This window comes from Streptomyces sp. NPDC045022 (genome assembly GCF_056432605.1).
Genome location: NZ_JBWKIR010000001.1, coordinates 168192 through 223812 on the forward strand (window position 1 = coordinate 168192; position 55621 = coordinate 223812).

Annotated in this window: 55 protein-coding genes and 1 pseudogene (2 of these 56 only partly in view); 27 read left to right on the top strand and 29 right to left on the bottom strand. The window is 73.0% G+C overall.

Annotated features, from left to right (window positions below; all coding sequences use genetic code 11):
• The 4 genes from AC07C1_RS00825 to AC07C1_RS00840 all read left to right on the top strand — a co-directional run.
• On the top strand, nucleotides 1-50 hold the 3' portion of the coding sequence (locus AC07C1_RS00825) for a flavin reductase family protein (protein WP_478936003.1). It extends 460 nt beyond the left edge of the window; the window shows 50 of its 510 coding nt (coding positions 461-510); its start codon lies beyond the left edge, outside the window; it ends in the stop codon at nucleotides 48-50.
• A 218-nt stretch (nucleotides 51-268) separates the two neighbouring features.
• Nucleotides 269-1054, top strand: coding sequence for an electron transfer flavoprotein subunit beta/FixA family protein (locus AC07C1_RS00830; protein ID WP_478936004.1), 786 nt, complete (start codon nucleotides 269-271; stop codon nucleotides 1052-1054).
• Between the two features lie 54 nt (nucleotides 1055-1108).
• Nucleotides 1109-2071 carry an electron transfer flavoprotein subunit alpha/FixB family protein gene (locus AC07C1_RS00835; RefSeq protein WP_478936005.1) on the top strand — a complete coding sequence of 321 codons (963 nt, stop codon included), beginning with the start codon at nucleotides 1109-1111 and terminating at the stop codon, nucleotides 2069-2071.
• 161 nt (nucleotides 2072-2232) lie between these two features.
• Nucleotides 2233-3552 carry a DUF6986 family protein gene (locus tag AC07C1_RS00840; RefSeq protein WP_478936007.1) on the top strand — a complete coding sequence of 440 codons (1320 nt, stop codon included), beginning with the start codon at nucleotides 2233-2235 and terminating at the stop codon, nucleotides 3550-3552.
• A gap of 406 nt (nucleotides 3553-3958) precedes the next feature.
• Here AC07C1_RS00840 and AC07C1_RS00845 read toward each other — a convergent pair whose 3' ends face one another.
• The gene (locus AC07C1_RS00845; RefSeq protein ID WP_478936008.1) at nucleotides 3959-4732 is read right to left on the bottom strand and encodes a hypothetical protein; all 774 of its coding nucleotides are present in this window, start codon (nucleotides 4730-4732) and stop codon (nucleotides 3959-3961) included.
• Between the two features lie 7 nt (nucleotides 4733-4739).
• Nucleotides 4740-5789 (bottom strand): LacI family DNA-binding transcriptional regulator, encoded by a 1050-nt coding sequence (locus tag AC07C1_RS00850; protein ID WP_478936009.1) that lies wholly within the window; start codon nucleotides 5787-5789, stop codon nucleotides 4740-4742.
• Nucleotides 5790-6000: 211 nt separating this feature from the next.
• Between AC07C1_RS00850 and AC07C1_RS00855 the strand changes: the two genes are divergently transcribed.
• Entirely contained in the window at nucleotides 6001-6954 is a 954-nt protein-coding gene (locus AC07C1_RS00855; RefSeq protein WP_478936011.1) for an ROK family protein, read from the top strand.
• Between the two features lie 6 nt (nucleotides 6955-6960).
• On the opposite strand, the gene AC07C1_RS00860 is transcribed toward AC07C1_RS00855, so the two are convergent.
• From AC07C1_RS00860 to AC07C1_RS00870, 3 genes are all read right to left on the bottom strand, one after another.
• Complete coding sequence (locus tag AC07C1_RS00860; protein WP_478936012.1) at nucleotides 6961-8982, bottom strand: NPCBM/NEW2 domain-containing protein; 2022 nt, start codon at nucleotides 8980-8982, stop codon at nucleotides 6961-6963.
• Nucleotides 8983-9289: 307 nt separating this feature from the next.
• A complete protein-coding gene (locus tag AC07C1_RS00865) occupies nucleotides 9290-10171 on the bottom strand; it encodes a maleylpyruvate isomerase family mycothiol-dependent enzyme (protein WP_478936560.1) in 882 nt (293 codons plus the stop codon).
• Nucleotides 10053-10406, bottom strand: a complete 354-nt coding sequence (locus AC07C1_RS00870) for a hypothetical protein (protein WP_478936013.1) — start codon at nucleotides 10404-10406, stop codon at nucleotides 10053-10055. The genes AC07C1_RS00865 and AC07C1_RS00870 overlap by 119 nt, the downstream gene beginning before the upstream one ends.
• Nucleotides 10407-10602: 196 nt before the next feature.
• On the opposite strand from AC07C1_RS00870, the gene AC07C1_RS00875 reads away from it, so the two are divergent.
• Nucleotides 10603-10794, top strand: a complete 192-nt coding sequence (locus AC07C1_RS00875; protein WP_478936014.1) for a hypothetical protein — start codon at nucleotides 10603-10605, stop codon at nucleotides 10792-10794.
• 142 nt (nucleotides 10795-10936) lie between these two features.
• Entirely contained in the window at nucleotides 10937-11980 is a 1044-nt protein-coding gene (locus tag AC07C1_RS00880; protein ID WP_478936016.1) for an NUDIX domain-containing protein, read from the top strand.
• Nucleotides 11981-12010: 30 nt separating this feature from the next.
• Here AC07C1_RS00880 and AC07C1_RS00885 read toward each other — a convergent pair whose 3' ends face one another.
• A complete protein-coding gene (locus AC07C1_RS00885; RefSeq protein WP_478936017.1) occupies nucleotides 12011-12715 on the bottom strand; it encodes an MBL fold metallo-hydrolase in 705 nt (234 codons plus the stop codon).
• Nucleotides 12716-12776: 61 nt separating this feature from the next.
• Nucleotides 12777-14132, bottom strand: coding sequence for a M20/M25/M40 family metallo-hydrolase (locus tag AC07C1_RS00890; protein WP_478936019.1), 1356 nt, complete (start codon nucleotides 14130-14132; stop codon nucleotides 12777-12779).
• A 131-nt stretch (nucleotides 14133-14263) separates the two neighbouring features.
• On the opposite strand from AC07C1_RS00890, the gene AC07C1_RS00895 reads away from it, so the two are divergent.
• Nucleotides 14264-15505, top strand: a complete 1242-nt coding sequence (locus tag AC07C1_RS00895; protein ID WP_478936020.1) for a geranylgeranyl reductase family protein — start codon at nucleotides 14264-14266, stop codon at nucleotides 15503-15505.
• On the opposite strand, the gene AC07C1_RS00900 is transcribed toward AC07C1_RS00895, so the two are convergent.
• Complete coding sequence (locus tag AC07C1_RS00900) at nucleotides 15495-15950, bottom strand: nitroreductase family deazaflavin-dependent oxidoreductase (protein ID WP_478936021.1); 456 nt, start codon at nucleotides 15948-15950, stop codon at nucleotides 15495-15497. The two genes, AC07C1_RS00895 and AC07C1_RS00900, sit on opposite strands and share 11 nt — an antisense overlap.
• Nucleotides 15951-16095: 145 nt before the next feature.
• On the opposite strand from AC07C1_RS00900, the gene AC07C1_RS00905 reads away from it, so the two are divergent.
• The 3 genes from AC07C1_RS00905 (at nucleotide 16096) to AC07C1_RS00915 (ending at nucleotide 18903) form a co-directional block, all read left to right on the top strand.
• Nucleotides 16096-16788 carry a TetR/AcrR family transcriptional regulator gene (locus AC07C1_RS00905; RefSeq protein ID WP_478936022.1) on the top strand — a complete coding sequence of 231 codons (693 nt, stop codon included), beginning with the start codon at nucleotides 16096-16098 and terminating at the stop codon, nucleotides 16786-16788.
• Between the two features lie 73 nt (nucleotides 16789-16861).
• The gene (locus AC07C1_RS00910; protein WP_478936023.1) at nucleotides 16862-18241 is read left to right on the top strand and encodes a sensor histidine kinase; all 1380 of its coding nucleotides are present in this window, start codon (nucleotides 16862-16864) and stop codon (nucleotides 18239-18241) included.
• Entirely contained in the window at nucleotides 18238-18903 is a 666-nt protein-coding gene (locus tag AC07C1_RS00915; protein ID WP_478936024.1) for a response regulator transcription factor, read from the top strand. Before AC07C1_RS00910 ends, AC07C1_RS00915 begins: the two co-directional genes overlap by 4 nt.
• Before the next feature lie 127 nt (nucleotides 18904-19030).
• On the opposite strand, the gene AC07C1_RS00920 is transcribed toward AC07C1_RS00915, so the two are convergent.
• Nucleotides 19031-20521 (bottom strand): MFS transporter, encoded by a 1491-nt coding sequence (locus AC07C1_RS00920; RefSeq protein WP_478936026.1) that lies wholly within the window; start codon nucleotides 20519-20521, stop codon nucleotides 19031-19033.
• A gap of 85 nt (nucleotides 20522-20606) precedes the next feature.
• Here AC07C1_RS00920 and AC07C1_RS00925 point away from each other — a divergent pair, with 85 nt between their 5' ends.
• Entirely contained in the window at nucleotides 20607-21005 is a 399-nt protein-coding gene (locus AC07C1_RS00925; RefSeq protein WP_478936027.1) for a MarR family winged helix-turn-helix transcriptional regulator, read from the top strand.
• A 7-nt stretch (nucleotides 21006-21012) separates the two neighbouring features.
• Here AC07C1_RS00925 and AC07C1_RS00930 read toward each other — a convergent pair whose 3' ends face one another.
• Both AC07C1_RS00930 and AC07C1_RS00935 read right to left on the bottom strand, forming a co-directional pair.
• Nucleotides 21013-21753, bottom strand: coding sequence for a maleylpyruvate isomerase family mycothiol-dependent enzyme (locus AC07C1_RS00930; protein WP_478936029.1), 741 nt, complete (start codon nucleotides 21751-21753; stop codon nucleotides 21013-21015).
• A gap of 200 nt (nucleotides 21754-21953) precedes the next feature.
• Nucleotides 21954-23123, bottom strand: coding sequence for an MFS transporter (locus AC07C1_RS00935; RefSeq protein ID WP_478936031.1), 1170 nt, complete (start codon nucleotides 23121-23123; stop codon nucleotides 21954-21956).
• A gap of 606 nt (nucleotides 23124-23729) precedes the next feature.
• Here AC07C1_RS00935 and AC07C1_RS00940 point away from each other — a divergent pair.
• Entirely contained in the window at nucleotides 23730-24125 is a 396-nt protein-coding gene (locus tag AC07C1_RS00940) for a luciferase domain-containing protein (protein WP_478936032.1), read from the top strand.
• A gap of 12 nt (nucleotides 24126-24137) precedes the next feature.
• Here AC07C1_RS00940 and AC07C1_RS00945 read toward each other — a convergent pair whose 3' ends face one another.
• Nucleotides 24138-24917, bottom strand: a complete 780-nt coding sequence (locus AC07C1_RS00945; protein ID WP_478936033.1) for a DeoR/GlpR family DNA-binding transcription regulator — start codon at nucleotides 24915-24917, stop codon at nucleotides 24138-24140.
• A gap of 169 nt (nucleotides 24918-25086) precedes the next feature.
• Here AC07C1_RS00945 and AC07C1_RS00950 point away from each other — a divergent pair, with 169 nt between their 5' ends.
• Both AC07C1_RS00950 and AC07C1_RS00955 read left to right on the top strand, forming a co-directional pair.
• On the top strand, nucleotides 25087-25968 hold the full coding sequence (locus tag AC07C1_RS00950; RefSeq protein WP_478936034.1) for an SIS domain-containing protein: 882 nt from the start codon (nucleotides 25087-25089) through the stop codon (nucleotides 25966-25968).
• A gap of 34 nt (nucleotides 25969-26002) precedes the next feature.
• A complete protein-coding gene (locus AC07C1_RS00955) occupies nucleotides 26003-26863 on the top strand; it encodes a ketose-bisphosphate aldolase (protein WP_478936035.1) in 861 nt (286 codons plus the stop codon).
• 272 nt (nucleotides 26864-27135) lie between these two features.
• Here AC07C1_RS00955 and AC07C1_RS00960 read toward each other — a convergent pair whose 3' ends face one another.
• On the bottom strand, nucleotides 27136-28269 hold the full coding sequence (locus tag AC07C1_RS00960; protein ID WP_478936037.1) for a methyltransferase: 1134 nt from the start codon (nucleotides 28267-28269) through the stop codon (nucleotides 27136-27138).
• Nucleotides 28270-28348: 79 nt separating this feature from the next.
• Here AC07C1_RS00960 and AC07C1_RS00965 point away from each other — a divergent pair, with 79 nt between their 5' ends.
• The 3 genes from AC07C1_RS00965 (at nucleotide 28349) to AC07C1_RS00975 (ending at nucleotide 31108) form a co-directional block, all read left to right on the top strand.
• A complete protein-coding gene (locus AC07C1_RS00965) occupies nucleotides 28349-28999 on the top strand; it encodes an alpha-ketoglutarate-dependent dioxygenase AlkB family protein (RefSeq protein ID WP_478936038.1) in 651 nt (216 codons plus the stop codon).
• A 113-nt stretch (nucleotides 29000-29112) separates the two neighbouring features.
• Nucleotides 29113-30351 carry an ROK family protein gene (locus AC07C1_RS00970; RefSeq protein WP_478936039.1) on the top strand — a complete coding sequence of 413 codons (1239 nt, stop codon included), beginning with the start codon at nucleotides 29113-29115 and terminating at the stop codon, nucleotides 30349-30351.
• A 136-nt stretch (nucleotides 30352-30487) separates the two neighbouring features.
• Complete coding sequence (locus AC07C1_RS00975; protein ID WP_478936040.1) at nucleotides 30488-31108, top strand: NUDIX domain-containing protein; 621 nt, start codon at nucleotides 30488-30490, stop codon at nucleotides 31106-31108.
• A gap of 114 nt (nucleotides 31109-31222) precedes the next feature.
• On the opposite strand, the gene AC07C1_RS00980 is transcribed toward AC07C1_RS00975, so the two are convergent.
• The 5 genes from AC07C1_RS00980 to AC07C1_RS01000 all read right to left on the bottom strand — a co-directional run bounded on the left by AC07C1_RS00980 (nucleotide 31223) and on the right by AC07C1_RS01000 (nucleotide 34204).
• Complete coding sequence (locus tag AC07C1_RS00980) at nucleotides 31223-31453, bottom strand: DUF1272 domain-containing protein (RefSeq protein ID WP_478936042.1); 231 nt, start codon at nucleotides 31451-31453, stop codon at nucleotides 31223-31225.
• A gap of 242 nt (nucleotides 31454-31695) precedes the next feature.
• The gene (locus AC07C1_RS00985; protein WP_478936043.1) at nucleotides 31696-32604 is read right to left on the bottom strand and encodes a phosphotriesterase family protein; all 909 of its coding nucleotides are present in this window, start codon (nucleotides 32602-32604) and stop codon (nucleotides 31696-31698) included.
• Nucleotides 32601-33179, bottom strand: a complete 579-nt coding sequence (locus AC07C1_RS00990) for a DUF4865 family protein (RefSeq protein ID WP_478936044.1) — start codon at nucleotides 33177-33179, stop codon at nucleotides 32601-32603. The genes AC07C1_RS00985 and AC07C1_RS00990 overlap by 4 nt, the downstream gene beginning before the upstream one ends.
• Nucleotides 33180-33209: 30 nt before the next feature.
• Nucleotides 33210-33605 carry a (R)-mandelonitrile lyase gene (locus AC07C1_RS00995; RefSeq protein WP_478936046.1) on the bottom strand — a complete coding sequence of 132 codons (396 nt, stop codon included), beginning with the start codon at nucleotides 33603-33605 and terminating at the stop codon, nucleotides 33210-33212.
• A gap of 5 nt (nucleotides 33606-33610) precedes the next feature.
• The gene (locus AC07C1_RS01000) at nucleotides 33611-34204 is read right to left on the bottom strand and encodes a TetR/AcrR family transcriptional regulator (RefSeq protein ID WP_478936048.1); all 594 of its coding nucleotides are present in this window, start codon (nucleotides 34202-34204) and stop codon (nucleotides 33611-33613) included.
• A 180-nt stretch (nucleotides 34205-34384) separates the two neighbouring features.
• Between AC07C1_RS01000 and AC07C1_RS01005 the strand changes: the two genes are divergently transcribed.
• Nucleotides 34385-34684, top strand: a complete 300-nt coding sequence (locus AC07C1_RS01005) for an SHOCT domain-containing protein (protein WP_478936561.1) — start codon at nucleotides 34385-34387, stop codon at nucleotides 34682-34684.
• Between the two features lie 1077 nt (nucleotides 34685-35761).
• Here AC07C1_RS01005 and AC07C1_RS01010 read toward each other — a convergent pair.
• Nucleotides 35762-36179, bottom strand: a pseudogene (locus tag AC07C1_RS01010) (ATP-binding protein); the annotation flags it as partial.
• Nucleotides 36180-36409: 230 nt separating this feature from the next.
• Nucleotides 36410-36733 carry a hypothetical protein gene (locus AC07C1_RS01015; protein WP_478936049.1) on the bottom strand — a complete coding sequence of 108 codons (324 nt, stop codon included), beginning with the start codon at nucleotides 36731-36733 and terminating at the stop codon, nucleotides 36410-36412.
• Nucleotides 36734-37037: 304 nt separating this feature from the next.
• On the opposite strand from AC07C1_RS01015, the gene cds1 reads away from it, so the two are divergent.
• On the top strand, nucleotides 37038-38162 hold the full coding sequence (cds1, locus tag AC07C1_RS01020; protein WP_478936050.1) for an L-cysteine desulfhydrase Cds1: 1125 nt from the start codon (nucleotides 37038-37040) through the stop codon (nucleotides 38160-38162).
• A gap of 92 nt (nucleotides 38163-38254) precedes the next feature.
• Here the strand turns inward: cds1 and AC07C1_RS01025 are convergent, their stop codons facing one another.
• Complete coding sequence (locus AC07C1_RS01025) at nucleotides 38255-38716, bottom strand: SRPBCC family protein (RefSeq protein WP_478936051.1); 462 nt, start codon at nucleotides 38714-38716, stop codon at nucleotides 38255-38257.
• Nucleotides 38717-38784: 68 nt separating this feature from the next.
• Complete coding sequence (locus AC07C1_RS01030) at nucleotides 38785-39621, bottom strand: DeoR/GlpR family DNA-binding transcription regulator (protein ID WP_478936053.1); 837 nt, start codon at nucleotides 39619-39621, stop codon at nucleotides 38785-38787.
• A 295-nt stretch (nucleotides 39622-39916) separates the two neighbouring features.
• Here AC07C1_RS01030 and AC07C1_RS01035 point away from each other — a divergent pair, with 295 nt between their 5' ends.
• Nucleotides 39917-42232, top strand: coding sequence for a hypothetical protein (locus AC07C1_RS01035; RefSeq protein WP_478936054.1), 2316 nt, complete (start codon nucleotides 39917-39919; stop codon nucleotides 42230-42232).
• A 7-nt stretch (nucleotides 42233-42239) separates the two neighbouring features.
• On the opposite strand, the gene AC07C1_RS01040 is transcribed toward AC07C1_RS01035, so the two are convergent.
• The 5 genes from AC07C1_RS01040 to AC07C1_RS01060 all read right to left on the bottom strand — a co-directional run bounded on the left by AC07C1_RS01040 (nucleotide 42240) and on the right by AC07C1_RS01060 (nucleotide 47417).
• Nucleotides 42240-42590 carry a VOC family protein gene (locus AC07C1_RS01040; RefSeq protein ID WP_478936055.1) on the bottom strand — a complete coding sequence of 117 codons (351 nt, stop codon included), beginning with the start codon at nucleotides 42588-42590 and terminating at the stop codon, nucleotides 42240-42242.
• A gap of 39 nt (nucleotides 42591-42629) precedes the next feature.
• The gene (locus AC07C1_RS01045; RefSeq protein WP_478936056.1) at nucleotides 42630-45071 is read right to left on the bottom strand and encodes a right-handed parallel beta-helix repeat-containing protein; all 2442 of its coding nucleotides are present in this window, start codon (nucleotides 45069-45071) and stop codon (nucleotides 42630-42632) included.
• Nucleotides 45072-45302: 231 nt separating this feature from the next.
• Nucleotides 45303-45908 carry an Rv1733c family protein gene (locus AC07C1_RS01050; RefSeq protein WP_478936057.1) on the bottom strand — a complete coding sequence of 202 codons (606 nt, stop codon included), beginning with the start codon at nucleotides 45906-45908 and terminating at the stop codon, nucleotides 45303-45305.
• 197 nt (nucleotides 45909-46105) lie between these two features.
• Nucleotides 46106-46930 (bottom strand): MOSC domain-containing protein, encoded by an 825-nt coding sequence (locus AC07C1_RS01055; RefSeq protein WP_478936058.1) that lies wholly within the window; start codon nucleotides 46928-46930, stop codon nucleotides 46106-46108.
• Between the two features lie 43 nt (nucleotides 46931-46973).
• Nucleotides 46974-47417, bottom strand: a complete 444-nt coding sequence (locus AC07C1_RS01060) for a DUF6643 family protein (RefSeq protein ID WP_478936059.1) — start codon at nucleotides 47415-47417, stop codon at nucleotides 46974-46976.
• Nucleotides 47418-47710: 293 nt separating this feature from the next.
• On the opposite strand from AC07C1_RS01060, the gene AC07C1_RS01065 reads away from it, so the two are divergent.
• Nucleotides 47711-49009: a TerD family protein gene (locus AC07C1_RS01065; RefSeq protein WP_478936060.1), complete on the top strand. Its 1299-nt coding sequence runs from the start codon at nucleotides 47711-47713 to the stop codon at nucleotides 49007-49009.
• Between the two features lie 6 nt (nucleotides 49010-49015).
• Here the strand turns inward: AC07C1_RS01065 and AC07C1_RS01070 are convergent, their stop codons facing one another.
• Nucleotides 49016-50209 carry a glycosyltransferase gene (locus AC07C1_RS01070; RefSeq protein WP_478936562.1) on the bottom strand — a complete coding sequence of 398 codons (1194 nt, stop codon included), beginning with the start codon at nucleotides 50207-50209 and terminating at the stop codon, nucleotides 49016-49018.
• A gap of 39 nt (nucleotides 50210-50248) precedes the next feature.
• On the opposite strand from AC07C1_RS01070, the gene AC07C1_RS01075 reads away from it, so the two are divergent.
• Nucleotides 50249-51034, top strand: a complete 786-nt coding sequence (locus AC07C1_RS01075) for a glutamate racemase (RefSeq protein ID WP_478936061.1) — start codon at nucleotides 50249-50251, stop codon at nucleotides 51032-51034.
• Between the two features lie 102 nt (nucleotides 51035-51136).
• Nucleotides 51137-51685, top strand: coding sequence for a hypothetical protein (locus AC07C1_RS01080; protein ID WP_478936062.1), 549 nt, complete (start codon nucleotides 51137-51139; stop codon nucleotides 51683-51685).
• Nucleotides 51686-51861: 176 nt separating this feature from the next.
• On the opposite strand, the gene AC07C1_RS01085 is transcribed toward AC07C1_RS01080, so the two are convergent.
• Nucleotides 51862-52836 carry an O-antigen ligase family protein gene (locus tag AC07C1_RS01085; RefSeq protein WP_478936063.1) on the bottom strand — a complete coding sequence of 325 codons (975 nt, stop codon included), beginning with the start codon at nucleotides 52834-52836 and terminating at the stop codon, nucleotides 51862-51864.
• A gap of 531 nt (nucleotides 52837-53367) precedes the next feature.
• Between AC07C1_RS01085 and lnt the strand changes: the two genes are divergently transcribed.
• The 3 genes from lnt to AC07C1_RS01100 all read left to right on the top strand — a co-directional run.
• Nucleotides 53368-54978, top strand: coding sequence for an apolipoprotein N-acyltransferase (lnt, locus tag AC07C1_RS01090; protein ID WP_478936064.1), 1611 nt, complete (start codon nucleotides 53368-53370; stop codon nucleotides 54976-54978).
• A 65-nt stretch (nucleotides 54979-55043) separates the two neighbouring features.
• Nucleotides 55044-55523, top strand: coding sequence for an NUDIX hydrolase (locus tag AC07C1_RS01095; RefSeq protein ID WP_478936065.1), 480 nt, complete (start codon nucleotides 55044-55046; stop codon nucleotides 55521-55523).
• Nucleotides 55524-55577: 54 nt separating this feature from the next.
• Nucleotides 55578-55621 carry the 5' end (the start) of a 3-hydroxybutyrate dehydrogenase gene (locus AC07C1_RS01100; RefSeq protein WP_478936067.1) on the top strand. Its footprint extends 778 nt past the window's final position, so 44 of the gene's 822 nt are visible here — the first part of the coding sequence; it begins with the start codon at nucleotides 55578-55580; its stop codon lies off the right edge, out of view.

Below are 55621 nucleotides of genomic sequence, written 5' to 3' on the forward strand. Positions count from 1 at the left end.
GCCGCCCCCTCCTCTACCACCAGGGCCGCTTCAACGGCCTGCGGGATTGATCACGCCCCTCCGCTCCTGCGAAGCCGTCGAGTTCCGGTTACGCTGCGTTGCGAAGGTCACAGTTCAAAGCGCTTGCTTAGCGAGCAGGAACTGGGTGTACTGACGAGTAATGTTTCGGTCGGAGCGCGCGGACGTCCCGACCGGGATCGGCCACTTGAGGCGCCTATGCTGCCTGCAAGAGGCAGCCAGGAAATGACGATGCAGTAGGAGAGCCGGCGTGAGCTTGAGGATCGTTGTCACTGTGAAGTACGTGCCCGACGCCACTGGCGACCGGCACTTCGCCGATGACCTGACCGTCGACCGCGACGACGTGGACGGTCTGCTCTCCGAGCTGGACGAGTACGCGGTCGAGCAGGCGCTGCAGATCGCCGAGGACGCGGACGACGCCGAGGTCACCGTCCTGACCATCGGCCCCGAGGACGCCAAGGACGCGCTGCGCAAGGCGCTGTCGATGGGCGCCGACAAGGCCATCCACGTCGAGGACGACGACCTGCACGGCACCGACGCCATCGGCACCTCCCTGGTGCTGGCCAAGGCGATCGAGAAGGCCGGGTTCGACCTGGTCGTCTCCGGCATGGCCTCCACCGACGGCACCATGGGTGTCGTACCGGCCTTGGTCGCCGAGCGCCTGGGTGTCCCGCAGGTCACCCTGCTGTCCGAGATCTCGGTCGAGGACGGCACGGTCAAGGGCCGCCGTGACGGCGACGCCGCCTCCGAGCAGCTCGAGGCGTCCCTGCCGGCCGTCGTCTCCGTCACCGACCAGTCGGGCGAGGCGCGCTACCCGTCCTTCAAGGGCATCATGGCGGCCAAGAAGAAGCCGGTTCAGTCCTGGGACCTGTCCGACCTGGACATCGAGGCCGAGGAGGTCGGTCTCGACGGCGCGTTCACCAAGGTCGAGACCGCGACCGAGCGTCCGGCCCGCACGGCCGGCACGATCGTCAAGGACGAGGGCGAGGGCGGCAAGCAGCTCGCTGAGTTCCTCGCGAGCCAGAAGTTCATCTAAGGGCTCGCCCCCCGCTGACCGCCCCTCAACTTCGTTACGCAGGAGAGCAATCCCATGGCTGAAGTCCTCGTCTACGTCGACCACGTGGACGGTGCCGTCCGCAAGCCCACCCTGGAGCTGCTGACCCTGGCCCGCCGCATCGGCGAGCCCGTCGCCGTCGCGCTGGGCAACGGCGCCGCCGACACCGCCGCCACGCTCGCCGAGCACGGCGCGGTGAAGGTCCTCACCCACGACGCGTCCGAGTACGCCGAGTACCTGGTCGTGCCGAAGGTGGACGCCCTGCAGGCCGCCGTCGAGGCCGTCTCCCCGGCCGCCGTGCTGGTCCCGTCCTCCGCCGATGCCAAGGAGATCGCCGCCCGCCTGGCGCTGCGCATCGGCTCCGGCATCATCACCGACGCCGTCGACCTGGAGGCCGGCGACGAGGGCCCGGTGGCCACCCAGTCGGTGTTCGCCGCGTCCTTCACCACCAAGTCCCGTGTCATCAAGGGCACCCCGGTCATCACGGTCAAGCCGAACTCGGCCGCCGTCGAGGCCGCCCCGGCCGCAGGCAGCGTCGAGGACCTGTCCGTGACCTTCTCCGAGCAGGCCACCGGCACGAAGATCACCGGCCGTACGCCGCGTGAGTCGACGGGCCGCCCGGAGCTGACCGAGGCCGCGATCGTGGTCTCCGGCGGCCGTGGCGTCAACGGCGCCGAGAACTTCTCGATCATCGAGGCGCTCGCCGACTCCCTCGGTGCGGCCGTCGGTGCCTCGCGTGCCGCGGTGGACGCCGGCTGGTACCCGCACACCAACCAGGTCGGCCAGACCGGTAAGTCGGTCTCGCCGCAGCTGTACATCGCCAACGGCATCTCCGGCGCCATCCAGCACCGCGCGGGTATGCAGACCTCCAAGACGATCGTGGCCGTCAACAAGGACGCCGAGGCCCCGATCTTCGAGCTGGTCGACTACGGCGTGGTCGGCGACCTGTTCGACGTCGTCCCGCAGTTGACCGAGGAGGTCAAGGCCCGCAAGGGCTGAGCCGCTCCCTGGCTGTCCGAGGCCCCTGTGACCGACGTGGTCATGGGGGCCTCGGTGCATGCTGGACGAAGCCGAGCAGGTGTTGACCAGCGGGAAGCACCCCGGATAACTTCATTCTACGGATTGTTGATTCCGTAGAGCGGAAAAATGGAGGGTGTGGGATGGGTCAGGGCCAGCAGGAGCAGGGCCGGCAGGAGAAGGTGACGACGAGCCTCGCGGGCGCCGTCAGCGAGGAGATCAGCGCCTCCCTCGCACCGGTCGACGCGGAGCTGGAGCGCCGCTACCCCGGGGACCCCGGCACCCGGCAGCCCGTCCACACCGTCTACGTCCCCGGTGACGCCTTCGCTGCCGACACCCTCCGCTCCTGGGGCGACCGGGCTCTCGCCGCCCTCGACGAACACGCCCCGGACGCGGCCTCCTTCGCGGCCGTCCTCGGCCTCTCCGACGACCTCGCCGAGCCGGTCCACTCCCGCGTCCGCGCCAAGCTGGAGCGCGAGCCCATCGAGGACCTGCGCGTCGACTTCGAGGACGGCTACGGCCCCCGTCCGGACGCGGAGGAGGACGAGACGGCGGCCCGCGCGGCCCGGCTGATCGCGGAGGCGTACAAGAACGGCACGGCCGCGCCGTACATGGGCATCCGCATGAAGTGCATGGAGGCCGCGGTACGCGACCGGGGCATCCGTACCCTCGACGTCTTCCTCTCCGGCCTGATGGAGGCCGGCGGCCTGCCCGAGGGTCTCGTCCTCACCCTGCCCAAGGTCACGTACCCCGAGCAGGTGAGCGCCTTCGTCCGCCTCCTGGAGGCCTTCGAGAAGGTCCACGGCCTGAATGCCGGCCGCCTCGGCTTCGAGATCCAGATCGAGACCAGCCAGTCCATCCTCGCCACCGACGGCACCGCCGCGGTCGCCCGCATGATCCAGGCCGCCGAGGGCCGCGCCACCGGACTGCACTACGGCACCTTCGACTACAGCGCCTGCCTCGGCGTCTCGGCCGCCTACCAGGCCAGCGACCACCCGGCCGCCGACCACGCCAAGGCGGTCATGCAGGTCGCCGCGGCGGGCACCGGCGTCCGGGTCTCCGACGGCTCGACGAACGTCCTCCCCGTCGGCCCGACGACCAAGGTCCACGACGCCTGGCGCCTGCACTACGGCCTCACCCGCCGCGCCCTGGCCCGCGCCTACTACCAGGGCTGGGACATGCACCCCGGCCACATCCCCACCCGCTACGCGGCCGTCTTCGCCTTCTACCGCGAGGGCTTCGAGCAGGCCGCGGGCCGCCTCGCCCGCTACGCCAACCGCACCGGCGGCGACGTCATGGACGAGCCCGCGACCGCCAAGGCCCTCAGCGGCTACCTGCTGCGCGGCCTGGACTGCGGCGCCCTCGACATCGCCGAGGTCGCCCGCCTCACCGGTCTGACCCGCGCCGACCTGGAAGGTTTCGCGGCACCCCGCCGCGGCGACCTGACGGCCTCCGCGAAGTAGCGCGCCGTACGCACGGCCACGGCCGACGGCACGAACCGCCCCCGCTACCCCTTGGGGAGGGCGACGGGGGCGGCCGTGTGTCCGACGCCGGGGACCGCCTGCCGCTGGGATTCGACGCTGATCATGGGACAGCTCTCCCACAGAAAGGCTGACGTCCCTGCTGCGTCGTTCCCTGCTGGTCGCGTGTACCGCGGCGACAGCTCTCCTCGCCTCCCTCCCCTGGGCCATGGCGACATCCATCGCACACGCCGAGACGGGCCCTCGTGAGCCCTGGGTGGTGCGCACGGCGGTGCTGCGCGCCGATCCCAAGGAGTTCGCCTCTCGCCGTAAGCAGAAGGAGGGGGTGCCGGAGCATCGCACGTTCCGTCTCTTCAGCGGCATCCGGGGCAAGGGCGTCGACGGCGACTCAGCGCTGCCGGGGCTCCCCGGTCCGCTGACCGTGCGCGTACGGCTCGAGACCCGACTCCGTCACCCAGTCGTGGTCGGCGAACAGCCGGGTGCCCCGTGCGCACAGCTCGGGATGTGCGCGGGCCCGAGCGCAGAACTCCTCGGGAGTGACACCGAACAGCTCCCTCAACGGCGCCGACCTCAACAGGAGTTCGGTGAGGAGGACGTGCTGGTCGCCGGGGTGCCGGCGCGGCGCACGAGCGCCGTTGCGCAGCACCCCGTGCCGGTTGACGTACACGTACGCCCCGGCGAGCACCGAACCGTCCGGCAGCTCGATCCGCACGTCGGGCGCGGGCAGCCAGGCCCGCCAGAAGTTCCCTCCGGGCAGCGGTACGCCCTCACTGGCGTCGATCACGGCCAGCTGCCGGCGGTCCAGCCAGATGACGAACAACTCACGTAAGGCATGGGGTGACTTCACCGGAGAGGCGGAGACATACCCCAGACGGCTCACGTGCGCGGAGACGCCCACGTCGACTCCGGTCACCCGCGTCCGCACCATGGGGATGGGGCCGTCGATCCCGAACTCGGCCATCTTGTGCCGCAGTTGAGCGGGCGAGGCGTTGGAGCCGACGGCGAGCACCGGTGCCCGGTCGGCGTACACCAGGCGCTCCAGCGGCAGCATCCGGTCGCCGTGCAGCAACCCGGAGCCGGCGGGCCGGGCGCCGGGATAGGTCAGCGGATGGTCGCGGGGTGCCTCGGCGAGGCCGAGTTCCTCCAGGGTGTGGCCGGCCACGCGCGGCTCAGTCGGCCGGCGGCAGCTCGCCCGAGCCGCGCGTGATCAGCCGGGTCGGCAGCTCGATGCGCTCCGGGCCGAGGAGGGTGCCGTCCAGCTGGCGGAAGAGACGGTCGGCGGCGGTCCGGCCGAGGGCGGCCGCGTCCTGCGCGACGACCGTGACCCCCGGCTGGAGCAGATCGGCCAGTTCGATGTCGTCGAAGCCGACGAAGGCGACCCGGCGGGACTGCTCGGCCAGGACCCGGATCGCGGTGACCGTCACCCGGTTGTTGCCGGCGAAGATCGCGGTGACCGGGTCGGGCCCGGCGAGCATCTCCTCCGCCGCTCGGCGCACCCGCTCCGGATTCGTCGCCCCGAGGGACGTCCACCGTTCCTCGACCGGTATCCCCGCCTCCTCCATGGCCGTCCGGTAGCCCCGCAGTCGCTCGGCCGCGGTGTGGATCCGGGGCATGTCACCGATGAAACCGATCCTCCGGTGCCCGTGCGCGATCAGATGGGCGACGCCGTCGCGGGCACCGCCGTAGTTGTCGGACAGCACCACGTCCGCGTCGATCCGTCCGGCCGGGCGGTCCACGAACACGGTCGCCACGCCCGCCCTGATCTCCGGCTCCAGATAGCGGTGGTCGTCCCCGGCCGGAATCACCACCAGGCCGTCCACCCGCCGCGCGCACAGGGCCAGCGCCAGCTCCTGCTCACGCTCCGGGTCCTCCGCGCTGGAACCGTTGATCAACAGGGCGCCGTGGGCGCGGGCCACCTCCTCGACCGCGCGGCTGAGCGGGCCGTAGAACGGGTCCGCGAGGTCCTCGAGGACCAGGCCGATGCTCGCCGTACGGCCCTTGCGCAGCACCCGGGCGCTGTCGTTGCGGCGGAAGCCGAGGGCGTCGATCGCCTCCTGGACGCGGCGCTCGGTGTCCGGGGTGACGCCGGGTTCGCCGTTGACCACGCGGGACACCGTCTTCAGGCCGACCCCGGCGCGTGCGGCCACGTCCTTCATCGTGGGACGGTTGCCGTACCGGTTCCCGGAGTGGTGGTCTGCGCGGCGGGTGGTCTCGGGCACGATGCGCTGTCCTGTCCTGTCATCCGTGTTCACCCATGGGGTGGTGCGGCGATCAATGAGGTTGTATGAGGATGTGGCGTCGAGCATAGAGCCTGGACAACGTTGTCAGATGCGAGAGAGACTGTCCACCGCTGTCTCCGGCCTGCGCCCCCACCGCTTGACCGGCCTGCCCTTCTTTGGTTTCAAGCTTCAACGGGGAGATCTGACTCTGATGCACACCGACCTCGTGGCGGCCCTGGACATCGGCGGCACCAAGATCGCCGGCGCGCTGGTGGACGGCGACGGACGGATCCTGGCGCGGGCCCAGCGCCCCACGCCCGCCCAGCAGGACGGCGAAACGGTCATGCGGGCCGTCGAGGGGGTGCTGGGTGACCTCGGCGGGTCGCCCCTGTGGGGACGCGCCGGCTCGATCGGTATCGGCAGCGCGGGCCCGGTGGACGCCTCGGCGGGCACCGTCAGCCCGGTGAACGTGCCGGGCTGGCGCGACTTCCCGCTGGTCGAGCGGGTGCGCGCGGCCACCGGGGGGCTCCCGGTCGAGCTGATCGGCGACGGCGTCGCGATCACGGCGGCCGAGCACTGGCAGGGCGCCGCCCGTGGCCACGACAACGCGCTGTGCATGGTGGTCTCGACGGGCGTCGGCGGCGGCCTCGTGCTGAACGGCCGACTGCACCCCGGCCCGACCGGCAACGCCGGGCACATCGGTCACATCAGCGTCGACCTCGACGGCGATCCCTGCCCGTGCGGCTCGCGCGGCTGTGTGGAGCGCATCGCCAGCGGCCCCAACATCGCCCGCCGAGCCCTGGAGCAGGGCTGGCGTCCGGGTCCCGACGGCGACACCTCGGCCGCCGCGGTGGCCGCCGCCGCCCGCGCGGGCGAGCCGGTCGCGGTTGCCTCCTTCGAGCGGGCCGCCCAGGCGCTGGCCGCCGGCATAGCGGCCACCGCGACCCTGGTCGAGATCGACATCGCGGTGATCGGCGGGGGCGTCGGCAAGGCCGGTGACGTCCTCTTCACCCCCCTGTGCAAGGCGCTCGCCGACTACGCGACCCTGTCCTTCGTGCGGCGGCTGACGGTCGTGCCCGCGCAGATGGGTACCGACGCGGGTCTGGTCGGCGCCGCCGCGGCCGCGCTGGCCCGCAGGCCGGACCCGACCGCGGCGGGCGTCTGACGGAGTTCAGCAGCTCAGACGGGCGTCCGCCCAGTCCGCGTGGTCCGAGTCGACACCGTCCCCGCCGTCGGTGACGACCAGCCGGACCACCCGGGCGCCGCTGATGTCGGCGGTGACCGGCTGGGCGGGCTGTGCGTTGGTCAGCACACCGGTCGAGGCGGCCTTCGTGCCGTCCGCCCAGATCTCGAAGGCGACGGTGCCCTTCGCGCCCTTCTCGTCGTCCACGCCGACGTCCGCGGTGACCTTCTCGCATCCCTTGCCGGTGTAGAAGGAGAGGTCGCTCGGTGCGTGCACGCCGAGCCCCTTGGCGTACCCCACCCCGCCGATGGTGAGCGGATGCCCGTCGCCCGCGGCGCTCTCCCCGTTGCTGGCGTCGCGCTCCACCGGCCCCCAGCCGCTGGCCGCCGACAGCCACGGCAGATCGCTGAGGTACGACGTCCCGGAGGGCGGCGGCAGGACGACGGAGGCGGTCAGCGGGAGGGTGCTGGTCGCGAGCTGTCCCGAGGGCGAGCGGTAACTCACCTGGAGCGTGAGGCCGTAGGACCCCCTCGGTGTCCCGGCCGGGACGGTCACACGCCAGCCGGTGCGCAGGGACCTGCCCGTGGCCAGGGCGGTGGCCGTGGTCGCCGACGTGGGCCGTACGTTCCACCCCTCGGGGCCGGTCAGCGACACGGACACCCGGCGCGCGGGCGTACGCCCGAGGTCGGTGACCGTACTCGTCAGCGTGGCCGGGGTGCCCGCCTCCAGCAACGGGCTGTCCTCCAGGCCGAGTTCGGTGGCCGGAGGGTTGGCGGCCCAGTCCGGGTCGGCCGAGACGCGCAGCAGGACCGTGCCGTGGGCCGGGACGGTGGCGGCGATGGTGCCGGCGGTGTTGTAGCCGCGGTGCTGCCACAGGTCGCGCAGCGTGTAGGCGTCGGCGGCGGGCAGGCCCAGGGCGCTCGCGCTGGTGGCGATCCGCTGGGCGGCGCCCGACTCGTTGAAGAGGGCCACCGCGCGGCTGCCGTCCCTCATCTCCTTGGCGACGACCCAGCGTCCGCCCGCGGAGGAGACGACCGTGCCCTGCTTGCCGAGCGGGTCCTGGTCGACCGCGATGACCTCCTTGTTGTCCAGGATGTCGAAGGTCGCCTGGGAGGCCCTGCGCAGATCGGTGCCGATGAGCAGCGGTGCGGCCATGACCGACCAGAGGGAGAAGTGCGAGCGGTACTCGGTGTCCGACATGCCGCCGTTGCCGACCTCCAGCATGTCGGGGTCGTTCCAGTGGCCGGGTCCGGCGTACGGCGCGAGCGGGAGGTTCTGCTTGAGGATGGACAGCATCGAACCCCAGCTGTCGCTGATGTCACCGGTGGTCCGCCACAGGTGGCCGACGTCCGAGGCCCATTCCCAGGGCTTGTTCTCGCCCCATTCGCAGATGCTGTAGACGATGGGCCGGCCGGTCGCTCTCAGCGCGTCGCGCATGGTCCGGTAGCGCAGCTTGGCGTCGACGCCCTGGTTGTTGCAGTTGTCGTACTTGAGGTAGTCCACGCCCCAGTCGGCGAACTGCCGGGCGTCGCTGCCCTCGTGCCCCAGGGCGCCCGGGAAGCCCGCGCTGTTGCAGGTCTTGACCCCGGCGCTGGTGTAGATGCCGAGCTTGAGACCCTTGGCGTGGACGTAGTCGGCGACTGCCTTGATGCCGTTCGGGAAGCGGGCCGGGTCGGGCACCAGCTTGCCGTTCGCGTCGCGGTCGGGCAGCGCCCAGCAGTCGTCCAGGTTGACGTACCGGTAGCCCGCGTCTTTCAGGCCCTTGGCGACGAAGAGGTCCGCGATCCCCTTGACCATGGCCTCGTTGAAGTCGGCGTGGCAGTGCGTGGAGTTCCAGTTGTTGAAGCCCATCGGCGGGGTGAGGGCGAGGCCGTCGGCCAGGGTGGGCGCGACGGGCTCCTGCGCGGGAGCCGCCAGGGCGGGGGTGGCGAGACCGCCCGCGCACAGCAGTCCCGCGGTCAGTGCTCCGACCACTCTTCGGCGGGTTGTGCGGGTGTGAGGGTGACGCATCGTTGACGTTCCTCCGACTCGCGAAAGGTGGATGACGGCATGCCGCCCCTGGGCGACATGTACGCGTCATCGGTGCGCGTTCACGGTAGAACCTGTCGGACTGTGTTGGAAGAGACGTGTTCGGTTTGGTGGATGTCTCGTCAAAACCCTTGACGCCTGGGGCATTTCGCCGCGCCGGTGTGGTCGGGCGTTCGGATGTGTTCGGCTTGGGTGAATCAGACCTCGTCGCCGACCCGGCCCCAGCCCGGCAGCGGCGGCTGGGGCCAGGCCGGTGGGGACGGCAGCAGGTGTGCGGGGCGGTCGGTCGTCAGTCCGTTGGCCGGCAGCCTGCCGCCGAGCCAGCCGAGCCAGCCGAGCAGCCGGTGCCCGGCTCCGGCAGCGTCACTCCGTCGGGCGGCAGCCTGCCGCCGAGCCAGCCGAGCAGCCGGTGCCCGGCACCGGCGATCGAGGGGCCGTCGGGCGCCAGGGTCCAGTGCCGGCCGAGATCCATGGCCGCCACCGAGGCCGGCGGGAACCCCTGGGCCCGCAGCGTGGTGAGGGTGTCGTCCAGCGCCCAGGTGACATACCTGTCCGGCTCGGTGCCGTGGCCGATACCGAGGTCCAGGTGGTGTGTCTCCAGCTCCCGCAGGCAGCGGAGCAGGAGGTACCAGGCCGGATGCCGCCAGCCGGCCAACGCCGGGACCAGGCGGTCCCAGGCGGGGGCGGGCATCGCATGCGCCTCCGCCGTGAACCGGTCGAGGCTCTCCCGAAGCCGGGCGACCAGCCGGCCGGCGGGCAGCGCGGCGTCCCGCCCGAGCGCCGCGGCCAACGCCGCCGCGTCCGCACGCGGCCCGGGCTCACGGCCGGTACGCGCGAGCCGCAGGAGCCACACATAGGCATCGGCACCGTGCGGGACGTGGGCCGGCACCTGAGCACGCGTCCACGACTTCAGCCCGGAAGGGACACGCAGCTCGGCGTCGGACAGCCCGGCCGCGCCCCGGACGAGCCGGTCGCCCGACCGTACGAAGTCCCCGACGAGGTCGCCGCCGGCCGTGCGGACACAAGGGAACCGCTCATGCTCACTCCGGGACTCACCGGAACTCGTGCACGACCTCGATCCGGCCGGCGATGTGGGCGTTGAACTCCGCCAGCTCCTCCGCCGGGACCCACAGTTCGAGGATCGTCCGTCCTCCCGCCTGCCGGACCGGATAGCGGCCGAGGAACTCCGTGTCGACCTCGAAACGGGTCACGAAGCCCGCGCCGTCGTGCTTGACGTTCCAGTCCCGGGCGATCCGGATCGCGTAGTCCTCGTTGAGGACCGGGTAGAAGATGGGCTGCTCCGGCAGCCGGGGCGGCCACGCCCGCCACTCGAGCCGGCGCACCAGCTCCAGCTCCTCGGGGCCCGTCGGGCGCCAGAGGGTCGTGGTGGAGCGGGGGCCGGTCATGACTGTGCCCTCCTGGGCGGTTACGGCGTTGGCACCGAACGGCGGATGCGGCGATCCAGAACTCCGGGACGATACCCGCGGTTTGATCGTCGGAGCCACGGTATTTCCGGCCCTGGCCCGGGTCGGCCCTCGCCCGTCCCGAGCGGAAGCGCGGGGATCCGCGTGACCCCCGGCCGCTTCCGCAGTTGATCAGCACATGAAGAAGCGCAGCATGCTCGCCATCGCCTCCCTCGCCACCGGATTCGTCGTGGCCGCCATCACCCCGCCCCACGCCGCGGACGCCGGGTCCCTCGGCGACGTCAAGGTGGCGGACACCCTCGACACGGCTGGCCAGCCCGTCAGCCACGAGAGTCTCGCCGTCGACGACAGCGCTCTCGGGCAGGAGTAGACCCGGCCGCGTACGGCGTGAGTGCCGGTGTCCCCGCCGCAGGGACACCGGCACTGGCGTACGGGCGCCCTCACCGGGGCGGGGTTTCCGTGGCAGGGTGGAGCGGGCAAGCCACAGGGGGCCAACAGAAGAGGGGGAGTCCGTGACCGTCGTCTGGATCAACGGCGCGTTCGGTGCGGGGAAGACCGCCACCGCACGGGAACTGATCGAACTGATCCCGAACAGCACGCTCTTCGATCCCGAGGTCGTCGGCGCGGCGCTCACGCATCTGCTGCCGGCCAAACGCCTCGCCGAGGTCGGCGACTTCCAGGACCTGCCGATCTGGCGCCGGCTCGTGGTCGACACGGCGGCCGGGATGCTCGCCGAGCTGGGCGGCACCCTCGTGGTGCCCATGACCCTGCTCCGCCAGGATTACCGTGACGAGATCTTCGGCGGCCTGGCCGCCCGCAGAATCGCCGTGCACCACCTGCTGCTCGCCCCGGCCGAAACGATCCTGCGCGCGCGCATAGCCGGCCGGGAGGTCCCGCCGGACCTCCCCGACGGCGAGCTGCGGGTGCGGCAGTGGTCGTACGACCACATCGAGCCCTACCGGGCCGCCCTCGCCTCCTGGCTCACCGCCGACGCCCACCTCGTGGACACGAGCGCCCTCACCCCGTACGAGACCGCCGCGCACATCGCCGAGTCCGTCGGCAGCGGTGCCGTACCCGTCTGCGACATCGTGCAGACCCCCGAGCCGGCCGCCGAGACGCTCGCCGCCGGGGTGCTGCTCTTCGACGAGCAGGACAGGGTGCTGCTCGTGGACCCCACCTACAAGCCCGGCTGGGAGTTCCCCGGCGGTGTGGTGGAGCGTGGTGAGGCCCCGGCGCGGGCCGGCATGCGCGAGGTCGCCGAGGAGACCGGGATACAGCTGCGGGAGGTGCCCCGGCTGCTCGTCGTGGACTGGGAGCGGCCCGCGCCGCCCGGCTACGGCGGGCTGCGGCTGCTGTTCGACGGCGGCCGGCTGGGGCCCGGCGCGGCGTCCCGGGTGCTGCTGCCGGGGACGGAGCTGCGGGCCTGGCGCTTCGCCAGCGAGCAGGAGGCCGCCGAGATGCTCCCGCCGGTCCGCTACGAGCGGCTCCGCTGGGCCCTGCGAGCCCGCGAGCGGGGGACCGCCCTCTATCTGGAGGCCGGTGTGCCGCTCGGCTGACCCTTTATCGGGGCGAGCCCTCGGTCACGATCAGGACGTGGCCGCTGCCCTGCGCAGAGCGGCGGCGGCGCTTCCCACCACCGGGTCGCCGTGTCCGAAGCAGGCCACTTCCGCGTCGAGGTCCGCCAGCCGGCCCAGAGAGGTGATGAGCCGGGGGCGGTCGAGGTTGAACACCCCCGGAAGCACCGATCCGTCGACCGGTGAGGCCGCCACCGTGTCCCCGGTGAACAGCACGCCCTCGTCGGGCAGGAACAGCGCGATGCTGCCGTCCGTGTGCCCGGGGACGTGGAGCACCCGGGCGCCGCCGCCGAAGTCCAGCACGTCACCGTCCGACAGCCCGGTGACCGCGGCCGGAAGCACCGGCGTGCCACCGGGCAGGTGCTGGGCCGCCTGTGCGTGGATCGGCAGCTCCCACTCCTCGAACCGGGGCGGCGGGCCCGGGAGTTCGCCGCGGACGAACGGCGCGTCCAGCTGGTGCGCCAGCACCTCCGCTCCGCTCAGCGCGGCGAACTCGCCCGCTCCACCCGCGTGGTCCTCGTGGAAGTGGGTCAGCACGATCCGCCGTACGTCCTCCGGACCGCGCCCCAGCGCCGTGACCGCCTGTGCGATCGTCCGGCCCGCGCCGAGCGCGCCCGCGTCGATCAGTGTCAACTCGTCGTCATCACGCCAGAGATAGGCCTGGCCGACCGGGAAGCGCAGGAGATGGAGGCGGGGGAGCAGTTCGATGACGTCCATGCGCCGACCGTAGGCGGGGCCCCCGCCCGAAGGCGAGGACCCTCTGCCGTCGGCAGAACCGTCAGCCCGCCGCGTAGTTGCGCAGGAAGAGCGCCTCGGCGACCGACAGCCGCTCCAGCTCCTCGGGCGAGACGCTCTCGTTGACCGCGTGGATCTGCGCCTCCGGCTCGCTCAGGCCGATGAGCAGGATCTCCGCCTGCGGGTACAGGCCGGCGAGCGTGTTGCACAGCGGGATGGAGCCGCCCTGACCGGCGTACTGCATCGTCTGGCCCGGGTAGGCCACCGCCATCGCGTCGGCCATCGCCTGGTAGGCCGGGCTGGACGGGTCGGCGCGGAACGCCTGGCCCTGGCCGATCTGCTCGGTGGTGACCCGGGCGCCCCACGGGGTGTGGGCCTCGATGTGCGCCTGGAGCAGCTTGGTGGCCTGCGCCGCGTCCACGCCCGGTGGCACCCGCAGGCTGATCAGGGCGCGCGCGGTGGACTGTACGGAGGGAGTGGCGCCGACGACCGGCGGGCAGTCGATGCCGAGGACGGTGACCGCCGGACGGGCCCAGATCCGGTCGGCGACCGAGCCGTCACCGATCAGCTCGACGCCGTCCAGCACCCTCGCGTCCGTACGGAACTGCTCCTCGGTGTACTCCAGGCCGTCCCACGTCGCCGTGGCGTCCAGCCCGTCGACCGTGGTCGAGCCGTCCTCGGCGCGCAGCGAGCCGAGGATCTGGATCAGCGCGGCGAGGGCGTCCGGGGCGGCGCCGCCGAACTGGCCCGAGTGAAGGTTGCCGGCCAGGGTGTCGATCTGCACCCGGACCAGGGTCATGCCACGCAGGGTGGTGGTGACCGTCGGCAGGCCGACGCGGAAGTTGCCCGCGTCGCCGATGACGATGGTGTCCGCCCGAAGCAGCTCGGGGTGCTCCTCGGCGTACCGCTCCAGGCCGCCCGTGCCCTGCTCCTCCGAGCCCTCCACGATCACCTTCACGTGCACCGGGACGCCGCCGTTCGCCTTCAGGGCGCGCAGCGCGAGCAGGTGCAGGATCAGGCCGCCCTTGCAGTCGGCGCTCCCGCGGCCGTACCAGCGGCCGTCGCGCTCGGTCAGCTCGAACGGCGGGCTGGTCCAGCCGGCCTCGTCCAGCGGCGGCTGCACGTCGTAGTGCGCGTAGAGCAGAACCGTTTTCGCGCCCTCGGGGCCAGGCAGGTAGCCGTACACCGACTGCGTGCCGTCCGGAGTGTCCAGCAGGGCGACGTCGGCGAACCCCTCGGCGCGCAGCGCGTCGGCGATCCAGCTCGCTGCGGCCTCGCTCTCGCTCTTCGGGAACTGCGCGAAGTCCGCCACCGACTTGAAGGCGACCAGCTCGGTCAGCTCCGCCTTGGCCCGGGGCAGCAGCGAGGCGACGGTCTCGGCGACCGGATTCGACGACATGGGCACGCTCCTCGTGGGTGCGACGTTGAACGGGGTGAGTAGCCCGATCCTCCCACAGTGGCCTGCGACGACGGCCGCCGTAGGATGCGAGGGACACTACGGCAGCGGCTTGATCGGAGCGGTAGACCATCGTGAGCGGCGAGTATTCTTCGGCGGACGACGTGCAGCGGGTGTGGGACATCGTCGTGGTGGGCGCGGGACCCGCGGGGGCCTCGGCCGCCTACGCCGCGGCGGTGGCGGGGCGGCGCGTGCTGTTGCTGGAGAAGGCCGAGTTGCCGCGCTACAAAACCTGCGGCGGTGGCATCATCGGACCCTCGCGTGACGCGCTGCCGCCCGGCTTCGAGCTGCCGTTCCGGGACCGGGTGCACGCGATCACCTTCTCGAACAACGGCCGCTTCACCCGCACCCGCCGCTCGAAACAGATGCTGTTCGGGCTGATCAACCGGCCCGAGTTCGACCAGCAGCTGGTCGAGCACGCCCAGAAGGCGGGCGCCGAGCTGCGCACGGGCGTCACGGTGCAGCGGGTCGAGCAGCACGGCTCGGCGGTGCCGGACCGGCGCACGGTCGCGGTCGTCCTGCAGGGCGGGGAGACGGTGCTGGCCCGCGCGGTCGTCGGCGCCGACGGCAGCGCCAGCCGCATAGGAGCACACGTCGGTGTGAAGCTGGACCAGGTGGACCTCGGTCTGGAGGCGGAGATCCCGGTGCCGGAGCCGGTCGCCACGGACTGGAAGGAACGGGTCCTGATCGACTGGGGCCCGATGCCCGGCAGTTACGGCTGGGTGTTCCCGAAGGGGGACACGCTGACGGTCGGCGTGATCTCCGCGCGTGGTGAAGGCGCCGCCACCAAGCGGTACTTGGAGGACTTCATCGCCCGCCTCGGCCTGTCCGGCTTCGAACCGGCCATCTCCTCGGGCCACTTGACCCGCTGCCGGGCGGATGACTCGCCGCTCTCCCGCGGCCGGGTGCTGGTCTGCGGTGACGCGGCCGGCCTGCTCGAGCCGTGGACCCGTGAGGGCATCTCCTTCGCGCTGCGCTCGGGCCGGCTCGCGGGGGAGTGGGCGGTCCGGATCGCCGAGGCCCATGACGCCGTCGACACCCGGCGTCAGGCCCTGAACTACGCGTTCGCGATCAAGGCGGGGCTCGGCGTCGAGATGAGCGTCGGCAAGCGGCTGCTGGCCGTGTTCGAGAAGCGTCCCGGGTTCTTCCACGCGGCCCTCACCGGCTTCCGTCCGGCGTGGAAGGCGTTCAAGGGCATCACGCAGGGCTCGACCTCGCTGGGTGAGATGGTGCGCGCCCACCCGCTCGCCCAGCGCGCCCTGACCGCACTGGACCGCGGGCCGGCCGCCCCGGTGGAGGAGCCCGTCAGTTCGTGACGGTGATCCGGAAGACGGGATGGTCGGGGGCGCAGCCGATGATCTCCTCGTCGGAGGACCGGGCGGTCACCCCGTCGAAGTACTGGTTGACCTCCCAGCCCCACTTCTCCAGGTAGGTCCGCAGGACCGGGAGCTTCTCGGCGTCGGGAAGCTCCACCGCGGTGAAGGCGCGCACCTTGCGGCCGACGCGCAGTTCGCCGCCGCCGGCGGCGCGCATGTTCCGCACCCACTGGGAGTGGCCGCGCGCCGAGACCAGGTACTGACCGCCGTCGTAGCTGTGCGGGTTGACCGGGACGCGCTGCATCTTGCCGCTCTTCCGGCCGGGCACGGACATCTCGGCGGTGCCCGCGAGGCTGAGCCCGCGCCGGGCGAGCCAGCCGATCACGCTGTTCAGGCGGACGTTCAGCGGGCTGCCCTCGAGGTAGTACGGAGAAGACGACGACATGGTGACCCCCACGGTTTGGGAGAGCGGTGCTCTCGGTCGACTCCAGTGTGGCGCAGACGGGCGCTTCGAAGCAAGAGCAGTGCTCTCTTTTTTGGGCGCCGCTCACATATGTGTGCACTGCTCTCCTCCGTGGCACACTGCTGGCATGAGCACCGCACAGGGCGCCCGCGCACGGGCCAGGGCCGAAGTCACCGCGGCCATCAAGGACGCCGCCCGCAGACAGCTGGCGGCCGAGGGTGCGGCCAAGCTCTCGCTGCGGGCCGTCGCCCGCGAGCTGGGCATGGTCTCCTCGGCGGTGTACCGCTATTTCCCCAGCCGTGACGAGCTGCTGACCGCGCTGATCATCGACGCCTACGACTCCCTCGGCGAGGCGGCGGAGCAGGCGCGGGACGCGGCGTCCGGCACCGCACCCATGGAGCGCTGGACGACCGTGTGCGAGGCGGTGCGCGGCTGGGCGCTCGCCCACCCGCACGAGTACGCGCTGATCTACGGCTCGCCCGTGCCCGGCTACTTCGCCCCCGAGACCACCGTCCCGGCCGCGTCCCGCGTCGGCCTGGTCCTCATCGGCATCGTCCGCGACGCCCACCAGGGCCCCGGCCTCACCACCCCGCCGCCGCCCGCCGATCTTCGCCCGGAGGCCGAGCGGATGGCCGCGGACCTGGCGCCCGACCTGCCGCCCGAGGTCGTGGCGTCGCTGGTGGCGGCCTGGGCGCAGCTGTTCGGGCTGATCGGCTTCGAGTTGTTCGGGCAGTTCAACCGGGTGGTGGAGGACCGCGAGACGTTCTTCCGGCACGCGGTCGCCCCGCTGGCGCGCGGTGTGGGTCTGGGGCGGCCCTGAGCCGCGTACTCCGCGGGGAGTACCGGTGATCACCCCGCCCGGCTGACGCCCTCGCGCACCGGCGGCGTCTAGCGTGGCGTGCATGGAAGAGGAGCGCGGGGGCGGTACCTCGCACTGGTGGCGGCACGGGTCTCCGCGGTGGAACCGCCGGGACGACCCCGAGGCGCAACCGTGGCGCCCGGACCATCTCGACGCGCACCCGTGGAAGAACGGCCTGGGCCGTCCCCAGGCGCACTCCTGGTGGAACCGCCCCGACCCTCCCCAGGACCCTCCCCAGGCGCACCCGTGGAGGCACCGCCCGCACCACCCCGAGGCGCAGCGCGCCCGGATGCCCTGGCGCTCGACCCTGCTCCTCACCGCGTTCGTGCTGGTCGGCACCAACTTCGCCGCGCACGCACAGCACCACCGCGTGCAGCTCGACGGTTACGGGCGCGCGCTGCTGCTGGTCGCCTCGGTCCTGCTGCTGTGGCGGCACCGCCGTCCGGTGCCCGTGGCCTTCGGCACGGCGACGGCGACTCTCCTCTACCTGGCCCTGGGCTACCCGTACGGCCCGGTCCTCCTCACGGTCGCACTCGCCTGCTTCAGCGCGGTCGCCGCCGGGCACCGGCGGGGTGCCTGGGCGGCCATCGGTCTGCTGTGGGCCGGCCACGCCCTCGTCGCGCTCTGGCTCTACCGCCGGCTCCCGCCCGCGGGCGACGAGAGCGCGGGCCTCACCCAGGAGATCGTCATCGCCACCTGGGTGCTGGCCATCCTCGCCATCGCCGAACTGGCCCGGGTACGGCGCGAGCAGTGGGCGCGGGAGCGCGCGGACCGCGCCCGGGCGGCCGAGCGGCGCGCCGACGAGGAACGGCTGCGGATCGCCCGCGAGCTGCACGACGTCCTCGCGCACAGCATCTCCGTCATCAACGTCCAGGCGGGCATGGGCCTCGTGCTCCTCGACAGCGACCCCGAGAAGGCGCGGGCCGCGCTCACCACCATCAAGGCCGCCGGCAAGGAGGCGCTCGGGGAGGTGCGCCAGGTCCTCGACACCCTGCGCGCACCCGGCGCCGCGCCGCGGGCCCCCGCCCCCGGCCTCGGCCGGCTTCCCGAGCTGGTGGAACAGGCGGCGGCCGCGGGCCTCACGGTGGAGGTCGAGGGTGAGCCGCCGCGGCTGCCGCCCGGCGCCGAGCTGGCCGCCTTCCGTATCGTGCAGGAGGCCTTGACCAACGTCGTACGGCACTCCGGATCGCGGCACGCGCGCGTGCGCTTCGCCCACGGCGGCGGCACGCTGCGGCTGCGGATCGACGACGACGGCCCCGCGACCGGCGCGGCCGCCGGGGGCAGCGGGAACGGGCTGGCCGGTATGCGGGAGCGGGCCGCCGCGCTGGGTGGCACCATCGAGGCGGGCCCGCGCCCCGACGGCGGCTTCCGGGTGCTCGCCGTACTGCCGACGCACCTCGGGGAGGGCCAGTGATCCGGGTACTGCTCGCCGACGACCAGTCGCTGGTACGGGCCGGTTTCAGGGCGCTGCTCGACGCCCAGCCGGACATCGAGGTGGCCGGGGAGGCGGCCGACGGGGAGGAGGCGCTGCGGCTGGTGCGCGAACTGCGGCCGGACGTCGTCCTGATGGACATCCGCATGCCCCTGCTGGACGGCCTGGCCGCGACCCGGCGCATCACCGGGGACGCGGCACTGAAGGACGTGAAGGTGATCATGCTCACCACCTTCGAGCTGGACGAGTACGTCTTCGAGGCCATCCGGGCGGGCGCCTCCGGCTTCCTGGTGAAGGACACCGAGCCGGATGAACTCGTGCGCGCCGTAGGGGCGGTGGCCGAGGGCGACGCGCTGCTGTCGTCGGGCGTCACCCGCCGTCTGATCGCCGAGTTCGCGGCCCGTTCCAAGGAGCCGGCGGCCGCCGGAGCGCTCTCCCGGCTCACCGAGCGGGAGCGGGAGGTGATGGCGCTGGTCGGCATCGGCCTGTCGAACGAGGAGATCGCGCGGCGCCTGGTGGTCAGCCCGCTCACGGCCAAGACGCATGTGAGCCGCACGATGGTGAAACTGGGCGCCCGCGACCGCGCCCAACTCGTCGTCCTCGCCTATGAGTCGGGGCTGGTACGGCCGGGCTGGCTGGGCTGAGCCGCCCGCCGGGCGGGGTGACCCGCCCGTACGTGCCCGCGTCGGGTCGAGTAGAGGTGCGCCCGGCGGAGCGGCCGACTCCCGCCGGGCGCACGCCTGGAGACGGTCCCTCTCTTTCCGGGGCGGCTCAGTCGGGGACCGCCACGCGTTCCGTTTCCACCTCCGCCACGGTGGACCTGGCGACCACGACCGACGGCTGGGGACGACGGCCGCGCAGACCGGTGAGGCTGATGAGCAGACCGGCCACGGCGATGCCCGTGACGACGATGAAGCCCGGCCGGTAGCTGTCGAGGACGGCCTGCGGGGTGGCGTGCGCGGGCGCGCCCGCGGTGACCACAGCGGTGACCACCGCCAGGAAGATGGCCCCGCCCACCTGTATCGAGGTGTTGAGCAGCCCGGAGACCATGCCCTGCTCGTGGTCCTCGACCCCATTGGTGGCCTGGATGTTGAGCGCGGGGAAGACCAGCGCGCAGGCCGCGCCGATCAGCAGCATGGACGGCAGGACGACGGCCGCGTACACCGGGTCGAGATCGACGCGCAGGAACAGCGCGTACCCGAGGACCATGAACGCGAAGCCGGTCGTGATCAGCCGGGGGGTGCCGAACCGGTCGACGATCGCGCCGACCTTCGTCGAGGACACCGCCACCAGCGCGCCCGCGGGCAGGAAGGCGAGCGCCGTGTGCAGCGCCGACCAGCCCAGCAGCGACTGCATGTACAGGGTGGTCAGGAACTGGAATCCGACGTACGAGCCGAAGAAGGCGACCGCCCCGAGCTGGGCACGGACCTGGCTGCCCGCGCGCAGCACGCCCAGCCGGATCAGCGGGCTCGGCGAACGCCGCTCGACCAGGACGAAGGCGGTCAGCAGGGCGGCGACGACCAGGAAGGACAGCAGGGTACGGGCGGAGGTCCAGCCGGACTCGGACGCCTGGACGACAGTGAAGACCAGCAGCAGCATCGACGCGGTGCCGAGGACGGCGCCGGGGATGTCGTAGCCGTCGTGGTTCTCCTCGCGGGCGCTGCGGGGCAGCAGCTTCAGGCCGGCGACGAGGGCGATCAGCGCGATCGGCGCGGGCAGCAGCATGGTGAAGCGCCAGCTGGCCTCGGTGAGCAGACCGGACAGCACCAAGCCCATGGAGAAGCCGGTGGCGGCGCAGGTGGTGTAGATGGAGAGGGCGCGGTTGCGCAGCGGGCCCTCGGGGAACGTCGTGGTGATGATCGACAGTCCGGCCGGTGCGGTGAAGGCCGCGCTCAGGCCCTTGATGAAGCGGCTGGCGATCAGCAGCGGTCCGGAGTCCACCAGCCCGCCGAGCAGCGAGGCCAGCGCGAACACACCGAGCGCCACCAGGAACACCTGGCGCCGGCCGAGCAGGTCGGCGGTGCGGCCGCCAAGGAGGAGCAGACCGCCGTATCCCAGGATGTAGCCGCTGACGATCCATTGCAGCGTCGATGTGGACAGGTGGAGATCGGAGCCGATGGACGGCAGCGCGACGCCGACCATCGACACGTCCAGCGCGTCCAGGAACATCGCGGCGCACAGCACCAGCAGGGTGCCCCACAGCCGGGGGGTCCAGCGAACCGCCGGGGACGGGGCCGCGGAGGTGGTGAGCGGAGAGGTCATGCCGGGGAGACTACATGCATGTGCATTCGATGCAAACACATTTAATTACGATGCAACAAACTCGTTCCTCTGCTACGGTGCGCTCATGGCGGCGAAGAAGGCCGAGCAGGCGCTCGTGGAGCAGTGGCGGGACATCCTGGCACTGCACGCCCGCACCCAGTGCGAGCTGGACCGGGCGCTGCACGGACACGGCCTGTGCGCCAGCGACTTCGAGGTCCTCGACCTGCTGGCCGAGGGTGCGGCGGCGGACGGCGGCTGCGCCTACCGCGTGCAGGAGATCTCCGACCGGGTGCACCTCAGTCAGAGCGCGCTGTCCCGGCTCGTCGGCCGCCTGGAGAAGGACGGCCTCGTCGAGCGGGCCATGTGCGCCGAGGACCGGCGCGGGGTGCGCGTCGCGCTCACGGCGAAGGGGCGCGCGCTGCACGGCGAGGTGCGGCCGGTGCAGCGCGCGGTGCTGGCCCGCATGCTGGACGAGGTCGACTGACCGGGCGTCAGATACCGGACGCGTCCCGCCACAGGTCGGCGAGAGAGCGATCCCCGGTCACGGTCGGCACCGGCGCCCGGTTCCACAGCGCCAGGTACAACTGGTCGGCGGGTCCGGACAGTTCGGCCTCGGCCTCGCCGGCCGCGCCCCGCACGGTCACCGGCGGCTCGGTGGTGAGCCGTACCGTCCACACCGCGTCCGCCCCCGCGTCCACCGCCCGCACCCGCAGCACGCGCGGCTCCTCGGTGCGCACCCGGCTCCTGGGCCGGGCGTGGAAGCCGCGCAGCAACTCGTCGATGCCGTCCGCCGCGAAGTCCGGCGCGATGGGCGAGGCCGTACCGCCGCGCGCCGCCTCCGCGTCGTAGCGGTGCACGGTCGTCTCGTGCGCCTGCCGCCGGGCCCAGAACGCCAGCGGCGACGGGCTGGGCACCGGCAGGAAGGTCCAGCACCGCACGTCGGCCGGCGCACCGGACAGGGTGTCGACCAGCAGACGGTGGCTGTCCCGGTACCAGGCCACCAGCTCGGCGCCGTCCAGCTCCGGCGGATCGCTGATGGGGAGGGGCGCGGTGTGGGCGTCGGCGACGAGCGCGGCGGCCCAGCGATGCACCGCCCCGGTGTGCCGCAGCAGGTCACGCACCTGCCACTCCGGGCAGGTGGGCACCTTGGCGTCGGGCCCCGCCGCCGCGGCGGCCGCGGCCAGCAACCGGCCCTCCCGGTCCAGGGTCTGAAGGAACTCGGCAGTCTCCATGGGGTGAGTGTGCCGGATGGGGCGCACTCCAGGGACAGTATTTTCCGGGGCCGCGTGCCGTACCGCGGCGGCGAGTTCACGTCCACGCCGCGGGGCCGTGCGGCGGTGGCGGCACGTGAACCTGCTCGTACGGTTCACGCGCTGACTGCCGCCTCGCACCCCGCTCCGGGCCCGTGGGACTCGACGCACCGGAGTCCGCGTCAACCGCCCATCGCCCGCCGTGTCGACACCCCGATGACCGCGGCGACGGCGGCCAGTGCGGCGACGCTGGTGAGCGCCACGGGCAGGGAGAACCAGTCGGCCATGAAGCCGATCGCGGGCGGCCCCAGGAGCATGCCGCCGTAGCCCAGCGTGGAGGCGACGGCGACGCCCGACGGGCCGGCGAGGGCACCGGCCCGCTCCACGGCGACCGGGAAGAGGTTGGCCAGCCCGAGGCCGGTGACGGCGAAGCCGATCAACGCCGCCCACACGGACGGGGCGAGCGAACCGAGCAGCATGCCGGCCGCCGCGACGGTGCCGCCGGCGATCACGGTACGTGCCCGGCCGAGGCGCGCCAGCAGCGCCGAGCCCGTCAGCCGGCCGATGGTCATGGCCAGCGCGAAACACGCGTATCCGGCGGCCGCCGTGCCCGAGGGCGCCGCCAGGTCCTGCTGGAGGTGGAGCGCGCCCCAGTCGGCCATGGCGCCTTCGCCGTAGGCGGTGCACAACGCGACCAGCCCGAAGACGACGACCAGCCCACGAGTGCCGGTCCGCCGTGTCCCGCCGGCCGTCCCCGCTTGCGGCGACGGCGTACGGTCCGCCGGTGCGGGAGGCTCGTGCCGCAGCAGGGTGCGCCCGGCGACCGCCGCGACGAGCAGCCCGATCAGCGTGAGGCCGAGCAGATGACGGACGGGGGAGAGGGTGCCGGCGACCAGCCCGCCGAGACCCGCGCCGATCATCCCGCCCAGGCTGAAGGCGGCGTGGAAGCTCGGCATGATCGGCCTGCGCAGGGCGGCCACCAGGTCGACGGCGGCGCTGTTGAAGGCCACGTTCACGCCTCCGTACGCGGCGCCGAAGAGCAGCAGAACGGCGCCCAGCGCCGGTGCCGAGTGGGTCAGCGGGGGCAGTGCGACGCTGAGGGCGAGCACCACCATGCATACGACGGTCACCGGATGACTGCCGTAGCGACGGCACAGCCGGCCGGTCAGCGTCATCGTGAGGACCGCGCCGGCGGACACCCCGAGCAGGGCGAGCCCCAGGGCACCGGCGGAGGCATGCGTCTGGTGCTTGATGTCGGGGATGCGCACGACCCATCCGGCGAAGATGAACCCGTCCAGCGCGAAGAAAGCGGTGATCGCCGCCCGCAGCCCGGCAAGATCCTGGCCCGGCACGACGCTGTGCGTTGGGGTTTTGTTTATTAGCGGCACAAAGTCAGCCTAAGGTGAGCCGGGGAGGGGAGCAAGCGCTTTGACGGTGTCCAGCTGAGCGACTCCACGCCGCGTCCCCGGACCACCTGGGGCGCAGCGCGGTCAGCAGCTGGACGGGTCACGTTCGACTTCGTGGAGACGGGGGAGAACCTCGCGGACGGGCGCGACGGATTCGGCGACCTCGCCGAGGAGTTGGCCATGCGCAGCGGCGGCAGGGAGCCGAACCCCGCGTGGGAGCAGGGGCTTTCGCTCCTTGGCCGCTGTTCCGCGGCCCCGTCGATCCCCGGGCGTGGTCATCGGCTTGGTCCGCCTGGCGCGCGCACTCGGCAGGGATGACTGGCTCGGCGAACACGTCGGCCCTCTGCTCGGTTCGCTGTCCCCGGCATCGCTCATGCGGCTCAGGCCCACCGATGCCGACGCGCTGCTGGACTTCGTGACGCAACCGGACCATTGGGTTGCCTGTTCGGAGGGTGCACCCGTGTGTGGGTCGGGGTGCCCGTCGCGGATACAGGTCGGTTAATGCTTGCTCACCAGCTGGTTGCGGGCGGGTGAGCGCGCCATGATGGGCCCATGACGTTGGCCTCGCGCGCGCTTGCGCAACTGGCGACCTGGCCGGACCTGAGACAGGCCGTCCCGAGCTGCGGCCTGGGAGAGGCGGTGAGTTCGGCCGAGGGCGAGATCGCCCACTTCCATTCGGACCGGGATGTCGACCTGCGACTGACCGACCGGGCCATCCGCCGGTTCGCCAAGGACCTCAAGGGCTCGGGGGCGATAAGGATCGTGCCCGGCTCGCAGTGGGTGACCCTGCGCCTCGACGCCTCGAGCGACGTCGACCTGCTGCTGACCCTGGTGAGCGTGGCGCTTCAGGCCCAGCAGAGCTGGCCCGACCCCGCCGACCGCCCCCTGGTCGGCTGCAACGATCAGCGGGGCACCGGGTTCGTGAAGGCCGACCTCGGCGCGTTCTGAGGCCGCCGGCCGTCACACCGCGAGGACCCGGACGCCGGCGTCCTCGAACCGCCGCACCGTCTCCTGCCCCACCGCCGTGTCCGTCACGAGCGTGTTCACCAGCTCCGCCCCGCAGATCCGGGCGAACGCCCGCTGGCCCAGCTTGCTGGAATCGGCGGCGACCACCACCCGCTCGGCGCGCTCGCACAGCAGCCGGTTGATCGCGGCCTCCGCCTCGTCGTGCGCCGCCGCGCCGTGCGTGGCGTCGAAGGCGACCACCCCCAGCACCGCCACATCCAGTGTGATCTGGCCGAGCACCCCGTCCGCGAGCGGGCCGATGAGTTCGTACGACTGCGGACGCGCCACCCCGCCCGTCACCACGATCTTGAACTGCGGTCGCACGGCAAGCTCGTTGGCGATGTTCAGCGCGTTGGTGACGATGGTCAGCGCCGGCGAGCCGCTCGACAGGTCGCCGCGTACGGCCAGCGCGCGGGCCACCTCCGTGGTGGTCGTACCGCCGGTCAGTCCCACCGCCTCGCCCGGTGCGACGAGGCCGGCCACCGCCTTGGCGATGCGCTGCTTCTCGGAGGCTCGGCGGGCCGTCTTGTAGCGCAGGGGGAGTTCGTACGACACCCCGTGCACCACCGCTCCGCCCCGGGTGCGCACCAGCATCTGCTGTTCGGCGAGCTGGTCGAAGTCCCGGCGGATCGTGGCCGCCGACACCCGCAGCTCGGTGGCCGCGTCCTCGACGTCCAGCCGGCCGCGCTCGACGAGCAGTTCCAGCAGCGCCTTCCAGCGGGCGTCCCGGGACATCCGCGGCCTCCGTTCTCCGATCGGTCTGTCGAACGCTCCTCGATCATTTTCCGATCGTTCTCCGCGTCTCTCCGTGACCCTAGCGCACCACCCTTGGCTCCAGATGCTTGATTCTGCTCGAAAGACCGCTATATCTTGCAGGAACAATCAGCAACGGGAGGGTGTGGGCATGACCCATGTCGAGGACGAGCTGAACAGCCAGCCGCAGTGCTGGATGCGAGCGGCCGAGGAGGCGGGGCGGCACCGCGCCGCGCTGCCGGGAGACGGGGAGCGGGTCGCCGTCGTCGGGTGCGGGACCTCGTACTTCATGGCACAGGCGGTGGCCGCCCTGCGTGAGGGCGCCGGGCAGGGCGAGACCGACGCGTTCGCCGCCTCCGAGTTCCCGCACGGGCGGTCGTACGACCGGGTGATCGCCCTCACCCGCTCCGGCACCACCACCGAAGTGCTGGAGCTGCTCGATGCGTTGAAGGGTCGTACGCGCACCACGGCCGTCACCGCCGATCCCGAGACCCCCGTCATGACGGTCGCCGACGACCTCGTCGTCCTGGAGTTCGCCGACGAGACCTCCGTCGTCCAGACCCGGTTCGCGACCACCGCCCTCACCCTCCTGCGCGCCCACCTCGGCCTGCACGCCGGCACCGTCGTCGCCGACGCGCGCACCGCCCTCTCCGCTCCTTTGCCCCAAGGGCTGGTCGACTGCACCCAGGTCACCTTCCTGGGCCGCGGCTGGACCGTCGGACTCGCCAACGAGGCCGCGCTGAAGATGCGCGAAGCGTCCCTGTCCTGGACCGAGGCCTACCCGGCGATGGAGTACCGGCACGGCCCGATCAGCGTCACCACCGAGGGCACGGCCACCTGGATGCTCGGCGAGGCGCCCGACGGGCTCGCCGAACAGGTCCGTGCCACCGGCGCGTTCTGGATCGAGGGCGGGCTCGACCCGCTCGCCGAACTCGTCCGCGTCCAACGGCTCGCCGTCGCCGTCGCCGCCTCCCGCGGCCTCGACCCCGACCGGCCGCGCCACCTCACCCGCTCGGTGATCCTCGCCCCCTGAGCCCGCTGCCCCACGTCCCGGAAGGACACCTCACGTGCCTCTCGCGTCAACCGGCGAGCTGGTCACCCGCGCCGCCGAAGCCCGCTCGGCCGTCGCCGCGTTCAACGTCATCACCCTGGAACACATCGAGGCCGTCATCGCCGGCGCCGAGTCGGCGGGCGCGCCCGTCGTCCTCCAAGTCAGCGAGAACGCCGTCAAGTTCCGCTACGGCCGGCTGCTGCCGCTGGCCCGCGCAGCCGTCGCGGCCGCCGAACGCGCCGCCGTGCCCGTCGCCCTGCACCTGGACCACGTGCAGAGCGACGACCTGCTGCGCCAGGCGCCCGGCGCGGGCTTCAGCTCGGTGATGTACGACGCTGCCCGCCTGCCGTACGCCGACAACCTCGCCGCGACCCGGGCCGCGGCCGACTGGGCGCATGCCCAAGGCCTCTGGATCGAGGCCGAGTTGGGTCAGGTCGGCGGCAAGGACGGACGGTCCGCGCTGGACGCGCACGCGCCCGGCGCCCGCACCGACCCCGCTCAGGCCCGGGACTTCGTCGCCGGGACGGGAGCCGACGCCCTGGCCGTCGCGATCGGCAGCGTGCACGCCATGACCACCCGCACCGCCACCCTGGACCACCGCCTGCTCAAGCGGCTGTCCGCGGCGCTGGCCGTCCCGCTCGTCCTGCACGGTTCCTCCGGTGTGCCGGACGACGGACTGGTCTCGGCCGTCGTCGGCGGCATCGCCAAGATCAACGTCGGCACCGCCCTCAACGTCGCCATGACCGGGGCGATCCGCGAGTTCCTCGCCGCGCACCCGGAGGCCGTCGACTCCCGTAAGTACCTCAGCGTCGGCCGGGAGGCGATGGCCCGCGAAGTGGCCCGGATCATCCGTGTCCTCTCCCGCACTCCCGGCTGATCACACGCCGGTCGACCCCGCACCCCGGCCGCAGGCGTCGGTGTGCACGGCGCCGGGCGCCGTACGGACGACTTCCGGCGCCCGGAACTGTGGCAGCCGCCCCGGTACGGCTACGCCGCCGAACCGGCCGTCGACGGCACCCCGAGCATCCTGCGACCGGGCCGGGCGAGTCTCGTACCGCCCGGCACGGCGTCCGCTGCGGCTGCCGCCCCGAGCACCTGGACGCACACCCGCGCATCCCGGTTGACCCTGCATGATCCAAACGAATGGCCCTAGCTCTTCCTGACGGCCTTCAGCACCACGAACTTCGGGTCGCCCGCGATCAGCCGGCAGTTCCCGAACAGCCGCTTGAGCTTGATGTGGTAGCCGAGGTGCCGGTTGCCGATCACCCACAGCTCGCCGCCCGGCCGCAGCGCGCGCTTCGCCCCGGTGAACATCCGCCAGGCCGTCGCGTCGGTCGTCGCCTGGTGGGAGTGGAACGGCGGGTTGTTCAGAACCAGGTCCACACTGCCGGGCGCCACCCCGGCCAGCCCGTCCCCGACCCGGAACTCGGCGTGCCCGGGCACCCCGTTCGCCTTGTACGTCGCCTCCGCCGAGGCCACCGCCTGGAACGACTCGTCCACGAACAGCACCTCGGCCGCCGGGTCGGCCAGCGCCACCGCCGTACCGACCACGCCGTTGCCGCACCCGAGGTCCACCACGCGGCCCGCGCCGGGACCGGGCAGGTGCTGGAGGAAGAAGCGGGTGCCGATGTCGAGCCGGTCGGCGCAGAAGACGCCCGCGTGATTGACGACCGTGCGCCCCGACACCGCGCCCACGTCCTCCGGGAGGGCGTAGCTGTACGGCCACGGGTTGGCGGGCCGCGCCGGCGCCCGGTCCGGGGCGCAGAAGATCAGCCGTGCCTTCTGCTGGGCCGGCGAGGTCCGGGTCGGGCCGAGGATCCGCTCGAACAGCCGGAGCGTGGAGGTGTGGATCTCCTTCACCATCCCGGTGCCGACGACGACCGTGCCGGCATGGACGACGGGCGCCAGCCGCAGCAACTGGTCCTCCAGCAGAGCCAGGCTCTTCGGCACCCGCACCAGCAGCACGTCCACGCGCTCCGGCGGCGGATCCTGCGTGGTGAGGAGCCGCACCGCACCGGGCTCGACGCCGGCCCGCGCCAGGTTGACCCGGGTCGCCTCCTGGCTGAGGAAGGAGTCGGTGATCTGCGTCGGCCCGTGTTCCGCCAGCGCCGTGACCAGTGCGCCCCAGCGGTCCCCGACCACCACGACCGTCCCGGTGAGCGGCACCCGCTGCTCGGCCAGGTGACGCAGCAGATACGCGTCGGAGGCGTCCCAGGCACGCAGCCGGTCGCGCGGATCCTCGGGGAAGCGGGTCAGCTCGACCTCGCCCCACGGTGTCGTCATACGGTCGCTCATCGTGCGTCCAGGCTAGCGGAGCCGCAGATCAGGGGCGGTGGGGTGGGCATGCGGCAGGATGGAGCGCGTGGACGTGGAGCTGTTTCCCAGGGAGCGCGCGGAGGTCGCGCCGGGCGCCGTGCACGTCCCGGACTGGCTGGACCCGGAACGGCAGCGCGAGCTGCTCGCCGCCTGCCGGGAGTGGGCGCGGCCCCCGGCCGGCCTGCGCACGGTCCGCACCCCGGGCAACGGCACGATGACCGCGCGCCAGGTCTGTCTGGGCTGGCACTGGTACCCGTACGCTTACGCCCGCACGGCCGTGGACGGCGACGGAGCGCCCGTGAAGCCGTTCCCGGCCTGGCTCGACGAGCTGGGCCGCCGCGCGGTGGCCGACGCACTCGGCCAGGACATCGTCAGCGCCGGGGCGTACGACATCGCGCTGATCAACTTCTACGGCGGCGACGCCCGCATGGGCATGCACCGCGACAGCGACGAGCAGGCGGACGCGCCGGTGGTCTCGCTGAGCCTCGGCGACACGTGTGTGTTCCGCTTCGGCAACACCGAGACGCGCGCGAAGCCCTACACCGACGTGGAACTGCGCAGCGGGGACCTGTTCGTCTTCGGGGGGCCCTCCCGGCTCGCCTACCACGGCGTCCCGCGCGTGCACCCGGGCACGGCCCCGCCCTGGCTGAACCTCGCCGGGCGACTGAACATCACCCTGCGGGTGAGCGGCCGGTAGCCGACCGCACCGGCCGCCACGGGTATGAGTGGGCCGTGCCGGCCGCCACGGGTGAGCGGCCGGGCCCGGCGGCGCCGGTCACCACGGGTGCGGATCATGGGAGACTCACCCTCATGAGCGGCAAGGCGGATCCCCGGACTGCGGGGGAGAGGACCACCTCCAGGGCGCGACTGGACCGGGGGCGGGGCGCGCTCGGTCCCGCGCTGGAGCTGGTGCACACCGGGCGGGCGCCGACCCGGGCCGTGCTCACCGCCGAACTCGGCGTCACCCGCGCCACCGCCGGCGCGGTGGCCGCCGAGTTGGAGGCGCTGGGCCTGATCCGGGTGGACGCCCGGCCGGCCGTGGCGGCCGGCTCGCAGGGCCGCCCCTCCCACCGGCTGGAGATCGCCGAGGACGGGCCGGTCGCCCTGGCGGCACAGGTCCACGCCGACGGTTTCCGGGCCGCGCTGGTCGGCCTCGGCGGGCGGATCGTGGCGACGGCACCGGGCTGCGAGACCGTCGACGCCGACCCGGCGAAGGTGCTGGGTTCGGTCGTCGAGGCGGGGGCCGAACTCCTGCGCACCACCGGCCGACGCTGCGTCGGCGCCGGGCTCGCCGTACCGTCGGCCGTCGCCGAACCGGACGGCCTGGCCCTGAACCCCCTGCACCTGGCCTGGCCCGTCGGCGCCCCCGTCCGGCGGATCTTCGCGGAGTGCGTGCGCGCCGCGGGCATCACCGGTCCCGCGTTCGCGGCCAACGACGTCAACCTCGCCGCGCTCGCCGAACACCGGCACGGTGCCGGCCGGGGCGCCCGGGACCTGCTGTGCGTGGCCACCGGACACCGGGGTGTCGGCGGCGCCCTGGTCCTGGACGGCCGCCTGCACACCGGGAGTTCGGGCCTCGCCCTGGAGGTCGGCCATCTCACCGTGAACCCGGAGGGGCGCCCCTGCCACTGCGGCAGCCGTGGCTGCCTGGACGTCGAGGCCGACCCGCTCGCCCTGCTGGTCGAGGCGGGCCGTGCGCCGGGTCCCGAGGTGTCCCTGCTCCAGCAGGCCAACGACCTGCTGCGCACCCAGTACGCCGACGCGTCCGTGCGCACAGCCGCCGAGGCCCTGATCGACCGCCTGGGACTCGGACTGGCCGGGCTGGTCAACATCCTCAACCCCGACCGCATCATCCTCGGCGGGCTGCACCGCGCCCTCCTGGACGCCGACCCCGGCCGGCTGCGGGCCGTCGTCGCCGACCGCAGCCTGTGGGGGCAGAGCGGTGGCGTACCGATCCTGCCCTGCACCCTGGACCACAACAGCCTGGTCGGGGCGGCGGAGTTGGCCTGGCAGCCGGTACTGGACGACCCACTGGGGGCCCTGCGGTGACGGATACCGAGGGCTCTCCGGGTTCTCCGGTTCCCGAGGCGTCCGAGGTGGAATTCCTGCCCGCCACACGCATCCGGCTCGTGGAGACGGCCGCACCGAAGCTGTCGTCGCGGCACCGCTCGGCGATGGACCGCGTGTGGGAGAAGGCGTACGGGCCAACCCGGCGCTGTTCGACGGCCCGGTGGCGGCGCTGACCGGACTGGAGCGGGACGGACACGACGGTCTGCTCCTGTCCTGGGCGCGGGCCACCTACCGGTACCGGGCGCTGCGCCAGGTGCCCGGGGCACCCGTGTGCTCCTCCCTGTTCGTCTCCGTGCTCCAGCCCACTGACGACGGGCGTCTGCCGATCGGCCGGATGGCACCCGCGACCGCGGCTCCGGGCCGCTGGCAACTGCCTGGCGGCACCGTCGAACCGCCGCAACGGGAGCGGGAGTTGGACCTGGCCGACCTGCGGGCGCACGCGGCCCGCGAACTGGCCGAGGAGACCGGCTCCGACACCCCCGCAACCGCCCTCACCCTCTGGCTGACCACCCGCGGCGCGCGAGGCAACGTCGGCGTCTTCTTCGCCGCCCCGCCGCGCCCCGCGCCGGAACCGGGAGACCGGTACGCGGCGCTGGTGGATGCGGAGAACGCACGCGGCGCCGACCCGGAGTTCGACCGCATCGAGCTGATCCGCTCATCCGCCGGCCTGGCCGCTCTCGAAGGGCCGCACGTCGACTATCTGCGACCGGTCGTAAGCCGTCATACCGGAACCTGAGGCGTCACACCCTCCAGCACCGCCACGAGCGGCCGCCGTGGATCCGACGCCGTCGGAAGCCCGGCCCGACCGGCAAGCGTTCCGGCGCCGGGGCCGGACGGTCGCGCGTGGGCATCACGACCCTGAGGACAGGGTGGCCCGCTCGGGGTCGTCGTGGGTCGGCGCGACGGCCACGCGGCGGGGCCGGGCGACCAGTTCGCCGCCGCAGTTGGCACAGGTCCGCCCCATGGCCTCGGCGCACGGCACGCAGAACGTGCATTCATACGAGCAGATGAGGGCCGGGCCGTCCGCCGGCAGGGCAGTGGTCGTACAGCGCTCGCAGCGGTCGCGCATCTCCAGGGGCATGCGGTCTCGACTCCTCGGATCGTGGCCGGCGCTGTTCGCCTCGGGCCGGTGGTGTTCCCCTCAGGCCGGTGATGTTCGCCTCGGGCCGGTGGTTTCTGTGGCTTCTTCCCGCTCCATCCTCCGGACGGCGCCCGGCATCGAAACCGTCCGAAGGGACAGAGATCCACACGATCGGGCCACAGCGCCCGCACCCCGGCTCGACGGCGGGTGTCCTCACTTCCGGTCCACCGTGGGCGGCGTCCTTACTTCCAGTCGGCCGCGAACGCCCGCCCGGGATGCTCGGTGAGGATGCGCTCCACCAGCTCCGCCCCCACCGCCTCCGCCAGCCGCGGCCGCACCCGGCGCAGCAGGTACGGCATCCCGGGGCCGCCGTCGACCGAGCGCGCCCCGGCGGCCACCGTGTCCCCGCCGAGCAGCAGCCGGTCCCCGAACCCGGCCTCCACCAGCGCCCGTACCGCCTCCGGCAGCCGCCAGTCGGTGGCGTGATGGGCGCGGGACGGCCCGTCGAACGCCAGCCAGCAGCCCGACTCGGCGGCCTGCCGCTGCACCACCGGGTCGGGGAAGCGGTTCAGATGCCCCAGGATCACCCGGTCACCCGGCACCGCCAACTCGCCGCACAGCAGGTCGAGTACGTCGAGCGCACCGGTGCCCAGCTCCAGATGGACGGCGATCGCGGCACCGGTGGCGTGGTGCGCCTCGGCCGCCGCGGTCATGGTCCAGCGGGCGTGCGCGTCGAGCCAGTGGAAGCCGCCCGCCACCTTGATCAGACCGGCACGCACACCGCTCGTGCCGATGCCCTGGGTCAGCTCGGCGACGAACACGTCCGCCAGCCGGTCGCGCAGGCCGTCGAGCAACTCCCGGTCGTAGTGCGCGGCCTGGTGAAGTCCCGTGGCGCAGACCAGCCGCACCCCCGTGGACCGGGACAGCTCCGGCAGGTCCGCCACCCGCCGTCCCATGCCGTACGGCGTCCACTGGACGACGGCCGCCCCGCCCGCCGCGCGGAACGCGGCCAGTTCGGCCCGCGCGGCGCAGACGTCGTCCAGCTCCTGCCCCGGCAACTGAGGGCTGCGCAGGAAGAGATGATCGTGCGCGTCGCACACGCCCAGCTCATCGGGGTCGATGTCGCCGAGGGCCGTACGGACGCGGCTCACCACTGCCGGCCACGGGGAAGCCGGTCGCGGCCCGGCGCGGACAGGTGCAGCACCTGGAAGACGTCCCCGTCGGCCTTGGGTGTGTCGTGCTCCCAGAGGGAGAAGTGCAGCAGCTCCCAGCGGTGCGGGTCCACGGCCGCCGCCGCGAGCACCACACCGTCCTCCTCGGCCAGCCGCTCCGTCTCACCGGCCGTGTCCTCCATCAGCGCGGACAGCTCGATCCCGGCCGGCACCGGCACCCGCCGCCGTACGGCGAACGCGGCGCGCGAGCCCGCGCCCTCGGTGCAGGCGAGCCCGGTCCACTGCCGCACGGCGGGCCGCCCGAAATCGTCGACCAGCCCCTGGAAGGCGCCGCCCCACAGGAAGCGGTTCATGCCCTCCACGGTGTTCCACAGGTAGAGCGGGGCGTACTGGTTGACCGGGGAGCCGTGTTGCCCGCGTTCGCGCAGCAGGTAGGCCTTCAAGCCGAGGCCGTCCCAGTCGTCGAGCAGGTGCCCGACGCGGGCGACCCGTGCGCGGATGATGTCCGTGTCGTAGTCGGCGGGGAGGGTCAACTCGTACTGCATGGCGTGCATGAGGCGGTCCTTCCGCGGTAACCGGCTTGCTCAGCGGGGGTATTCGGCCGTCGACACGTGGACGCCCCACTCCGTGGTGGTGCCGTCCTCGGCGACCTCCACGACCGCGAGGTGGGTCATGAAGGTGCGTGGCCCGGCCCCGTGCCAGTGCCATTCGTCCGGCTCGATCCATACGGTGTCGCCCGCGCGAATCTCCTCCACGGCACCGTCCTTGCGCTGCACGAGCCCCTCGCCCTCCAGGACGTGCAGCACCTGCCCGTGCGGGTGCCGGTGCCAGGCGGTGTGGGCGCCCGGCGCGAAGTGGACGTTGAACATGCGCAGCCGGGACGGGGCCGCGGGGGCGGCTATCTCGTCCAGCCACACCGTGCCGGTGAAGTTCTCCGCGGGGCCCTGCCGGGTGTCGGGACGCCGTCTGGTGATGTGCACGTGACTCAGTTCTCCTGTCCGGGAGTTCGGGGAGTTCGGGGAGTTCGGGGAGCGAGCAGAGAGAGCAGGCCGCGGACACCGGCGTCGAAGGCGGCGGGGGAACCGGAGGCCCGGGCGAGGACATAGCCGCCCTGCACGGTGGCGAGGACGGCCGCGCCGATCTCCTCACCGTCCAGCTCCGGCGCGAACTGCCCCTGCCGCTTGCCCTCTTCCACGATCTCGGCGACCAGCTCCCGGATCCGCGCGATGGTCTCGTCCACCGGCGCCCGCAGCTCGTCGCTCGCGATCACCTCCGGGTCCATGGTCAGCCGGCCGACCGGGCAGCCGCGCAGCACGTCACGCTCACGCAGCAGATACGCCTCGATCCGCTCGTACGGCGTGCCCGGCCCGCTCAGGACGCGCTCGGCGGTGGCCCGCAGCTCCGCGGCGGTCCGCCGGATCGCCGCCAGGGCGAGGTCCGGCTTGCCCTTGAAGTGGTGGTACATGCTGCCCTGCCCGGCGCCCGCGCGCTCCAGGATCGCCTTGGGGCTGGTGCCCACGTACCCGCGCTCCCACAGCAGTTCACGGGTGGACTCGATCAGTCGTTCCGGGGTGCTCATGTCGTCACTGTACATACTAGTAGTTACAGCTCGCTAGTCCCCGGGAAGCGGGCTGGCGGGTCCACGTGTACTCCCCGGGCGGTACGCGCACTGCCGCCGGCCGCACGACGACCCTGGCCCTCTTGCGGAGGGAGGCTCGTGACATCACCCGAGACCCAACCGATGAGGGAGATGACCGTGATGCAGACGCTGGCGAACTGGGACGGCGGACCCGGCCCCTGGATCCTGTTCTTCCCACTGATCTGGGCGGCTGTCGTGATCGGCGTCGTCACCTTCCTGCGTCGTACCGGCCGGCGGGGCCCCCGGGGACACTGGGGACCTTGGGGACCCGTGGAGGGCGGCCGCCCGGCGGGCGACTCCCCGCTCGCGGTCCTCGGCCGCCGCTTCGCCTCCGGCGAGATCGACGAGGACGAGTACTGGCGCCGCCTGTCCGTCCTGGAGGAACGGTTCGGCCATCTCGGCAAGGGCGGTGCGGCTTGATCATTCTCACCGGCGCTGCGGGGCGCGGCCGGCCGCGGAGCCTTCCTCGGCCGGGTGCTGGTCAGGACCCCGGACGGCGGCAGCAGCGCGGCGTTCGCCTGCATGTTCCCGCCCTCGCGGCTCGCGGCTCGCTGTGGTGATGCTGGTCGGCGTCACGGCCGGTGCCCTCGCCGGTCTGGGCCCGGCCCGGAGCGCGGCCCGCGTTGACGTCCTGCGGGCGATCGCGACGGAGTGACGACCGTCCGCCGGCCGCGCGGCGATGGCTCACGGGCGGCGCGAACCCCGTACCCCGTGCGTGGGGCGGGGCGCGCCAAGCCGTTTACTCCGAGGCGCGGGCCACGGCAGGCGATGTGGCCCCGGCCGAGGAGGGAGCGGCCGGAGTGACCACAGTCCCGGCCGCGACCGGAGACCCCGCACGGGCCCCGACCGGAGTCCCGGCCGTGACCGGGGACCCAGCACGGGCACTGACCGGGGTCCCCGCGCCGACCGGAGCCCCGGCCGTGACCGGGGACCCAGCACGGGCCCCGACCGGAGTCCCGGCACCGACTGGAGTTCCGGCCGTGACCGGGGACCCAGCACGGGCACTGACTGGGGCCCCCGCGCCGACTGGAGTTCCGGCCGTGACCGGGGACCCAGCACGGGCACTGACTGGGGCCCCCGCGCCGACTGGAGTTCCGGCCGCGACCGGGGACCCAGCACAGGCACTGACCGGGGTCCCCGCGCCGACCGGAGCCCCGGCCGTGACCGGGGACCCAGCACGGGCCCCGACCGGAGTCGCCGCGCCGACTGGAGTTCCGGCCGTGACCGGGGACCCAGCACAGGCACTGACCGGGGTCCCCGCGCCGACCGGAGCCCCGGCCGCGACCGGGGACCCAGCACGGGCCCCGACCGGAGTCCTCGCCCCGACCGGAGCCCCGGCCGCGACCGGGGACCCAGCACGGGCCCCGACCGGAGCCCCCGTGGCCACCGGAGTCCCGGCCGTAGTGGGCGCAGGTGCCGGTCGTACCTCCCTGGGCCCGGTCGTCGTCTGCTGCCGGTCCGCCGCACGGTGGCGCGTGCCGGCCGCCGGGGCGCGTACCGCCGTCAGGGCGGGCAGCGTGAACCACACGACCTTGCCGTTCTCGCCGTCCGGGCGCGCACCCCAGCTCTCGCTCATCGCGGCGACCATCGCCAGCCCCCGCCCGCAGGTGGCCAGCGGGCCGGTGTCCGGCACGTCCGGGCCATCGGCCAGTACCGGAAGACGCGGATCGTGGTCGCGTACCGACACGGTGAGCCGGTCCGGCAGCAACTCCAGCTCGACGGTGCACGACTTGTCGGGTCTCGCGTGCCGGTGGACGTTGCTCAGCAGCTCCGTCACACCGAGCGCGGCCCGGTCTATCAATGGGTCCATATGCCAGTAGCGCAACTGCGCAGATACGATTCTGCGGACCTGGCCGATCCGCGACGGCAGGGCTTGGAGCTCCACCGTGCAGTGCCTGCTTGGGTGACTGATCACGGCTGCGACTCCCCGATGTAGAGGTCCGGAAGAACCGGAAAACACGGAGAACAACGGATCCAGCAGGGTGCTTGCGTCCAAACGTCCGCCTGCTGTCGTGGCCGGCGGCTGGTTCGCAGCGTTATCGCCGGTAAACCCAGAGTGACGTGGGACCAGCGTGACGCAGCGGATGCGCTCTTGCAACTCGCCGCGACGGGCCGCTGCTCGGAGTCCGCAGCGACCGAACGTCCTCAGCCGCCGCGTCCGGCCGCCCGGCGCACCGCCTCGATGAACCGCCGCGCCGCAGGCGGCCCCGGCTCGCCCGGCGCGGGGTCGTGCTCACCCAGCGTCAGCAGGTACCGCTTGCCGTTGAGGTCGGCCAGCGCCCGGTCGTCCGGTGCGAACCACGGCTTGGAGGCCCGGACCGCCTGTACCGGCGCGCTGTCGATCTCGCTGCCGTAGCTGGTGAGCAACTCCAGCCTGCCGCCGCTGATCCGGACCTGCCCGGCGCGGGTGAGTGAACGCAGCCGCTTGCCGATCCGCACGCCCGTGGCCGTGAACTCCGGCTCCGCCATCCTTCGCCGCCCCCTTGCGCGTGTTCTCCTGGACCCGTGTGCGCCCCCGTTCGGGACGATCGTCCCGACGCGTGCAGTCTGCCCCGATGCGGCCTGGAGCACCAGTACACACCAGGCGCGTGCGACGGGAGGCCGGAGCACTCCCGCCAATGCGCCCCCCGATTGCCTCGCACGCCCGTCCCCAGGGCGCCTTTGGGTGGCTCAAAGATGCGTTTATGCAGGTGGGATGCGGTCTGAAAGATGCCTATGCTCGAGGTGTCGGCCGCGCGCGGCGCTGCCGACGCCCAGCGTAAGGAGCACCGCCGTGAGCATCGTCCCCCAGGCCCGGACCGGCGCCACCCTCGACGTCGACCGCGGCGACACCGCCTACCGTGACTGGCTGAAAGAAGCCGTCCGCAAGGTCCAGGCCGACGCCAACCGCTCGGCGGACACCCATCTGCTGCGCTTCCCGCTGCCCGAGCGGTGGGGCATCGACCTCTATCTGAAGGACGAGTCGACGCACCCCACCGGCAGCCTCAAGCACCGGCTCGCCCGTTCCCTGTTCCTCTACGGCCTCTGCAATGGCTGGATCCGCCCGGACCGCCCTGTGATCGAGGCGTCCAGCGGCTCGACCGCCGTCTCCGAGGCCTACTTCGCGAAGCTGATCGGCGTGCCCTTCATCGCGGTCATGCCACGCACGACGAGTGCCGAGAAGTGCCGTCTCATCGAGTTCCACGGCGGCCGATGCCACTTCGTGGACGACTCCCGGAAGATGTACGAGGAGTCCGCCCGCCTCGCGGTGGAGACCGGCGGCCACTACATGGACCAGTTCACCTACGCCGAGCGGGCCACGGACTGGCGCGGCAACAACAACATCGCCGAATCGATCTTCCGGCAACTGGAACTGGAACGGTTCCCGGAGCCGACGTGGATCGTCGCCACGGCCGGCACCGGCGGCACGTCGGCGACGCTCGCGCGCTACGTCCACTACATGCAGTACGACACCCGCATCTGTGTGGCCGACCCGGAGAACTCCTGCTTCTTCGAGGGCTGGACCACCGGCGATCCGGACGTCACCTGCGACTGCGGCTCCCGGATCGAGGGCATCGGCCGGCCGCGCATGGAGCCGAGCTTCGTGCCCGGCGCGATCGACCGGATGATGAAGGTCCCGGACGCGGCAAGCGTGGCCGCCGTACGCGCCCTGGAGCGGGTCATCGGCCGCAAGGCGGGCGGCTCGACGGGTACCGGGCTGTGGAGCGCGCTGAAGATCGTTTCCGAGATGGTGGCCGAGGGGCGCCGGGGCAGCGTGGTCACCCTGCTGTGCGACCACGGGGACCGGTACCTCGACAAGTACTACTCGGACGTGTGGCTCGCGGAGCAGGCCCTGGACATCGCGCCCTACACGGCGGCGATCGAGACGCTGCTGGCCACGGGCGTCTGGCCTGACTGAAAGCGGAGGCCCGACGCGGAGCCGGAGGCCCGACGGGAGCGGGGCGCGAGCGGGGCGCGACGGGAGCCGGAGGCCCGGCACCCGGTTGTCGGTTATCCGAGCCGCCGGTCCAGTGCTGTGACCGCGCCGCGGAAGGCGCGCCCGACGCCCGGCCGGACCAGGCGGCACACCAGGCGGAACGCGGCCGTACCGTCGAGCGCGAAGGTCATCCGCACCCGGGTCCCGGTGCCGGCCGGAGTCAGGCGCCACTGCTCGACCCAGGCGCGGGCTCCCGGTGTGTTGGTCACATCGACCCGGTAGACGTACACCTGAGGCTCCTGGGCCAGCAGCACTGTCTCCTCGAAGCGCGTACCGCCCCGCAGCCGGACCTCGCGGCCCCCCTGCGTCGGCCGGGCCGAGGACACCGCCGGGAACCACTCCGGCCAGCCCGTCACGTCCTCGGCGAGGGCCCGGAAGACCACCTCCGGCGCGGCGGCCATGTCCCGGGCGAAGACCAGCCGCACGGGCGCGGCCTCGACGAACTCCGGACCGACCGGGCGCAGACGCTGAGCCATGGCGACGGACCCCTCGTGAAGTCCCCTGCGGAAGCGGGGCGCTGGCCGTCAGCCTAATTGACGTACCGTCAGAAGTCCCCGTCCGGGACCGGCTCCGGCTCACCCGCCACGATCAGCCGCGGCAGGTGCTCCGAGATCTCCGAGCGCGCATCGGCGGGCAGGCCCGCGTCCGTCACCAGCGTGTCCACCTGCTCCAGCGCGGCGAACGAACTCAAGCCCACCGTGCCCCACTTGGTGTGGTCGGCGACCACCACGACCTGGCGCGCGGAGTGCACCAGCCGCCGGTTGGTCTCGGCCTCCGCGAGGTTCGGCGTGGACAGTCCGGCCTCCACCGATATGCCGTGCACCCCGAGGAAGAGCAGGTCGAAGTGGAGCGCGGCGATCGCCTGGTCGGCCACCGGACCCACCAGCGAGTCGGACGGGGTGCGCACCCCTCCGGTCAGCACGACCGTGGCCGCGCCCTGCCGCTGCCCCGAGGTCCGCTGCGCGGCGTGGAAGACGTCCGCGACCCGCACCGAGTTCGTCACCACAGTCAGGTCGGGCACCTCGAGGAGATGCTGCGCGAGCGCGTACGTCGTCGTACCGCCGGACAGGGCGATCGCCGTACCCGGGGTGACCAGCCGTGCGGCGGCGCGCGCGATGTCCTCCTTGGCGGTCAGCTCGAGCCCCGACTTCGCCTCGAACCCCGGCTCGTGGGTGCTGGGCTCCACCACCGGCACCGCGCCGCCGTGCACCTTCTCCAGCATCCCCTGGCGGGCGAGCGCGTCCAGATCGCGGCGCACGGTCATGTCGGACACGCCGAGCTTGCGGGTCAGTTCGTTGACCCGCACACCGCCCCGGCGCCGGACCTCGTCCAGGATCAGGGCGCGGCGCTGCTCCGCGAGGAGGTTCTGATTCTCGCTCACGTACGCTCCGGTCCTTTCGCCGCCAACCGTCCGACACACCCGGCGCGACTGCTCCGACCAGGACGTACCAGCTGTTCTGGACATGCGCGGGCGTCCCATCTTTTCACGGGACGGTACTGGTTGCGCCACCGCCCGTCAGGACGCGCACATGCCGACTCCGGCCGGCGCCGCCCCGCCCGTCGTCACACGGATCGGGGAGATTCCGTGAGGGCGGCTGCACGCCGCGGCGGAACCGGAGATCCTGAAGCGCGCACCGACACAGGCCGTCACGGCGTCACGGGGGAAGTGCGAAACAGTGGAACGCGCGCAGCGACGCCCCGCGGGGCAGCGATCGACCGAGCCGCGGCACGAGCCGGACACCGACCTGGAACTTCTCGTGCACGGGGTCGGCGGCACCACACCCGAGAAGATGCTGGGTGATCCGCGCACGGTCCGGATCACCGGCGACGACACGGCCGCCGTGTTCCGGCGCGCCGCGGACGCCGAGGCCGGGAGCCGCGCCGGGCACGGGCCCGTCCAGGAGGCGTACGTCTGGTGCAACCTGACCTCCGGCAACGGCAGCCGCGCCCTGTGGCTGTTGCTGCTGCCGTTCATGGTGGTGAACCTCGCTCACTGGATGCGCCCCGCCGCACGGGGCCGGCAGCGCACCGTCCGGCTCTACGGCCTCCTCGTCCGCCTGGCCGCCCTCACCCTGACCGTGCTCCTGGTGGCCGCCGCCTGCGAAGTGGCCCTGGACCTGGTGGCCTGGCAGTGCGCCGGGGTCCGTGCCTGCGCCCGCCGCCACACCTGGCTGGGCTTCCTGGCGCCCGGCCTGGACACCGGCGGCTGGTGGAGCGCGCCGGGTCGCCGGCTCGCCCTCGCCGCCCTGGTCCCGGCCGCGCTCACCGGCCTGCTCTGGTACCTCTCCCACCGCACCTGGAACGCCTACGAGTCCCACCAGCCGATCTCCCGCGACCCCGAACCGGCCGGCGACGGCAGCGCGCTGGCCCGGCCCGGCTTCTGGTACGGGCGCCGCCTGGTGGCCCGGCTGCGCGCCGCACACACCGGGGCCGGCCTGCTCACCGTGGCCGCCGCCGTCGCCACCCCTGCGGTCCGCTTCGACCACCGCCCGGGCGGACCCGCCGCCCTGGACGCCCTGAGCTGGCTGCTGACCGCGGCCCTGCCGGCCTGGGCGGGTGCGGCCGTGGGCGTCGTCTGCCGCCGGGGCCGCAGCGAGAACCACCTCGACCGGCGACTCGACCGCCACCTCGTACGATGCCTGCCGCTCGGCGCGCTCGCCCTGCTGCTCCTCTCCCTGCTGTACGCCGGCTGGTCCCGGCCCGGCTGGCAGTCCACCGGCCGGCTGCCCGGCGACCCTGCCTTCGGCGCCCTGATGCTGGCCCAGGGGCTCCTCGTGGTCGCGCTCGCCGCCGTGGCCGGGGACCTGTACCGCCGCCGTCCGGACCCGCGCGCCGGAATGCGCGGCCTGGGCGGTCCGGCCGTCGCGCTGCTGGCCTGCGCGCTCGGCGGGGTGATCTCCGGCGGAGTCGCCCAGCGCGTCGCCGACTGGCTGGACGGCACCCGCGCCCTGCTGCCAGGGCCACCCGTCCTGCTCACCTGGCAGGCGTCCGCGATCCCTCCCCTCCTCGCCGTCCTGCTCCTGCTGGCCGCCCGGCTCGCCTTGAGCACCGCCCGGCTCGCCCGTGCCGAACGCGACCGCGTCCGCCGCGAGCACCCGGGCGAACCCGAGGACCCGGCCCGCACCCGCGCCATCGCCCACGCCCGGGCCATGGCCACTCTCACCGACCGGGCCCCGCTCGTCCTCGCCGTGCTCACCGCCACCTCGCTACTGCTGGGTGCCGCCGGGCTGGCCGGGGCCCTGACCACCGGAAAGACGCCCGACAGCGCGGCCCACCGCGCCTCCGACGCCGTACAGGCACTGGCCGAGACCGCGCAGGCAATGGGCTCATGGCTGATCGGGTTCGGGTTCCTGCTGTTCGTCACCTGGGGCAGGCGCGCCTACAAGGACGCCTCGGCCCGCCGCACCATCGGCATCCTCTGGGACGTCGGCACCTTCTGGCCGCGCGCCGCCCACCCCTTCGCACCACCCTGCTACGCCGAGCGCGCCGTGCCGGACCTGACCTGGCGGATGGCGACCTGGACCCAGCGCACCGGAGGCCGGCTGGTTCTCTCCGGGCACTCCCAGGGCAGTGTCCTCGCCGCCGCCGCGGCCTGGCAGCTGACACCGTCGGTACGCGGACGCGTCGCCCTGCTGACCTACGGCTCCCCGCTGGAGCGTCTGTACGGCCGCTGGTTCCCGGCTCACTTCGGCCCGCCGGCGCTCGCCGCGCTGCACCGGGACGTCGCCTGCTGGCGCAACCTCCACCGCCTGACCGACCCCATCGGCGGCCCCGTCCGCGTGCCCGGCGAGAGCACCCCGCCGGTGGACCACGAGCCCCTCAAGGACCCCCTCGCCTACGGCCGCACCCCCGACCACCCGCTGCCGTCCCCGATCCTCGGACACTCCGGCTACCAGACGGACCCGGCCTTCACCCGCGAACGGGCCCGGCTGCTGGCTCGCCTGCGTCCGGAACTGCCCGGGCAGCGCCCGGATCCCGAACCCCCGGGGTGAGGTACGGCTAGGCCGTGTGCTCGACGTACTCCACCACGGCCCCGCCCGGATGCCGCACCGTCGCGTTCCGGCCGGTGGGCACCCGGTTCGGGCCGGCGACGACCTCCCCGCCGTGCTCCGCCAGGAACGGGTGCAAGCCGTCCAGGTCGTCCACGAGCACGGTGCTCTGCACGTTCCGGAACGGGGCGAGGGCCTGCTCGCTCCCCGCGACGAGCAGGAACCCGCCGATGCTCGCCACCTCCACGCCCTGGTGGGGGAACCGTGTGCGCACGTCCTGGCCGGTCAGCTCCCGCAGGGCGGGCAGCGCCGTGTCAAGGTCGTCCACATAGAGCCGGGCGAGCGTCGCCAGCGCCTTCATCGCGAAATCCTCCAAGAGCGGACACGGCCGCCGGGCTGATCACGGCAGCTCCGGCAGATCCTCCGCGTACAACAGGGTCAGGTCGTCGGTGGTCGGGTCGGCGAGCTGGGCGACGCGGCTCGCGTGCCGCTCCACCATCGCCTCGAACGTCTGGCGGGCGGTACGGCCGTTGCCGAACGCCGGTCCCTTCGGGATCTGCGTGAAGTACTTCAGCAGCGCCTCGGACGCGCCCGGCGCTAGCCGGTACTCGTGCTCGTCGGCCTGCTGCTCCACGATCCGCAGCAATTCCCCGGGGCCGTAGTCGCCGAAGGTGATGGTGCGGGAGAAGCGGGACGCGACCCCCGGGTTGACCGAGAGGAAGCGCTCCATCTCCGCGGTGTAACCGGCGACGATCACCACCACCGCGTCCCGTTGGTCCTCCATCAGCTTCACCAGCGTGTCGATGGCTTCCTTGCCGAAGTCGCGCCCGGCGTCCTCCGGGGACAGCGCGTACGCCTCGTCGATGAACAGCACCCCGCCACGCGCCCGTTGGAAGGCGTCCTGGGTGCGGATCGCCGTGGAACCGATGTGCTCGCCGACCAGGTCGACGCGGGAGACCTCCACCAGGTGCCCCTTCTCCAGCACACCCAGAGAGGCGAGGATCTCGCCGTAGAGCCGGGCGACCGTCGTCTTGCCGGTGCCGGGGGAGCCGGTGAAGACCAGATGCCGCTTGACGGAGGCCGCCTTCAGGCCTGCCTGCTGCCGCCGCCGGCCCACCTCGATCATGTCGGTCAGCGCCCGCACCTCGCGCTTGACGCTCTCCAGGCCCACCAGCGCGTCGAGTTCGCCCAGCACGTCCTTCGACGTCCGCACCGGCTTCGCCGGCTCCGCGGCGGCGACCAGCGGTTCCTGCTCGGTGGTGCGCTGCCCGGGGATCGAGCCGCCGAGCAGGCCGGGGGACTCCGTCACCGTCCGCAGGGCCGTCTCGTGGACGACCGGCGTCCTCAGGCTGCCGCTCTCGTCGCTGGTGCAGTCCTCCACGACCGGGCCCGTCCCGGACCCGGCGTCCGGGCCCGCCTCGGCGAACTCGTAACCGCCGCGCGCGCACCGCTCCGTACGGCACTTCCGCAGCGTCGTACGGCAGCCGTCGAGCACATGGAAGCCGTAGCCGCCGCTGCCGCTGACCCGGCAGTTCAGAAAGCTGCCGCGACCGCCCGCCGAGACGTAGAAGCCGGCCTCGGCCGGGGACTCGACCGTGCAGCGCTCGATGGTCGGATCGGCGCCCTTGGTGACGATCACCCCGGTCTGGGTGCCGTCCAGCGTGCAGTTGCTGAGCGTGCCGCCGCTGCCGTGGTCGCGGAACCACGCGCCGGTGGCCGCGTCCCTGATCCGGCAGTCGTCGAGCTGCGCGGTCGCCCCGTCGCTCACCGACACGGCCGTGTTGCGCACCTGGGACAGGTCGCTGTCCACGACGTCCACGCGGGAACCCCGGTCCAGCACGAACAGCGCGTCCGGCACGTCATGCACCCGGCAGGAGTCGAGGACCGCGGTGGCCCCGTCGCTCACCCACACCGCGGGGTAGTCGCCGGTGCTGTCGAAGATCTCGCACTGGTTGGCGTCCACCCGGGTGCCCGGGTCCCATACCGACAGGCCGTTGCGCCCGAACTGACGGACGGTCGTGCGGGTCAGCGTGAGCACCGAACGGGAGCGCAGATCGACCGCGTTCTCGGGGATGTCGTGGATGTGGCAGTCGGCGAGCGTGAGCACCGCGTCCGTGTCCAGCGTGACGCCGTCGGCGGTGGTGCGGTGCACATCGCAGTCGGTCAGGTGCGCCGTGGCCCGCTGGGTGACCTGCACCCCGGAGCCGCGTACCTCGTAGATCTCGCAACCCACCGCCTCCAGCGCGGAGTTCTCGCCGGTCGCGGTCAGCCCGGTGCCGGAGGCGTGGTGCACGCGGCAGCGCTCCAGGCGCGGATGGCCGCCGCCACGGACCGCCACACCCGCCTGCCCGGCCGCGACGACCTCGCACTCCTCGAACACCCCGCCCCCGCCGTCGAGTACGGCGATGCCGATGCCGGCCGGGTTGTCGACGGTGCAGCGGCGCACGGTCGGACGGGCGCCGCCGCGCACCTCGATGCCGACGGCGGACCGCGTGACGATCCGTACGTCCATCAGCTCGGGCGTGCCCTCCTCGACCAACAACGCCGGCGCGGCCGCGTCCTGGCCCTCCACGTGCAGGTCCTGCACCACCGCCGAGGCCCGTACGGTCAGCGGCACCCCGTCCACGGGAGCGATCCGCACCGAGCCGGGGGAGCCCTCGGGCCCACGGAGCGTCACCGCCCGCTGGACGACGAGGTTCTCCCGGTAGGTGCCGGGGGCGATCGTGAGGACGTCGCCGTCGGCGGCGGCCTCCAGGGCGGCGGCGAGCGAAGCGTACTCACCCGTGCGGCGCCGCCACCGCGAAGTACCGGTGTGCGTCACCTGGACCGTGCCCTGTGCCATGGCGTTGCCGTGCCCCCACCTCGTCGTACTGATGGCTCGCTCCCGTCGGGGCGTCGCCGCCGGTGCCGGGACCGCGAGCGAAGCCCGGCCCCGCGGGCCCGAGCGCGTTCGCGCCTTCGAGAACCCGCGCGCCCCTGGGATGCGCTCACTCGCGGTTCGTCGCCGAAAGCGCTTCGGCCGGTCCACCGTAGCGTGTGCGTGCACGGTGGGTTGACCAGAGCCGCAAGGCCGTCAGCTGCCGGTGCCCGCCTTGCCCCAGTCCGGGCCCGCCCGGTCCCAGGCCTGGTCCCAGCAGGCGTACCGGCGGCGGACCATGCGCCAGACGGCCAGGCGCCGCCCGCCCTCCACCAGGGCCGCGGTCACGAGGGCCGCGCCGACCCCGGCGAGCACCGCGTGTGTCGTCGCCGTCGGAGAGTCCAGCGGGCGGGTCGTTATTCGGCCGTGCGGGTCCGTCCAGAGCCTGAAGTGATCCCCCGGACGCGGGGATTCGAGGTCCGCGAGGACCGGGCCGTGCTGCCGGGCGCCGTCCGGGGCGGTCCAGTCGGCGACGACCCGGCTGCGGGCCTCGTGCGCGGTGGGGGTGTCAGGGTCGGTCTCCAGAGGGACTTCGCCCAAGTCACGGACCACGGTGGCCGTGACCAGGTGGCGGGTGTGCTGTTGCTCGCGCACGGACCGCTGCAGCGCGTCCTGGGCGGCGGCCCCGACCAGACAGCCGGTCACGGGTGCGGCCACGGCGATCAGCACCAGCGCCACGAGGGCCACCCATGCCTCGGCCAGATCGGTCGCACGGCACAGCGGGTTGTGCCGCCAGCGCCACAGTGCCCCCAGTGCCCGCATCTCCCCACCCCCTTTCGCACCGTCTTAGCCCCCCATGCGGGCGCGCACCCCCCGTCCGGGCCAAGAGAGAGCGACGTCACGTCCGCCGTGACCTGTGACGGACGGGGCCTCTCACGAATTTCTCACGTCCTCTCAACGGCCGGGACCCAGCACCGGGTTCCCGGCCGCCGGGCCCGTTGGCGCGTCACCGGCGCGTGCTACTCCAGCACCCGGACCGGGTCCCCGATCCTGATCGTGCCGGGTGCGAGGGGCACGAGGTTCTGGCCGAAGAGCAGCTTGCCGCCGACCCTGCGATGACGTGCCAGGGTGCGCAGCGGTTCCCGGCCGCGTACGGCGGTGTCCTGGTCGGTGGTGGTCACGACACATCGTCCGCTGGGCTTCGGGGCCCGGAAGACCACCTCGCCGATGGAGATCCGCGACCACTGGTCCTCGGCCCAGGCCTCGGTGCCCGCCACGACGACGTTGGGCCGGAAGCGGTTCATGGGCAGCGGGCCCTCGTGGGCGTGGTCGCCCTCGGCTATCAGTGAGTTCAGGGCGTCGAGAGAGGCCGCCGTGGTGACCAGCAGGGGGTAGCCGTCCGCGAAACTCACCGTCTCACCGGGCAGGGCGTACTCGGGGTCGACCGGGCGGCGGGTGGCCGGATCGTCCAGGTGGACCAGGCGGACCTCCGCCTCCAGATAGGCGCTGCACCAGGCGTGTGCCGCCGCCGCTGCCGGGACCGCCTCGACCTTCGTGCCGAAGATGTTCACCGGCACCGTCGTCACCGGCTCCGGCACCGTGACCGTCAGCGGCGCCTGACCGGGCGCCGACAGACGGACGCCGCCGCCGGCCAGAGGCTCGGCGGCGGCCCGCGCGAGACGCGGCTGCTCTCGCTGTGTGACGACCTTTCCCCCGTCGTCGATCAATGTCCAGCGCCGGTCCCCGGCCAGGCCCCAGGGCTCCACCACGGCCTCCCGGGCCGACAGGCCCCGGAACGCCTTGACCGGATGGACGTGGATCGACTGCACTTCGGCGTTTCCCATGACGCCATCGTGCCAGGCGGCACCGACAGCGCCGCTGCGCCGGTCAGTACCCGCGGTACTGCTGCTGCTGGTTGTAGTACGGGTCCTGGTAGGAACCCTGCGGGGGCCGCGGCGCGGCCGGACGCATGGCCTCGTACCCCGTGCCCGTCGCCATCGGGCGCTGCTGCTGCGGGGCCTGTGGGCCGGGGTACCCCCGCGGGGCGCTCGCCTGCTGCGGGATGTACGGCGTGGGTGCCTGCTGCAGCGGGGCGTGCTGCTGCATGTGCGGATACCCGTAGGCGGGGGCCTGCGGGGACGGAGCCGCCGGGAGGGCGGGCAGTGCCGACGGCAGGGCGGGCAAGCTGCTGCCCGTGTCGTAGGCGGCGGGGACCCGGATGGGGGCGATCTGCGGGGTGCCCCGTTCGGCCACGAGCGAGTCGTAGATCGGGGTGTCCGGGAAGGAGGCGGAGTAGTAGCCGCCACCATAAGTGGAGCGGGGGGAGGTCATGGCACATAAGTTAAGCCCACGATGTGCTGGTTGGGGAGACCGATAAGAGGGTTGTTTTCCGTGTCGGCAGTGGCGCAGGATCCGCAATCCGAGCGAACTCGGCGAAAAGGGACGCCGATCCGCGTTTTGATTGCGCAAAGCCCCAGTTCTTGCCGGGTTACCGTCGGTTGACCGGTGATCTTCCTGTGCGGCTCATGGGGGCGCGCCGTCCCCGCCAATAGGTTGTACGGGTAGGGATGAACCCGACCACCCGGACGACCGGAATCCGACACGCGATGGGGGCGGACATGTCAATGTCGAAGGGATCGAACACGCCGGTGCCGAGCACGGCCCTGCGCGTGGAACTGGGCTGGCGCCCCGGACCCGGCGTGCCCGACGCCGACGCCTCCGCGCTGCTGCTCGCCGCCGGGAAAGTCCGCTCCGACGGGGACTTCGTCTTCTACAACCAGTCCGCCCATCCCTCTGGCGCGGTCAGCCACGAGGGCAAGCGGACGGTCGGCGGACACGTCACCGACATCCTTTTCGTCGACCTCGCGCGCGTGGAGGCCACGATCGAGCGGATCGTCGTCGCCGCCTCCGCGGACGGCGGCACGTTCGGACAGGTCCCGGACCTCTACATCGAGGTGACCGACCCCGCGACCGGTCAGGTGGCCGCCCGTTTCGACAATCCCGGCGCGACCGTGGAAACGGCCTTCGTGCTCGGCGAGTTCTACCGCCGTCAGGGCGGCTGGAAGTTCCGTGCCGTCGGCCAGGGCTACAGCAGCGGACTCGAAGGCCTGGCGACGGACTTCGGCATCACCGTGGACGAACCGCAGCACGCCGCGCCGCCCACGGCGAGCGCCCCGGTGACCGTGCCACCGCCTCCGGCCCCGGCCCCGGTGTCACCGTCTCCGGTCCCGGTGCCGCCGCCCCTGCGGGTGCCACCGCCTCCCGCGGCCCCTCCGGCACCCGTGGCCCAGCCGGTCCGCCTGTCCAAGGTCACCCTCACCAAGGCGGCACCTTCCGTCTCGCTGGCCAAGCAGGGCGGCACCTCCGGAACCATGCGGGTCAACCTCAACTGGCAGGTCCACAAACCGATTCCGCGCTGGGGCGGGCGGCGGGGCGGCGCCCAGGGCGACGTCGACCTCGACCTGTGCGCCCTGTACGAACTCGCCGACGGCCGCAAGGGAGTCGTACAGGCCCTCGGCAACGCCTTCGGCTCGCTGAACCGGCCGCCGTACATCCACCTCGACGGCGACGACCGCACCGGTGCGGTGGCCAGTGGCGAGAACCTCAGCGTCAACCTCGACCACACACAGGACTTCCGGCGCATCCTCGTCTTCGTCACCGTCTACGAAGGCGCCAGCTCCTTCTCCGACCTGCACGCCACCGTCACCCTCCAGCCGCAGCACGGCGCCCCCATCGACTTCTCGCTCGACGAGTGCACCGTGCCCTCCACGGTGTGCGCGCTCGCCCTGATCACCAACACGGGCGGCGACCTCATCGTCCAGCGCGAGGCGCGCTATCTGGTGCCGGAGCGCGGAGTGAGCCCGCAGCGCACCATAGACCGCGCCTACGGCTGGGGCATGAACTGGACGCCCGGCCGCAAGTGACCGGGCTCAGCCCTCGTCGGGCACCGCGCCGGGACGGGCGTAGGTGCGGCCCTTCCAGGCCGCCCCGCGCCCCCGGTAGTGCCGCACCGCCGAGTCGACCGTCATCAGGAGGTACAGAAAAGCGGTGAACGGCAGCAGCGGAGCCGGCCACAGCGGCTGCCGGTAGTAACGCAGCATCGGCACGTACGTCCCCGCCATCACCGCCCATGCGAGCGCCCCGAGGACCGCCGTAGCCCTGCTGCCGGCCGCCGCGCCCACGACGAGCGCGGCGGGCGGCACCACGTACACCAGCGCGAGCCCGGCGACCGTACCGAGGAGCAGCAGGGGGTTGTGCCGCAGCTGGGCGTAGGCGCTGCGCGAGACCATCCGCCACAGGTCGTGCAGCCGCGGGTAGGGCCGCACGCTGTCCACCCGGTCGGCCAGCCCCAGCCACACATGTCCGCCGGCGCCCTTCACCGCGCGCGCGAGCGCCACGTCGTCGATGACCGCGTGCCGGATGGAGTCGGGGATGCGGGCCTTCTCCGCCATACCGGCGCGCAGCAGCACGCAGCCGCCCGCCGCGGCGGCCGTACGCGAACCCTTCCTGCCGATCCGGCGGAAGGGATACAGCTGCGCGAAGAAGTACACGAACGCCGGGACCACGAGCCGCTCCCACAGGCTCTCCACCCGCAGCCGCGCCATCTGCGACACCACGTCGAAGCCTCCGGTGCGGGCCGCCGCCACCAGCTCGCGCAGGCTGTCCGGCGCGTGCGCGATGTCCGCGTCCGTCAGCAGCAGGAACTCCGGGTCACGCACGCGTGCCAGGCCGATGCCGTACCGCACCGCCCACAGCTTGCCCGTCCAGCCCGCCGGCGGCTCCCCGGGCGAGCCCACCGTGAGCGGCAGCCCGCCGTGCCGCCGGGACAGCTCGCGGGCCAGCTCCCCGGTGCCGTCCGTACTGCCGTCGTCCACCAGGAAGACCTCCGCCCGCCCCGGATAGTCCTGCGCCAGCAGCGACGGCAGGCTCGCCGGCAGTACGGCCGCCTCGTCACGCGCCGGTACGACCACACAGACGGACGGCCACTCGTCCGGTTCCCGGCGCGGCGGCAGCCGGACGTCCGTGCGCCAGAAGAAGCCCTGGCCCAGCAGCAGCCAGCACCAGGCGGCAAGTGATACGGCGGTGATCCACTGGATGGCGCTCACGGCCGCAGTCTGCCCCACCGGAGCGGCTCGCAAGAGGGCATCGTCTATCGTGGCCGGGTGAAGATCGCGCTCATGGACTCCGGAATCGGCCTGCTTCCCGCCGCTGCCGCGATACGGCGGCTGCGGCCCGACGCGGATCTCGTACTGTCGTGGGACCCGGACGGAATGCCCTGGGGGCCGCGCACTCCGGAGGACATCACCGAGCGGGCCATCAAGGTGGCCGGGGCCGCCGCTGCCCACGAGCCCGACGTCCTGATCGTCGCGTGCAACACCGCGTCCGTGCACTCCTTGCCGGCGATGCGGGCTCGTTTCGAGCCGGATCTGCCGATCATCGGCACCGTCCCGGCGATCAAGCCCGCTGCCGCGGGCGGCGGGCCTGTCGCCATCTGGGCCACCCCGGCGACCACCGGCAGCGCCTACCAGCGGGGGCTGATCGAGCGGTTCGCCGACGGCGTGGCGGTCACCGAGGTGGCGTGCCCGGGCCTCGCGGACGCCGTGCATCACGTGGACGAGGACGCCGTCGAGGCCGCGATCGCCTCGGCCGCTGCCCGCACCCCGGACGATGTGACCACCGTCGTCCTCGGCTGCACCAACTACGAGCTGGTCGCCGAGCGTATCCGGGCGGCCGTCCAGCAGCCCGGCCGCCAGCCGCTCATCCTGCACGGCTCCGCCGGAGCGGTGGCCGCCCAGGCCCTGCGCAGGATCGGAGCGGAGCCGGATCCGGCCGCCGTCGCCGACACCACTCTCACGGTGCTGCTCAGCGGGCGCGAGGCGACCCTTCCCGACACGGCCCTGGCCTACGAGGAAGGCCGCTTCCTGCGAGCCGTCAGCCCCGTCCGCTGACCGGCGCCGCACCTGGCCGTCCGGTCCGCCGTGCCCCCACCCGGGTCAGTCACCCTGAGCTACGCACTCCCTGCGCTGCGAATCCTGGGTAACCTCATAGACATGAGGGACCACCACCCCCACGCCGACGACACCCCGCTCCCGGACGTCTGGACGGGGCGCGCCACCAACCGGGTCCAGTGGCTCCTGGCGCTGGTGGGCGCGGGCTGCATGGCGCTCGGCATCGAACTGGCCGTGGACTCGGCCTGGAGTTCCGGCACGGCCCCGCTGGTGATGTCCGTCGTGGGCTGCATCGCGGCCGGTCTGCTGGTTCTCTTCGGCACGCTCGCCTTCGTGCACGTCGACCTCAGACTCGACAAGGAGTCCCTCGAGGTGCGCTGCGGCCACATCGGGCTGCCGCGCCGCCGCATCCCGCTCTCCCACGTGGTCGGCGCCGACTTCACCGCACTCGTCACGCCCAGGCACTGGGGCGGCTGGGGTTACCGCTGGCGCCCCGAGAAGGGCACCGCGGTCGTCGTACGCCGCGGCGAGGGCATCGTGCTGCGCCTGTGGGACGGCCACACCTTCACGATCACGGTGGACAACGCGGAGTCGGCGGTACGGGTGATCCAGGACCGGCTGCGGACGACCACACCGGGGTCGGATCGCTGAACCGCAGCGCCCCGGCTCGGTGAGCTGGGAATCGGCGTGCAATCGACGGCGTGCAATCGACGGCCAGTTCGGCGGTAATCGGCGGGCAACGGATGGGGCGGTCGGCACGCAGTCGGTGAGGTTCACGCGGCGCGGCTCGGCCGCGGGAAGAACAGCCGGACCGGCTCGGGTGCTGCTCACAGGGGTGCCTGCTGCGGATCGTCGCCCGCCCACGGCCGTGCCGTCGCCCAGCCGGCCAACAGTCCCGCGCCTGCGGTCACCGTGGTGAAGCTCAGTGCGTTCCCCACGGAGGCCACGGCGGCCAGTGCCGTCAGGGCCGCGCCCGCGGTGAGGGCGACCGGGGTGGAGCGAGGGGTGCGCCACAGCGCGTGCAGCGCCCAGCAGAACACGGCCGCCAGCAGGAACACGCCGACGAAGCCCTGTTCCGCCGCCTGCTGCAGCGGGGCCGAGTGCGGTTTGCCGTCGGGCAGCGGAGTGTGCGCAGTCGTGCCGCTCAGCTCGCCGTACCGGCCGGGGCCGACGCCCAGGCCACTGTCCTGGCCGGCGAGCCGCAGGGCGTCCTGCCACAGCTGGACCCGGTGCGGGGGGAATCGGCCGGCGAGTGCCCCGGCGAGGCCGTCGGGCAACCAGTCCGCGGCGAGTGCCCAGGTCGTCCCCGCCACCAGTGCCGCTGTGACGGCCAGCGCCGCGAGGCCCGCGCCCCTGCGGGGCGTCGAGCCCGCGGCGAGCGAGCACAGCAGGACGACGGCGCCGGCCGCGCACCCGGCCGCCGACCCCAGGGCGACCCCGGTCAGCACGGTGGCGGCGGCCAGCGCCCGCAGCGCCAGCCGCAGTGCCGGCACGGGCGTCGCCCAGGCGGCACAGCAGGCGGCTCCGGCGGCCAGCGCCAGCAGGGCGGCCGTGGCCCCGGCATGCCCGAGCGGGGCGGCGTACCGGGGGCCGGGGGAGAGGCTGGGCAACGCCACGGCGAGTGCGAGCCCGGCCGCCGCGCCGGCGCCGGGCGCGGCCACCGGCAGCAGCGCCCCGGATACCCGGCCCGCGGCATAGCCGGCGGCCACCGCGAGCACCGCGAGCAGCAGGCCCTCGGGGCGCCCGCCGTGGGCCGCCGCGGTGATCAGCGACCATCCGGCGCAGGCTCCGAGCAGGATCATGCCCGCACCGTCAGAAACGTTTCGTCTTGCGTTGTCCGCGTCCGCACCGGCTGCGGACCTCATCCCCGTCGACCCCACCCGTCGCCCCTCGCACCCGTCCCCCGACCTGTGGCAGCCCCAGGCAGCGCGCCGGGTCCGGCCGCACCGCCGAGGCTGGGCACACCGTAACGGCTGATGGCCCGTTTGTGGACGAGTGCGGAGAAACGTCGTGAGGTCCGTGGGGTTCCACCGCCGGCGCCCGCCCGGGCTGCCGGCCGGACGCCGGGGCCGACGCCGCTCGTGTGTGCAGCGCGGCGGCGATGGTGTGCGCGGCGCGGCGGCGATGGTGTGCGCGGCGTGGCGGCGATGGTGTGCGCGGCGTGGTGCCGCGGCCGGGACGCGAATCGCCGTCGGGCCCGAGCGGGCGCCGACCAGCGACGACCGCGGTCGGCCGGAGCGTGCGCCGACCAGCGACAACCGCGGTCGTAGGAGCCGGCTCCGGCGTCCGACCGCGTTGTCGGCGGCCAGGCCGGCCGCCGTACACTCACCCGGGTGACCGTCACCGCAACTTCCGTGGACCAGCCGGATCAGCTCCGGCCGCCTCCCGCGTCCGGCGCGCTCGGTGGCCGGCTGCTGCGCCTGGTCCCGGCCGCCGCCTCCGTGCTCTGCGGAGTGCTGCTCTACATCAGCTTCCCGCCGCGCACCCTGTGGTGGCTGGCGCTGCCCGCCTTCGCCGGTTTCGGCTGGGTGCTGCGCGGCCGTGGCTGGAAGGCGGCCCTCGGGCTCGGCTACCTCTTCGGGCTCGGCTTCCTGCTGCCGCTGCTGGTGTGGACCGGTGTGGAGGTCGGTCCGGGTCCCTGGCTCGCCCTGGTCGCCATCGAGGCGGTCTTCATCGCCCTGACCGGTGTGGGTGTCGCCGCCGTCTCCAGGTTGCCGGCGTGGCCGGTGTGGGCGGCCGCCGTCTGGATCGCGGGCGAAGCGGTACGCGCGCGTGTGCCTTTCCGGGGCTTCCCCTGGGGCAAGATCGCGTTCGGTCAGGCGGACGGTGTCTTCCTGCCGCTCGCCGCGCTGGGCGGCACCCCGGTGCTCGGCTTCGCGGTGGTGCTGTGCGGATTCGGTCTGTACGAGGCCGGGCGCCTGATCGTCGAGGGGCGCCGTGCCCGGGCCGTGCGGCGCGGGGCGGCGGCCGTCGCGTTGCTGAGCGTGGCCGTGCCGGTGGCGGGCGCGGTCGCGGCCCGCGCGCTGGTGAGCGCCAAGGCCGAGGACGGCACCGCGACCGTGGCGGTCGTCCAGGGCAACGTGCCGCGCTCCGGGCTGGAGTTCAGCGCCCAGCGGCGCGCCGTACTCGACCACCACGTGCGCGAGACGCTCAGGCTCGCCGCCGACATCAAGGCGGGCAAGGCCGTGAAGCCCGACTACGTGCTGTGGCCGGAGAACTCCTCCGACATCGACCCCTTCGCCAACCCCGACGCGGCCGCCGTCATCGAGGGCGCCGCCAAGGCGGTCGGCGTGCCCATCTCGGTCGGCGGGGTGGTCGAGAAGGACGGCAAGCTGCTCAACGAGCAGATCCTGTGGGACCCGGTCAAGGGTCCGACCCAGACCTACGACAAGCGGCAGATCCAGCCCTTCGGCGAGTACCTTCCGCTGCGCGGGCTCGTCGGCGCGATCAACAAGGACTGGACCGGCATGGTCCGCCAGGACTTCAGCCGGGGCGGCGAGCCGGGCGTGTTCGACATCGCGGGCGTCAAGGTCGGCCTGGCCACCTGCTACGAGGCCGCGTTCGACTGGGCCGTGCGGGACACGGTCACGCACGGCGCGCAGATGATCTCCGTGCCGAGCAACAACGCCACCTTCGACCGCAGCGAGATGACCTACCAGCAGCTCGCGATGTCCCGGATCCGGGCCGTCGAGCACAGCCGCACCGTCACCGTGCCGGTGACCAGCGGTGTCAGCGCGTTCATCCTGCCGGACGGGAAGATCACCCAGAAGACCGGCATGTTCGTGCCCGCCTACCTTGTCCAGGAGGTGCCGCTGCGCAGCTCCCGGACTCCGGCGACCGAGCTGGGCATCCTGCCGGAGATCGTCCTGGTGCTGGTCGCGGCGGGTGGGATCGGCTGGGCGATCGGCTCCGGTGTGCGCGGCCGGCGCGCCGTTGGCGCGTAGCCGTACGACCGTCGTACACCCGTGAATGCGGCGGGAGCCGCGGACCGGCCCGTTAGGGTCGGGCCATGGCCACTCCCGAATTCATCCGCACGCTCCGGACCTCCATCGACCATCAGCTGCTCTGGCTGCCGGGGATCACCGCGATCGTCTTCGACGACGAGGGCAGAGTGCTCCTTGGCCGGCGGTCCGACACGCGCAAGTGGTCGGTCATCGGCGGCATTCCGGAGCCGGGCGAGCAGCCCGCCGCCTGCGCGGTGCGGGAGGTCTTCGAGGAGACGGCGGTGCACTGCGTCCCCGAGCGGATCGTCCTGGTCCAGGCCCTGGAGCCGGTGACCTACACCAACGGGGACGTCTGCCAGTACATGGACATCACCATCCGCTGCCGGGCGGTGGGCGGGGAGGCCCGGGTCAACGACGACGAGTCGCTTGAGGTGGGCTGGTTCGCGGTGGACGCGCTGCCCGATCTGAACGAGTTCGGTCTCTTCCGGATCAAGCAGGCCATGTCCGAGGCACCCACATGGTTCGACCCTATGACTGCCAGCTGAAGTATGGGTGGTCACCATATGTGGTGAGGGATGGGCTCCGCTTAGGGTCGACACATGACCTCGTCCACCCCCCTGCCCGGTCCCGGACCCCATGTCCA

Bases quoted from the DNA above. Each gene is read 5' to 3' on its own strand.
- AC07C1_RS00835 (WP_478936005.1), top strand. From the start codon at position 1,109: ATGGCTGAAGTCCTCGTCTACGTCGACCACGTGGACGGTGCCGTCCGC.
- AC07C1_RS00840 (WP_478936007.1), top strand. From the start codon at position 2,233: ATGGGTCAGGGCCAGCAGGAGCAGGGCCGGCAGGAGAAGGTGACGACG.
- AC07C1_RS00855 (WP_478936011.1), top strand. From the start codon at position 6,001: ATGCACACCGACCTCGTGGCGGCCCTGGACATCGGCGGCACCAAGATC.
- AC07C1_RS00860 (WP_478936012.1), bottom strand. From the start codon at position 8,982: ATGCGTCACCCTCACACCCGCACAACCCGCCGAAGAGTGGTCGGAGCA.
- AC07C1_RS00870 (WP_478936013.1), bottom strand. From the start codon at position 10,406: ATGACCGGCCCCCGCTCCACCACGACCCTCTGGCGCCCGACGGGCCCC.
- AC07C1_RS00875 (WP_478936014.1), top strand. From the start codon at position 10,603: ATGAAGAAGCGCAGCATGCTCGCCATCGCCTCCCTCGCCACCGGATTC.
- AC07C1_RS00885 (WP_478936017.1), bottom strand. From the start codon at position 12,715: ATGGACGTCATCGAACTGCTCCCCCGCCTCCATCTCCTGCGCTTCCCG.
- AC07C1_RS00890 (WP_478936019.1), bottom strand. From the start codon at position 14,132: ATGTCGTCGAATCCGGTCGCCGAGACCGTCGCCTCGCTGCTGCCCCGG.
- AC07C1_RS00900 (WP_478936021.1), bottom strand. From the start codon at position 15,950: ATGTCGTCGTCTTCTCCGTACTACCTCGAGGGCAGCCCGCTGAACGTC.
- AC07C1_RS00905 (WP_478936022.1), top strand. From the start codon at position 16,096: ATGAGCACCGCACAGGGCGCCCGCGCACGGGCCAGGGCCGAAGTCACC.
- AC07C1_RS00920 (WP_478936026.1), bottom strand. From the start codon at position 20,521: ATGACCTCTCCGCTCACCACCTCCGCGGCCCCGTCCCCGGCGGTTCGC.
- AC07C1_RS00925 (WP_478936027.1), top strand. From the start codon at position 20,607: ATGGCGGCGAAGAAGGCCGAGCAGGCGCTCGTGGAGCAGTGGCGGGAC.
- AC07C1_RS00930 (WP_478936029.1), bottom strand. From the start codon at position 21,753: ATGGAGACTGCCGAGTTCCTTCAGACCCTGGACCGGGAGGGCCGGTTG.
- AC07C1_RS00940 (WP_478936032.1), top strand. From the start codon at position 23,730: ATGACGTTGGCCTCGCGCGCGCTTGCGCAACTGGCGACCTGGCCGGAC.
- AC07C1_RS00945 (WP_478936033.1), bottom strand. From the start codon at position 24,917: ATGTCCCGGGACGCCCGCTGGAAGGCGCTGCTGGAACTGCTCGTCGAG.
- AC07C1_RS00950 (WP_478936034.1), top strand. From the start codon at position 25,087: ATGACCCATGTCGAGGACGAGCTGAACAGCCAGCCGCAGTGCTGGATG.
- AC07C1_RS00960 (WP_478936037.1), bottom strand. From the start codon at position 28,269: ATGACGACACCGTGGGGCGAGGTCGAGCTGACCCGCTTCCCCGAGGAT.
- AC07C1_RS00970 (WP_478936039.1), top strand. From the start codon at position 29,113: ATGAGCGGCAAGGCGGATCCCCGGACTGCGGGGGAGAGGACCACCTCC.
- AC07C1_RS00980 (WP_478936042.1), bottom strand. From the start codon at position 31,453: ATGCCCCTGGAGATGCGCGACCGCTGCGAGCGCTGTACGACCACTGCC.
- AC07C1_RS00990 (WP_478936044.1), bottom strand. From the start codon at position 33,179: ATGCACGCCATGCAGTACGAGTTGACCCTCCCCGCCGACTACGACACG.
- AC07C1_RS01000 (WP_478936048.1), bottom strand. From the start codon at position 34,204: ATGAGCACCCCGGAACGACTGATCGAGTCCACCCGTGAACTGCTGTGG.
- AC07C1_RS01005 (WP_478936561.1), top strand. From the start codon at position 34,385: ATGCAGACGCTGGCGAACTGGGACGGCGGACCCGGCCCCTGGATCCTG.
- AC07C1_RS01015 (WP_478936049.1), bottom strand. From the start codon at position 36,733: ATGGCGGAGCCGGAGTTCACGGCCACGGGCGTGCGGATCGGCAAGCGG.
- AC07C1_RS01025 (WP_478936051.1), bottom strand. From the start codon at position 38,716: ATGGCTCAGCGTCTGCGCCCGGTCGGTCCGGAGTTCGTCGAGGCCGCG.
- AC07C1_RS01040 (WP_478936055.1), bottom strand. From the start codon at position 42,590: ATGAAGGCGCTGGCGACGCTCGCCCGGCTCTATGTGGACGACCTTGAC.
- AC07C1_RS01045 (WP_478936056.1), bottom strand. From the start codon at position 45,071: ATGGCACAGGGCACGGTCCAGGTGACGCACACCGGTACTTCGCGGTGG.
- AC07C1_RS01050 (WP_478936057.1), bottom strand. From the start codon at position 45,908: ATGCGGGCACTGGGGGCACTGTGGCGCTGGCGGCACAACCCGCTGTGC.
- AC07C1_RS01055 (WP_478936058.1), bottom strand. From the start codon at position 46,930: ATGGGAAACGCCGAAGTGCAGTCGATCCACGTCCATCCGGTCAAGGCG.
- AC07C1_RS01060 (WP_478936059.1), bottom strand. From the start codon at position 47,417: ATGACCTCCCCCCGCTCCACTTATGGTGGCGGCTACTACTCCGCCTCC.
- AC07C1_RS01065 (WP_478936060.1), top strand. From the start codon at position 47,711: ATGTCGAAGGGATCGAACACGCCGGTGCCGAGCACGGCCCTGCGCGTG.
- AC07C1_RS01080 (WP_478936062.1), top strand. From the start codon at position 51,137: ATGAGGGACCACCACCCCCACGCCGACGACACCCCGCTCCCGGACGTC.
- AC07C1_RS01085 (WP_478936063.1), bottom strand. From the start codon at position 52,836: ATGATCCTGCTCGGAGCCTGCGCCGGATGGTCGCTGATCACCGCGGCG.
- AC07C1_RS01095 (WP_478936065.1), top strand. From the start codon at position 55,044: ATGGCCACTCCCGAATTCATCCGCACGCTCCGGACCTCCATCGACCAT.